We start from the raw sequence: 55,630 nt of genomic DNA on the forward strand, positions 1-55,630 counted from the left end.
CGGCAGCGTCGCGCGTTGTCGGCAATCTGCGACTGAACCGGCAGGGCGCCGCGAAGGATACTCGCTACGTGTCGCTGCGAACGGGTGAGACGAACCTCGAATACGAAGCGGGCGATGCGCTCGGCGTGTGGCCGAGCAACTGCCCCGAACTCGTCGACGAACTGATCACGCTGAGCGGTCTGCACGCGGAGGCATCGGTGCACGTCACGGGTATCGGCGACATGCGGCTCGCCGATGCGCTCACCAAGCACTACGAGATCGCGCGGCCGAGCGCCGAAGCGCTCGCGTTCGTCGCCGCGCGCAGCCGCAACGGTGCGCTGGGCGATCTGCTCGCGCCCGAACGCAAGGCGGATCTGAAGCAATGGCTATGGGGACAGCAGCTCGCCGACGTATTGCACGAGTTTCCGGTGGACCTCTCGGCCGCCGAACTCACCGGCATGCTGAAGCGCCTGCAGCCGCGTCTGTATTCGATCGCATCGAGCCCGAAGGCGCATCCCGGCGAGGTGCATCTGACGGTATCGGCGGTGCGTTACAGCAACGGACGGCGGCACCGCAAGGGCGTTTCGTCGACGTTTCTTGCGGATCGCGCAAGCGACGCCGAGGTCCCCGTGTTCGTGCAAAAGTCCGCGCACTTTCGTCCTCCTCATCACTCGGACACGCCGATGATCATGGTCGGCCCCGGCACCGGCATCGCACCGTTTCGCGGCTTTCTGCACGAACGGCAGGCACGCGGCGAACGCGGACGCAACTGGCTGTTCTTCGGCGAACAACATGCCGCGACCGACTTCTACTATCGCGACGAACTCGAAGCGATGTGCGCGAGCGGTCTCTTGACCCGACTCGACGTCGCGTTCTCGCGCGACCAGGCCGACAAGATCTATGTGCAGGACCGCATGCGCGAGCACGGTGCGCAACTGTGGGCATGGCTCGAAGACGGTGCGCATTTCTATGTATGCGGCGACGCGAACCGGATGGCACGCGATGTCGATGCGGCGCTGAAGGACATCATCACGACGCACGGTGGCATGAGCGAAGAGAAAGCACTCGAATACGTGAGCCGTCTGACGCGCGAAAAGCGCTATGCACGCGACGTGTATTGAGCCGCCGACGCGTTTCGAAAAAGGCCTTAAAAAAGGCCTCAAAACACACAGCATGATGGCATGACGCTTGCATGTCGAGTCCCGGCTAAAACTCCGGACGACATGCCGGTGCAACACAAGTAACGCAGCAACCGGCCCACCAGGCATTTTATTTACCGAGGATCTCTGATGAAAAACGTGATGCACTCCCTGCGAAGCGGCGATTGGCGCGCACTGGTCGCCTGCTTTCTGTATTTCGACACGGGCTTCACCGTCTGGGTGCTGTATGGGCCGCTCGCGCCGTTCATCAGCAAGAGCATCACGATGACGCCCGCGCAGCAGGGTCTGCTGGTCGCGGTGCCGGTGTTGTCCGCGGCGATTCTGCGCGTGACGCTCGGCAATCTGTATCAGTCCGCGCACGGCAAACGCATTGCGTTGATGGGCGTGTTGCTATCGGCGGTGCCAACGATCGTGCTGCCGTTGCTGCAATCGGTGCCGTCGTACGAGATGCTGCTGGTGCTCGGCGTGTTCCTCGGGGTTGGCGGCGCCAGCTTCGCGGTCGCGCTGCCGATGGCCGGCAGCAACTATCCGCCGAAGGTGCAGGGCCTCGTATTGGGCCTGGCCGCGGCCGGCAACATCGGCGCGGTGCTCGACGGCTTCCTGTTCCCGCAACTGGCGACGCGCTACGGTTGGCAACTCGCCGCGGGCGGCGCCTTGCCGCTGCTCGCGATCGCCGCGATCACGCTGTACTTCTGGGCCAACGACGCGGGCGTCAAAACCGGCAGCGTGCTGCGCGCGTTCGGCAGTTTCGCGACGACGCTGGCCGGCCTGATCGTGCTCGTGCTGCTCGTCGAAGCGGGGCTGTTCGGCGCGGGCAAGACCGGCGTGCTGCTGTTGCCGGTGATCGGCGCGCTGCTCGCGATCGCGGTGCTGCCGCAACGCTATCGCTCGGTGCTTGCCGAACGCGATACGTGGGTCATCATGCTCGTCTATAGCATCACGTTCGGCGGGTTCGTCGGCATGTCTTCGTACGTGTCGCTGCTGCTGACCAACCTGTATCAACTGTCGAAGATCGACGCGGGTCTGTTCATGGCGCTGCTCGCCGCGACCGGCGCGATGGTGCGTCCGCTCGGCGGCCTGATTGCCGACCGCGTGTCGGGCGTGCGCGCGCTGACCGTGCTGCTCGCGATCATCGCGATTTGTGACTTCCTGTTCGCGACGGCGATGCCGTCGTTCGCGGGCGGCATCGCGTTGCTGCTGTGCATGTACGTCGCGTTCGGACTCGGCAATGGCGCGACGTTCCAGCTCGTGCCGCATCGCTGGGCCGGCCGCACCGGTTTGATGTCCGGCATCGTCGGCGCGGCGGGTGGGATCGGCGGCTTCTATCTGCCGGTCGTGATGGGCATCGCGAAGGAGAGCACCGGCAGCTATCAGATGGGCTTCGCGACGTTCGGCACGCTGTCGGCGTGCGCGTTCCTTGCGATCGTCGCGCTGCGCCGGCCGTGGATGGCGTGGTCGATGCAGACCGGTGTCATGCATGCGCATGCGACGGAGTGAGGCACGGCGCGCGGCGCTCGGTCGGGCCGGCGCCGCATGCATGATGCGGTAGAAAAGCGCAGTCGAACATTTGCATATCAGCGACGGTGTTTCTAATATGCAGCCAGGAGGCTGCATATGAACTCATCGACCGATCGCATCGAAAAGCAGATTCTGTTGAAGGCGCCGCGCTCGCGCGTCTGGCGCGCGCTGGCCAACGCAGAGGAATTCGGCAAATGGTTCGGCGTGAACCTCACCGGCAAGCAGTTCGTCGCCGGACAATCCACGCAGGGGCACATCACCTACCCGGGCTATGAGCATCTGGTGATGGACGTGCTGGTCGAGCGTGTCGAGCCCGAGCATCATCTGTCGTGGCGCTGGCATCCGGCCGCGATCGACATCACGATCGACTACACACCCGAGCCGACCACGCTCGTCGAATTCGATCTGAGCGAGGTCGAGTCCGGCACGCTGCTGCGCGTCGTCGAATCGGGCTTCGACCAGTTGCCGGTCGGGCGCCGCGCGGAAGCGTTCCGGCTGAACGACGGCGGCTGGGGACAGCAGATGGTCAATATCGAACGATATGTCGGCGCGGGTTAAGGCGGGCTCCGCGCAGGCGGGTCTCAAGGCGGCGACGCTGCGCCGTTCGGCGTCGGTGTTCGCGGCGCTCGGTGACGAAACCCGCCTGCGTCTGGTCGCGGCGTTGTGCGCGGGCAGTGCGATGTCGATCGCGCAGCTGACGGCCGGCACCGACATCACACGGCAGTCGGTCACGCAACATCTGCAGGTGCTGGCCGACGCGGGCCTCGTTCACGATGTCAAGGTCGGACGCGAGCGCCTGTGGGCGTTCGAGCCCGCGCATCTGGACGCGGCGCGCCGCGCGCTCGACGCGATTTCGCGGCAGTGGGATCAGGCGCTGCTGAAGTTGAAGACGACGGTCGAGGAATGAAGGGCGGGGCGGTCGCGGCAATTGCGCGAACCGGCCAAAGATCACGCCCGGAGGCCGGTGCCGCATTTTTTACCGACTGCAAGTCACGCATCGTGCGCGGAAGCGCGCAACAACGCAAAAGGGGCCAATAAATTGGCCCCCCGGAACACCGCAAAAAAAGGAAGGAAAAGCCGGCCCGCGGCTAATCGGCGATCCGCTTGTCGGCCAGCGCGCTCTGGCAGTCGGCTATAACCTGGCGGACGAGCCGGGCTTGCGGATCGAGTTCGTCGGTATCGAGAATTTCCTCGACCGCGTCGCGCGCCCAATCCGTATCGACGAAGCGCGCGTGGCGCCGTGCGATTTCGACGGCGGTGGCCGACAGCTTCGCGATGCACAGCCAGTCGGCTTCGCGCGCTCGGCGGTCGAGCCACTTGTGCGCGGACTGCACGTGAAACGCCGCGTCGGGCCAGTCTTCGTTCAGATAATAAGCGCCGAGGCTTCCGCATGTGAGCCAGCACAACAGCTCCAGGCGGTCACGGGGACTCAAATGTTGGCGTACATCACTCATGGCGACGCTCGCTGCAGTAAATGGCTTCCCGGTGAGGCCGGCGGGCGCCGTCCTCCGCTTTTTACAAACATTAGCATGCGGAATTCCCGGGCGGCAATTCCTGACCAACCCTAGCGTGCGGCACCGCAACAGGCTGGCTTTCGGGCGATGCATCCGCGACGTGCGCGGGACGCCCGGTCGACCTCGGAGGACTCGCCGGAACCCCGCCGCGCGGGGTTCAGCGGCTGGCGCCGGTTCCCGCGCGCGGCCTCACCGTTCGCCGCGCGTCGCAACGATGAAAAGCCGCGGAAACGGCAGCAGCACCGTGCCATCGGCGAGCGCCGGGTAGGCTTTGGCGATTCCGTCGCGATAGCGTTGAAGAAACGCGCTGCGTTCGGTGTCGTCGAGCGCGGCGAGAAACGGCCGCAGCGCGCTGCCCTTGAACCATTCGACCACTGCGTCGGCGCCTGCGAGCGGGTGGTGATAGACCGTGCGCCACACGTCGACGCGCGCGCACAGCGGCTTGAGCAGCGCGTAGTACCAGTTCGCGTCGTGGCGCATGGTGCGCTCGACACCCTTCAGCCTGGACGCCCAAGGCCCATCGGCGGCGATTTCGCGCAGCAGCCGGTGCGCCGGTTCGTCGAGATTGACCGGCATCTGCACGGCGAGGCTGCCGCGCGTCGCGAGTTTTGCCACCAGCGCGGGGAACAGCCGCTCGTGGTTCGGCACCCATTGCAGTACCGCGTTCGCGAGGATCACGTCGAAGGGGCCGCGTGCGTCCCACGTCGACACGTCGCTGATGTCGAAGCGGAATTGCGGCAACCGCCGACGGGCCGCCGCGATCATGTCGGCCGAGCTGTCGATGCCGCTGACGGACGCACCCGGCACCCGCTCGGCAAGTACCTCGGTCGAGTTGCCCGGTCCGCAGCCGATATCGACCGCGCTCCGGGCACCGTCCAACGGCACCGCCGCGAGCAGATCGCGCACCGGCCGCGTGCGCTCGTTCTCGAACAGCGTGTACTGCTTCGCGTGCCAATCGCTGTGCTCGTTAGGGGTTTTATCGGTCATCTTCTGCTCCTTCGCGGTTCGTTGAGGCCATTCTCAGCCGCGATCAGCCCCGAGTAAAATGAATTTATGATTCCAATTACTTCATTTTTCTAATGAAAATCGACACGCTCGGCGTGCAGGCGTTCGTCGCGATTGCCGATCGCGGCAGCTTCCAGAGCGCGGCGGATTCGCTACACGTAACGCAAACTGCGATTACGCAGCGGCTGCGCAAGCTCGAAACCTATCTCGGCGTCACGCTGATCGAGCGCACCACGCGTTCGATGGCGCTCACCGATATCGGCCGCAACTTTCTGCCGCAGGCGCGCCGTCTGCTCGGCGAATTGGCCGATGCGCTGGTCGAAATCCGCGAAACGGGTATCGCGCGACGCGGCGACGTGTCGATCGCGTGCGTGCCGACCGTCGGCGTGCAGTACCTGCCGCGCATCCTGCAGGCCTATTCGGCGCACTATCCGCACAATCGCATCAAGATTCTCGATCACGCGTCGGCGGCGGTGGAAGAGGCTGTGTTGCGCAGGGAGGTCGAGTTTGGCATCAATATCGCGCGTGAGCATCATCCGGATCTCGCCAGCGTGCCGCTCACCGAAGACCGCTATGTGCTGATCTGCCACGAAGACCATCCGCTCGCGAAGCGGCGGCGCATCGCATGGCGGCAGTTGCAGGCGTTCCCGTTGATTTTCGCCGGCGAGGTCAGCGGCAACCGCGCGCTGCTCGACGTCGCGTTGGAATCCAGCGAGCTCGCGCTGCGATCGTTCTACGAGGTGCAGCGCAGTTCGACCGCGCTCGGGCTCGTCGCGCAGCGTGTCGGCGTGGCCGTGGTGCCCGCGCTCGCGCTGCAAAAGGGCGCGTATCCGACCGTGCGCACCGTCGAGCTCACGCAGCCCACCGTGTCGCGCACACTGGTGCTGGTCGCGCGCAAGACCGCGCAGTTGTCGCCGGCGGCGCAGGCGCTGTACGACATGATCCGTGAACAGGCGACGCTGAAAAGCGGATGACGCCGCGCCGCGCGCAAGGCAAACTCACTGGCTTCCGGGTTTGATCCTTCAACCCGTTTTACCGACGCGACACACAACCACCGATGCTGCAGATACTCGGCAAGACCACCTCGATCAACGTGCGCAAGGTGCTGTGGACCTGCGCGGAACTCGGACTTGCGTTCGAGCAGGAAGACTGGGGCTCGGGCTTTCGCTCGACCGATGTCGCCGAATTCCGCGCGCTCAATCCGAACGCGATGGTCCCCGTGATTCGCGACGGCGACTTCGTGCTGTGGGAATCGAACTCGATCATCCGTTACCTCGCGAACCGTTATCGCGGTGACGGGCTCTATCCGGCCGATCCGGTCGAGCGCGCGCGCTGCGATCAATGGATCGACTGGCAGGCGAGCGAATTGAACCGCTCGTGGAGCTACGCGTTTCCGGCGCTCGTGCGGCATTCGCCCGAGCATCAGGACCCGCGGCAGATCGCCGCGTCGTGTGCGAACTGGTCGAAGCATATGGCGATCGTCGAGCAGCAACTGGCGCGCACCGGCGCGTATATCGCGGGCGAGGCCTTCTCGCTCGCCGATATTCCGATCGCGCTGTCCGCGAACCGCTGGCTCGAAACGCCGCAGCAGCACGACGATTTGCCGGCGGTAGCCGCTTATATGACGCGCCTGGCCGAGCGCGACGGGTATCGCAGGTATTGCCGTAACGGCACGCCGTAATCGTTGATTCGCGCGGCTTCGGCAACTCGCCGATGCTTACGGAATCCGTCTTTGACTCTTACGCATGGCTTTCGCGTTGCCGCGCCGACGGCTGCTGCGCGGTGTACCCCGCGTCGCCTACAATGGCGCCCATTTAGCGACATTGAAGGTCCAACGATGCGGGTAACAAAATTCGCGCTGGCCGTGCTGACGGCGTGCTTCACTCTGAACGCGAGCGCCGAGATGACTGCCGCCCAATACAAGAAATGGGCGCACGCCGACAACAATTCGATCTATGCGGCGTACATCACCGGCACGATCAACGCGTTCGGCTGGGCGAACGGCGATCTGGTCTCGCGGAAACAGCCGCAGCTGTTCTGTCCGCCAGAAACGCTGGCAATCGGCAACCAGACGGTCTATCCGCTGCTCGATGCGTTCTTCGCGAAGCACCCGGGCATTTCCGACGATTTTCCGATCGGGCTCGCGATTCTGCGCTCGTTGCAGGGCGCGTATCCGTGCTGACGTGTGGAAGGAGTGAGGGGAGGGGCTAAGGCGGGGGCAACAGCAGGGGGCGAACTCGCGAAGCGGGCCCGCCCCCCCCTGTGAATCAAACCTGCACGAGATTCGGAATCTGCACGTCCGGATTGACGTCCGCCTCGTAATCGACGCCCTTCATTTCAAAGCCGAACAGACGCAGGAAATCGGTCTTGTAGCCGGCGAAATCGGTGAGTTCGTAGATGTTGTCGTTGGTCACCTGGTTCCACAGCTCCTGCACACGGCCTTGCACCTGCGGATCGAGTTCCTTGTAGTCCGCGCGCAGACGGCCTTCGTCGTCCAGATGCGGCTGGCTGCCATAGAGGCTGTCCTTGTACAGGCCATAGACCTGCTCGATGCAGCCTTCGTGCGTGCCTTTTTCCTTCATCACCTTGAAGAGCAGCGACAGATACAGCGGCATCATCGGAATCGCGGAGCTCGCCTGCGTGACGACCGCCTTCAGCACCGAGACACGCGCATCGCCGCCGTTGGCCGCGAGCTTTTCACGGATGCCGAGCACCTTCTGGTCGAGATCCTTCTTGGCCGCGCCGATCGAGCCGTTCCAGTAGATGTCGTGCGTGATCTTCTCGCCGAGGTAGGTGAACGCGGTGGTCTTCGCGCCGTCGGCAAGCACGCCGGCTTCGCCCAACGCGTCCATCCACATCTGCCAGTCTTCGCCGCCCATCACCGCGACCGTGTGCGCGATTTCTTCCGGCGTCGCCGGTTCGAGCACGGTTTCCTTGATCACTTCCTTGTCGGTGTCGATGCCGCGCAGGTTGACTGCCTTGCCGATCGGTTTCAGGACCGAGCTGAACACTTCACCCGTTTTCGGGTGCTGGCGCTTCGGCGCAGCGAGGCTATAGACGACCAGATCGACCTGGCCGAGATCGCGCTTGATCACTTCGATGGTGCGCGCCTTCACTTCGTCGGAGAACGCGTCGCCGTTGATGCTGGTCGCGTACAGGCCTTCGGCGGTGGCCAACTTCTCGAACGCCGCGGTGTTGTACCAGCCGGCCGTGCCAGCCTTGGTTTCGCTGCCGGCGCGCTCGAAGAACACGCCGAGGGTCGACGCGCCCGAGCCGAACGCGGCGCTGATGCGCGCGGCGAGGCCATAGCCGGTCGACGCACCGATCACGAGCACCTTCTTCGGCCCGTTGGCAATGGGGCCGCGTGCCTTCACATACTCGATCTGTTCCTTGACGTTGGCTTCGCAGCCGGTCGGATGGGTCGATACACAGATGAAGCCACGCACACGCGGTTTGATGATCATGAAGCACCTCTTGTCGGAATTGGCGACATTATAGTGGCCCGCCGGAGCCGCACTCCATCCCACGAATGGAGCAAAAATCGGCGCACCCCCCACATCTTGGTACGATTGCGCCTTTCCCAGCCGACGACAGCACGTGAAGCGCCTCTTTTCCTCCTTTCTGGCGGCCCTCGACAAAGGGCTGACCCTCGCGAACCCGCTTTTCGCGAAGGCCGCGTGGCATTTGCGCCACCCGACCCGCCGCACGTTCGCGTGGGGGCTCGCCGCGCTGCCGGTGCTGTTCGTGCTGTACGTGCTGCTGCTGATTCCGTTCACGCCGAGCATCGGCGACATCCGCAAGGCGAAGATCGAGCAGCCCGCGCAGATCCTGTCGGCGGACGGCAAGCTGCTCGCCGAGTTCAAGCCGTCGAACCGCGAGTGGGTCAAGCTGAAGGACATCTCGCCGAACGTCGTGAACGCGCTGATCGCGACCGAGGATCACCGCTTCTATCAGCATTTCGGACTCGACTGGCGGCGCACCGCTTCGGCCGCGCTGCACACGTTCTCCGGCGACCGCCAGGGCGGCTCGACGATCACCCAGCAACTCGCGCGCAATCTGTATCCCGACGAGATCGGCCGTGCGCCGACGCTGACGCGCAAGCTGAAGGAAGCGATCACCGCGCTGAAGATCGAGACGTTCTACACGAAGGACGAGATCCTCGAAACCTACCTGAACACGGTGCCGTTCCTGTACAACGCGTACGGCATCGAAATGGCCGCGCGCACCTATTTCGACAAGCCCGCGTCCGAGCTGAACGTGCTCGAAGCGGCGACGCTGACCGGCATGCTGAAGGGCAATGCGTACTACAACCCGGTGCTGAACCCCGAGCGCGCGTTGCAGCGGCGCAATACGGTGCTCGCGCAGCTGGTCAAGTACGGCAAACTGACGCCCGCCCAGTACGACGGGCTCGCCCGCAAGCCGCTGCGTCTGGACTTCGAGCGCCAGATCGAGCCGCCCGGACCCGCGCCGCACTTCACGCAGCAGCTGCGCAAATGGCTGGTCGCGTGGGCTGATCGCAACGACTACAACATCTATTCCGATGGACTCGTCGTGCGCACGACGATCGACTCGCGCCTCCAGACGATGGCGACCCAGGCGGTCACGCTGCAGGGCAACCAGTTGCAGAACATCGCGAACTCGGCGTGGGGCACGCGCGCGGGCTGCTCGGCGGACAAGGACCTGCTGCGCACGTTCCTGCGCGAAACGCCCGACTTCCGCGCGGCCAAAGACACGGGCCTGTCCGACGACGACGCGCTCAAGCACCTGCTCGCCGATCGCAAGCTCGTGCAAAGTGTGTGCGACACGAAGACGCGCGTGCAGGCCGACTTCCTCGCGATGGACCCGCGCACCGGCGAGATCAAGGCGTGGGTCGGCAGCCGCGACTTTGGCGTTGATCCGTTCGATCACGTGCAGCAGGCGCGCCGTCAGCCGGGCTCGACGTTCAAGCCGTTCGTGTACGCGGCGGCCTTCGAGGCCGGCGCGAGGCCCGACGACAAACTGCCCGACAATCCGGTCCAGATCGAACTCGCCGGCGGCGAACTGTGGAAGCCGAACGACGAGGACGAGCCGAGCGGCCGCATGATCAGCCTGCGCGATGCGCTCGCGTATTCGCGCAACCGCATCACCGCGCAGGTGATGGAGTCGGTCGGTCCGAACCGGGTCGCGAAGCTCGCGCGGGCGATGGGCGTGCGCGACAGCCAGCTCGACCCGGTGCCGTCGCTTGCGCTCGGCACGAGCCCGGTCACGCTGAAGGAAATGGTGTCGGCGTATGGCACGATCGCTAACCTCGGCGGCTACGTCGAGCCGCTGATGGTTACGCGCATCGAGGACCGCAACGGCAACCTGCTCGCCGAATTCAGCCCGGCCACGCCGAGGCGCGAGTTGCCCGCCGACGCGGCGCGCACGCTCGTCGACGTGATGCGCGACGTCGTCAGCCGCGGCACCGGCGCGAGTATCCGCACGCGCTTCGGCGTGCGCGGCGACGTCGCGGGCAAGACCGGCACGACCCAGGGCAACGCGGATGGCTGGTTCATCCTGATGCAACCGCAACTGGTGGCGGGGGCGTGGGTCGGCTTCAACGACAGCCGCGTGACGTTGCGCAGCGATTACTGGGGGCAGGGGGCGCATAGCGCGCTGCCGATCGTCGGCGATTTCTTCCAGCGCGCTCAGCGCTCGCGGCTCGTCGACAGCCACATGAAATTCGATACCGCGCAGCAGCCCGGCTGGTTCGCGGAGCGCGCCGAACGCTTGCGCAACTGGATCGAGAGCCTGTTCACGCGCACGCCGGCGCAGCCGGACAAGCAGGTCGTGGCGCGTGCTCCGGCGCGGCGCGCACCGGTGGCGCCGCCGGCGTCTGCCGTGGCTGCACCGGCGGCGTCAGAGGCAGCGGGCGCGTCCGCAATGCAGGGCGAAGTGCGCGAAATGCCGCCGTTGCTGCCGGCGCCTGGGGCGGAAGCGGCTCCCACGACCCCGCCCGGTAATACCGTCGACGGCGAAACGCATGGCGGCGGTGCGGCCGCGCTCGCGCCGACCCCGACCCCAGACGACGTCGTGCCGCCCGATGCGGGCGCTCCGGGCGGCGAAGGGTCGAATAACGGCAGCGGGGCGAACTGAATGCGACCCGGGCGCGCTGCCCGGGTGCGTATCGAACTCGGTGAGGCAGAAGGGCTAAGGTCTCGCGACGCCCGCTTCACCCGACGGCCGCGCATGCGGATTCCCATGCACCGTCTCGAGCGACGTGTCGTGATGCAGCAACAGCACCGCCGCCATCCCGATCAGCCCCGCTCCCGCGAGGCATAGCAGCCCGGCGCCGAAGCCACCGGTGCTGTCCTTGATCCAGCCCATCGCGAACGGGCCGAAGAAACCCGCCAGATTGCCGAGCGAATTGATCGCGGCGATGCCGCCCGCGGCCGCCGCGCCCGACAGAAACGCGGCCGGCAAGGTCCAGATCACCGGCAGGCAACCGAAGATGCCGAAGCCGGCAATCGACAGCGCAATCATCTTCAGCACCGGATTGTCGAGTCCGGCCGAGACCGCGATGCCGCCCGCCGCAATGAACAGCGCGATCGCGACGTGCCAGCGGCGCTCCAGGTGGCGATCCGAATGCCGCCCCCACACGATCATGCCGATGAGCCCGATCACGTACGGCAGCGACGTGACGAAACCCGTCTGCAGATTGGTCAGACCGAAGGCCTTCACGATCTGCGGCAGGAAGAAGCTCAGGCCGTAGTTGGTCGCATTCGCGCCAAAATAGATCAGCGCGATGGCGAGCACGCGCGGATTGATCAGCGCCTCCTTCACGCTGAAGTGGCGCACCGCCTCGCGATGCTCACGCTCCTGCTTCTGGCGCGCGATCAGCCAGTCGCGCTCCTCGGTGCTGAGCCAGGTGGCATCGGCGGGCTTGTCGGTCAGATAGAACAGCACCGCGAACGACAGCAATACCGCGGGCGCCGCCTCGATCAGATACAGCCACTGCCAGCCGCCGAGTCCACCGATGCCGTCGAGCGAAAGCAGCGCGCCGGAGATCGGGCCGCCGATCACCGTCGACAGCGGAATTGCCGCCATGAAATAGCCGACCACGCGCCCGCGATACGCGGCCGGAAACCACAAGGTCAGCAGAAAAATGATGCCCGGGAAAAAGCCGGCCTCGGCGATGCCGAGCAGAATCCGCAGGCCGTAAAACACGTGCGCGGGCGAGAGCCCGGTGAAGCGCGCGATGTCCGGTATGAAGGCCATCGCGCCCGCGAGAATGCCCCACGAGAACATGATTCGCGCGATCCAGCGGCGTGCGCCGAATCGTTCGAGCAGCAGGTTCGACGGCACTTCGAAAAAGAAGTACGCGAGAAAGAACACGCCCGCGCCGAAGCCGAACGCGCTCGCGGACAGATCGAGCGCCTTGTTCATCTGCAACGCCGCGAAGCCGACGTTGACACGATCCAGATAAGCGATGAAGTAGCACAGCATCAGAAACGGGATGAGCCGCATCGTGACGCGGTGAAGGGTACGTGCCTCGAGATCCATATATGTCTCCTCCGGTTCGGCGACCGGTGTATGCCGCTATGTGGTGGGGTCCGCGGTTCGATATGCCTGTCCGTCGAACAGGCATCGCTACAGACTAAACGCTCAAAAGGGATTCTGGAAGCTCTTTCGTGAACCGCATGGTCCGCTCATTGCGGACGTCGTCGCGGCCTCGAGCTTGTGTCCATTGTTAAGAGCCACGCAACAGTGTTTTCGGTTGTATCGGCTGATCTTGCGCGAACGATTCCGGATAATTACTGCCTGACTAATCAGTTAAAAATGCAGGTGATCCACGATGTCGAATCAGGGTTCGGACAGTCTTGCCGAAGCGTGCAAAACGGTGCGGGAATTTGAAGCCGAGCGCGTCGCGAAAGTGGCAGGCGCAGAAAGGAAGAGGGCGCCGCTGCTCACGCGCATGCGCGCAGCGGTCGCGGTTGCGCTCGCATGCGCGAGTCTGGTCGGCTGCGCGTCGAGCACGGATGTGGTCGCGAGCGGCAAGCCCGGCAGCTACACGGTCGCCGCGAGCGCGACCGGTGGGCGCATGGCCTGGGCGCGCGCGCATGAACTCGCGATGAACGAGGCGCGCGACTACTGCGATCGTCGCGGCATGCAAAGCAGCGTGAACAGGGAGACCGTCAGCGGCGTCAGCGCGATGACCGCGCACGCGTCGTCGGTCAGTTTCGAGTGTCATCCGCGCTTCTGACGCAGCGTGGCGCGCGGCTCGTTGCATTTGCATCGATCCGCGCGGGCGGCGAGTGCCGCCGCCCGATGACAGTCATTTTTTATCGAACGTCACCAGGTGTTGGTCGTTCGTATCCGCGACGAAAATCGCGAGCAGTTTTGCGGGCTCGGTCGTGCTCGCGTTCTCGCTGACCATGTGATGCGCGCCGGGCTTCTCGGTCCACGATTCGCCCGCATGGTAGACCCGCTCAGCCCCGCTATCGACACGGCTGCGGATCGCGCCCGACAGCACATAGCCCACCACGAACGCCTGGCCATGCCGATGCGGCGCCGATTTGCCGCCCGGCGCATAGTCGACGACGAGCGCGGTCATCGTCTTGCCCGGCACGTTGGCGATCGGTACGGCGAAAGCGGGGGCGATGGTTTCGTGAGGGGCAGCGCTCGCCTCACCGGTGTCGGCGGCAAAGGCGGACTGCCACGTTCCCGCGAGCGCCGCGCCGGCGAGCAGTGCCGACGCGAATAGAGTGCGGATCGTATTCATAGCTTCACTCCGCGACAGCCTGGCACAACGCCTCGGCTTGCTGGTTTGCCCCGCGTTCGCCTTGTGCCCACTGCGCCGCAACCGTGGCCAATTCTCCACGCGCACGTTCGAGCGCCGCGGTCCGCGCTTCGGGATTGGCGAACTGTAGCGGCTGCGCATCGACGAAAGTCGGCGCGGCGACGCCAAGAAAACCGAATGCAGCCTTCAGCGCGGGCGTTAGCGCATCCATCGATTCATACGGCGAGCCCGCGCGCAGATCCGCGCCGCGGCTCGTGATGAACAACACCTTGTGGCGGCCGAGCTGCCCGACGATGCGGCCGTCTTCCGCGTGCAGGTAGGTCACGCCGGTCCGCGTGACGCTGTCGATGAACGCCTTGAACACCGACGGCATCGACCAGTTGTACATCGGCATCGCGAACACCAGCGCGTCGGCGGCGAGCAGGCGCGCACACAGCGCATCCGACGCCGCCAGCGTCGCCCGCATCGCCGCCGTGCGCTCTTGCGCGGCCGTGTAGGTGGCGATCGCGAACGCTTCGTTGACGTGTGGTGGTGTATCGACTGTCACATCCAGATAGTCGACGTCGAACTCGACGCGCTCTTCGCGCAGACGCCCGAGAAAATAGCGGGCGAGTGCGCGGGAATTGGATCGCTCGCGCTTCGCGCTGGCGTCGACGTGCATGATCTTCATGTTGACCGTCCTTGCGGTGGGTTTAACGTGAGATCAGATTAGACGGTCGACTGGTTTGGTGGAATAACCGGTTTTGTCGAATTCGAGGTGGCCACTTATGCCACTTATTGCGACTTGGGTGGCTTGGCGCTGGTCGAACGTTTGACGAACGGTCCGCCTGAGAAACCCGCCGCTGCGCGGCCTTGCGCGGATGATTTTTCGCGGGCGCGGCGGGCAGGGCGCGCGGACGTTCTTTCCGTCCGCGTGGTCTCGATCTGCCGCGACAGCGTGTCGATACGCTGGCGCAACAGGTCGGTCGCAGCCGCCCGTTCAGCCAGCAACGCATCCTTTTCCGCGAGCTGCCCACGGGTCTCGGCATGCCGCGCCGCAGAGGCAGCCAGTTCCGCCTTCGATGCGGCCAACTCGTCCCGCAGCGCGTCGCGCTCGGTTCGCGATTCGGCTTCGAGCGTCGCCGCCCGTTCGTGACTCGCCTGAAGCTCCTTGCGCAGACGTTGCGCCGCGGCCCGTTCACCGTCGATTTCCAGCAATGCGCGCTTTTCCGCCGCGGCGAGCCGCTGCTCGTTCTGCTCGTGCGAGCGGCGCAGCTTCGCCAGTTCGTCGGCGAAATCGCGGCGGGCATCGGCGAGCGCGGCGGCTCCTGCCGCGATTTCTTCCTTCGATGTCGTCAGTTGCGCTGCCAGCATGTCGTTGGCGGTTTGCAGCTCGACGATCCGTGCCTCGAGACCCGCAATCCGCGTGCGCAGGGTCGCGGCGTCGTTGGCCGCCTGTTCTGCCTCGTCGACCGCTTCCTGACGCTGCCTGTCTCGTTGCTCGGCCTGTTCTTGCGCCGCGGCGATTTGCGCGTCGGCGTCTTGCCTGAACACGTCGAGCGCGGCGGTCGCAGCGTCGCTCGATAGACGCCACATCTGCGCCGCGAACTCGCCGGCGGCCGCTGCGACCTCGGGCGGCAAATCCGGACGGCCGACGTCGACGCGCGTTTTGTCACGCACGTCGGTCCAGAAATCGCGCAACGCCTTGGCCGGCGCGCTCATGCTGCCTTTGCGCACCAACTGATACAGGCGGTTCGCGGTCGGAGTTTCTCCGTACCGGAAAAACAGCAGCGCACAGACTTCGCGATAAAGCGTCTGCGTGTCGGGCGCGTTCTGACGGGCGACTTCGATATCGGCTTCGAGGGTCATGTGAAAGCGCCTTGGGAAGATGGAATTCGAAGAAATCTTAAACACGACATTATAGTACTAATGTCGTGTTTAGGAACTATAAATGTAGTGTATTGAACAGCTTACGTTGTATTATCAACGCTCCGCGGAGTTTTGTCTTGTCCAGCAGTTGCCGCCCGCGATGTCGTAGCGCTGCGATTCAACAACGCCGCTGCAGGCGGCCCGCGACGTGGAGAGTCCTACGGGCTGCAGACTCGGTGCTCGATGGGTAGTGGCAGCGGTCATGGGCGATCGCGACAGATGGTTTGCTGGTGCGGAGCGCCCGAATCGGCAGCAGTCACGCAGTCCAACGGCGGGAGCGTCACCAGGGAAGCCGGCACTCGGGTCATGCTTACGCTGATTCGGGGCTGAGGCCAAAATCCCACGCGTCGGGCTGTGCTACAAATTGGCCGGCTCCGCGGACGACGCCAATCCGCTTTCGATTCCATAACGCACCAGGTCCGCGTCTCGTTCGATACTCAGTTTGAGCACTGCCGCGCCCTTTTGCGTACTGATCGTTTTTTACTGCGACGCAAAAGCTCAGATCGCCGCCATACGCGGCGACAGATAGCGACCATTCGCGTAGGCGGCATGTACCGCAATCGTCAGGTTAGTGATCGGATCAGTCTTGCTGAAAATACAGCATTGGCCTTCTTGCATCAGCAGGCGCCCAACCGCCGGATTTTCCATCATGCTCAGCACAACCCCACGCGCACGTTCGGAGAGTGCTAGCGAATGGCAGCGAAAAGCGCCAGTCCGTCGCCATAACGTCCGCCGGGCATCACGTCGTCCGAGACAACCACGTCGCAAGGCGAGTTCGTCGGCGCGTCTATCAGTTCGGTCGAATTTTTCGCCGTGCCAACAACCGAGATCGTGATCGCAGTGCACAGCAACCGTGGCGGAACTCGAGCGCAGTTCCACGCCGTGCTTCTCGTGTCGTGCCTATTGACAATGGATCCGGTCAACGACGGAATGCAGATCCGCAAAAATGCAAGCATCCGGTAAGAAATTTACTTCTCAATGTCATTTTGAAAGGCACAATCGCTTCGTGCCTCTATTCTGTGGAGGAAGAACTGTCAGAGGTCTTCTGCGACGAAGTCACGAGCCCATTTTCCATCGCATACCGAAACAGATCGACTTCTCGTTCAATGCCGAGTTTTTCCATCGCCTTCGATTTCTGAGTGCTGATGGTTTTCTTGCTGCGACTCAATTTCTCGGCAATCTCGTTCACAGTCAGCCCGGATGCAAAAAGACGCACAACTTCGGATTCGCGCTGACTCAGCACGTCCGATGAACCCCTGCCCCGACGGTTCCAGTCGATCGACTGGACGATCTGATTGATCGTTGGCGAATAGTATTTGCCGCCGCTATGGACGGCATGAACGGCAGGGATAAGGTGGGTGCCAGCATCGGATTTGCTGACGATGCACGTCACACCTTGTGTAACGAGCGCACGTATTACCGCCGGGTTGTCCAGCATGGTTAGAACGACGATCTTGATCGCGGGATAGCGACGTTTGATCAGAGAGAACAGCGCGATTCCATCACCGTATTCGCCCGCAGGCATTGCGTAATCGGATACGAGAACGTCGCATTGTGTGCTCGTGAGAAGCGCGATCAGCTCAGTCGAATTTCTCGCTGTACCGACCAGCTGGATTGTCTTCACCTCTGCAAACTCATGCGAGATGCCGCTGAGCATGACAGGGTGGTCATCGGCAAGGATGACCCGAATTGCGAACGCATCCATATTGTCGATATCGTCGAGATAGGACATTTGTATGATAGTCAGCGCCGGGATGTTTGCTCTGCGGGTTTACCTTCACGCTTTGCGATCCTGAGTTTCTTTTCATCCAAAGACCTGAGACGTTTAATTTATTGCGTGGAAAGGTCGCCCTAGTCCATCCTCGTCGTCAGCAACCTCATTCTTGATCTAAATCTCCAGGCAGCGCACCCCGACGCGGTGCCCAGTGCCCCGCCTGCGCGGCCGATCCGATGGCGAGTGTCCCCGCCGTTGCGACGATGAGACTACCAATGAGCGTATTCCGGCTGAACATGATCTCTCTGCCTTGCAAAGTTGACTTCAGCGAGAGATCGATCACCTACTCTCTTTAACGACGGGCGGCTCACGTCCCGTCGACGGGCCGTGCAAAGGCTAGTAACCCAAGCCGGCTGCCCGCGCGCGGCAATCGAACTCGCGAAAGGCTTGCCGCGCTCATTGCGGCACACGAAGTAGTATTCTCCAGTGCACACGTTCGACCGATCATCTGACTCGAGGAGCCGGGCCCATGGAAAGCACACTTGTCGTGGCGGCGTTCGCTTTTGTCGGCAGCCACTTTCTCCTGTCCCATCCGCTGCGGGCCGGTATGGTCCGGGCAATCGGCGAACGGGCCGCCATGGGCGTCTATTCGCTGATCGCGATACTGACTTTCGGCTGGATGGTCATGGCTTACGACCGGACGCCCGTCTCCGAGCCGCTATGGCCGGCAGGCAACGTGCTGTGGGCGGTTGTGACCGTGGTCATGCTGATCGCATCGATCCTTCTGATGGGCTCGCTGATCCGCAACCCGGCGTTGCCCACCGGTGGCCGGCCCGCCGCTCTGCCCGAAGCGGCGCACGGCGTGTACGCGGTCACACGTCACCCGATGATGTGGTCGTTCGCGCTGTGGGGACTGTGCCACATCGCCGTTCTCCCGGTCACCCGAAACATCGTGCTTGCCGGGGCGATCATCATCCTCGCGCTGGTCGGCGCCACATTGCAGGACCGCAAGAAGCGGCGACTGCAACCCGATCTGTGGCCCGCGTGGGAATCGAAGACGAGCTATCTGCCGTTCGCGGCGATCGCCGCCGGCCGCGCGCGGCTGGGTGGGTTCGGCATGCACGCGCTGGTTGGCGGCGTGGTTTTCTGGCTCGTGGCGACCTGGGCGCATATCCCGCTTTCCGGTTGGCCGGCGGGCATCTGGCGCTGGCTGTAGCCGGCCGATTCCACGAGATTTGTTCTCGTGGCGCAAGACTCTTTGTCCACGGTGTGTGTTCGAATTCGCGGCGGATGCGCCTAAAGTGCGCTGCATCGAGTCCATCGATTCGAACGGCCAGCAGGCCGAATCAATCACACTGTGAGACAAACCATGAGCACTTCCAAGGTCATCATCGTCACCGGCGCATCGCAAGGCATCGGCGCTGAAACCGTCAAGGCTTTCCGCGCGCAGGGTCATCGCGTCGTCGCCACGGCTCGTTCCATCGCACCGGCCGTCGAGGCCGACTATGTCGCCGTGGCCGGCGACCTCGGCGACGCTGCTACCGCTCGCCGCGTCGTCGACGCTGCCATCGAGCACTTCGGCCGCGTCGATACGCTCGTCAACAACGCGGGGATCTTCATCGCGAAGCCTTTCACGCAGTACACTGCCGAAGACTACGCGGCGATCCTGAACGTGAACCTGAACGGCTTCTTTCACATTACCCAATACGCGATCGAAGCGATGCAGAAGCATGGCAGCGGCCACGTGGTCAGCGTGACCACGACGCTCGCGGAAAAGGCAAACAGCAAGGTGCCGTCGGTGCTCGCGTCGCTGACGAAAGGCGGTCTGAATGCCGCGACCCGTTCGCTCGCCATCGAATATGCGCACGCCGGTATCCGCGCCAATGCGGTGTCGCCCGGCATCATCAAATCGCCGATGCATCCCGCCGAATCGCACGCGGCGCTCGCCGCGATGCATCCGGTCGGGCGCATGGGCGACATGAGTGACATCGTCAATGCGATCCTCTATCTCGACTCGGCACCGTTCGTGACTGGCGAAATCCTGCACGTGGACGGCGGCCAGAGCGCAGGCCAGTAAACGGTCTAGCGCCGCCCGCACTCGACACCACACTCAAGGAGCTCATCATGTCCGTCCAACAGAAACTCGCCGACCTCGGTCTCGAACTGCCTGCTCCGCCGCAACCGCTCGGCAGCTATACGGCTGTCAGCGAAGCCGGCAACCTGCTCTTCATCTCCGGGCAGGTGCCGTTGTCCGCCGGCAAGATGGTCTATACGGGGCGCGTCGGCGAGACCCTGACACTCGAACAGGGCCGCAAGGCCGCCCAACTCGCCGGGCTCAACGTGCTCGCGCAGATCTCGCGGCATCTCGGCGGCTTCGAGCGCCTGAATCATATCGTTCGCGTCGAGGGGCACGTCAGTTCCGCCGATGGTTTTTTCGATCAGCCTGCCGTGGTCGATGGCGCGTCGGATCTGTTCGCCGCCGTGCTTGGTGACAAGGCGGGACATGCGCGTTCGGCGTTCTCGCATAGCCAGGGTCCCGCCAACGCCGCCGTCGTGATCGTCGTCATCGCTGAGATTCTGCCCGTCTGATCGACTCGCACCGCGCACGATGCTCGCCCTTCCCGCTTCGCGGCACGCTGCACCGCATTCCTCGCGTCAGCTATCCGCCCGCCGCGATACCGCCGCGAGCGTCGTTCGTGTCACCACTCCTTGATGGCCACGTCGTAGTCCTCGTCGTGGAACGCGACGAGAAACTCCTCGGGCATCAACCACGAGTCGACGCTCACGCTTTGCGCGCCAACGTCGACCGCGACTTTCGCGTCGGGGTCCACCGACTTCATTGCATGCTCGATCGTCGAAACATCGTTTGCGCGGATTTCGGTTTTCATCGAGAACTTCACGTTTTCCCTCCCCAGTCAGCAACGTTAGAGCCAGGCGTAGCTCGCAATCATCCGGATTTGTCTGGACCCCGGCCACGGTTCCTCGCGGCGTGCCGACCCAGTGAATCGCGGTGGCGAGAATGCCCAGCGCGATACCGAATGGGACGATGCCCGTCCGGCCATAGCGTGTCATCGACCAGCCACTGACCGTCGCACCGATCGCACCGCCGAATGACGATGCAGATACTAGCGCCCCCTGCCGTTTCGTGCTCTGTCGCGAACGGCTCGCGCTGATTCGGATCAACCAGCGTTCGCCTTGCGCTGATGCGTCGCCACGCGCTGCGATTGCGGTTGCGTGACCGGCGCGCGCGAGACCATTTGGTTTTGCCCGATGATCTTGTCGATCTCGGCATCGGCCTGTGCATCGTATTGCGCAAAAACATCGGTGCTGTAGCGCGTGTTCCGCGCCGCGCCCAACTGCGAACCGGATTCGTCGCGCGTGTCGGCATCGACTGCCATCGACAGTCCGATGCGCAGCGGATGCGCGGCCAGCTCGGCCGGATCGAGCGCGATGCGCACCGGCAGCCGCTGCACGATCTTGATCCAGTTGCCGGTGGCGTTCTGCGCCGGCAGCGTCGCGAACGCGCTGCCCGTGCCCGCTGAGAAGCCCTCGATACGTCCGTGATACCTGGCGCCTCGGCCGTAGACGTCCGAGGTAAGCGTGACCCGCTGGCCAATCCGCATGTGCTTGAGCTGCACTTCCTTGAAGTTCGCGTCGACCCAGACCCCGTCGAGCGGCACGATCGCCATCAGCGGCGTGCCGGGTGCAACGCGCTGGCCGACCTGAACCCGGCGTTGCGCGACATAGCCGGTCACCGGCGCCGGCAACGTATCACGCGCATAGGCGAGCCACGCGGTCCGCACTTTCGCGGCGGCGGCCTGCACGTCCGGATGCTGTTCGACCGTCGTGCGGTCGGTCAGCGCGTGATTGGCTTCGCCCTGCTGGCGCGCGGCGTCGAGCGCGGCCTGCGCGACGCTGACCGCGTCGCGGGCGTGCGCGATGTCCTCGGCGGACACGGCGCCTGTATCGGCGACGGCCTCGCGGCGGTGCAAGTCGTCGCGGGCTCGGCTCAGATCGGCTTCGCGCTGCGCGACATGCGCCGCATAGAAGTCATTGTTGACATACAAGCCGCTAACGCGGCGCACGGTCTGGCCGAGCTGCGCTTCGGCATCGGCGAGCGCGAGTTTTGCATCGGCCGGATCGAGCGTGACGACGGCGTCGCCTTGCTTCACGATTTGGGTGTCGTCGGTGTTGACGGCGATCACCGTGCCGGTGACCTGCGGCGTCAGTTGCACGAGATTACCGCTGACGTACGCATCGTCGGTCTGTTCGTGATAGCGGCCCTCGGTGAAGTAGTAGGCGCCGTAGGCCGCGCCCGCGAGCACCACCGCGGCGCCGAGCAGCGCGATCAGGCGCTTGCGGCGTGCCGGCGGCGTGGACTTGTCGTCGCCTTGGGGCGTGACCGGCGCTGGCGTGCCGGCCCTCTGTTCCTCTTCCCGATCCGCCAGTTCGCGGTCGGTCGTGATCGAATCGCTCATTGCAGTTCTCCTGATAGGTCTCCCGACGTGCCGTTCAACGGGCGGCAACCGCGGATTTGACTTGACTGGTGGGTGCGGCGGCGACGTCCCCGTGATGGCCGGTTTGTGCCGACGTATCGACATAGCCGCCGCCCAACGCCGACGCGAGCTGGATCTGCTGGTCGCGACGGTTCATCTTCAGATTGGCGATCGCCTCGTCGGCGTTCAGCGCGGTGACGTCGGCGTTGAGCACGGTCAGCTGGTTGGTCAGGCCGGCCTTGTATTGCGTGGTCGCCAGGCGATCGGCATCGCTCGCGGCCTGCTGCGCGGCCAGCGCATCGCCGAGCTGCGCGTCGCTCGAACGGATCTGCGCGATTTGCGTGGCCACGCCGCTCAGCGCGCCGATCAGCGTCTGGTTGTAGGTCGCCACCGCATAGTCGAACTCGGCGTAGCGGCCCTTCAACTGCGCGCGCAACTCGCCCGCATCGAAGATCGGCAGATGGATCGCCGGGCCCACCGATGCGGTGCGGCTCGCGGCGCTCAGGAAGCGGCCGAAGCCGAACGCGTCTAAACCGATCGCGGCGCTCAGGTTGATGTCGGGATAGAACTCGGCCTTCGCTTCCTTCACTTCGTGCGTGATCGCATCGACGCGCCAGCGCGCCGCGACGATGTCGGGCCGCCGGCTCAGTAGATCGGCCGGCAGGTTGTCCGGCAGACGCACGTCGTCGTCGCCGGCGAGCGTCGGCCGCGTGATTGCCAGTCCGCGGTCGGGACCCTTGCCAAGCAACGCCGCCAGTTGATACCGGGTGCTCCGGATGCTGCCGTCGAGCGCGCTGACGCGGGCGCGGCTGGTCGACAAATTCGCCTCGGCTGTCTTGCGCTCCAATTCGGTGTCGAGTCCGTTTGCGATCCGGCCCGCGGTGATGCGCTCGATCTGCTCGCGCCGCGCGACTTCCTGCTGCGCGATGTCGCGCAAAGCGTAGAGCCGAGCCAGCTCGTTGTAACTGCGGGCGATCGAGGTGTCGAGCGTGAGCCGGACGACTTGCGCGTCGGCCTCGCTCGCGGACGCCTCGGAGACAGCCGCGCGCAGCGCCTCGCGGTTCTTGCCCCACAGGTCGAGATCGTAAGAAGCGCTGAGCAGCTCCTTGTTCTCGGTCTGCCAGGAGCCGGCGTACGGCGGCGGAATCAACGCAGTGCTGCTGAATTGCTGGCGCGTCAGCGTGTACGACGCGTCGACGCGCGGCAGCGTATTCGCCTTCGCCGTTTCGCTATAGGCTTGGGCCTGCGCGACCCGGGCGCGCGCCTGCTCGAGCGTCGGGCTGCCTTGCAGCGCCTCGGCGATTAAAACTTTCAGTTGCGCGTCGCCGAACTGGTCGACCCAGTCGGCCGACGGCCAATGCCCCTGCTCTTGCGGGAGGCTCCGGGACGTTTCCAGCTGTTGTGGTTGATCGATCTGTTTGTCGCTGTGGATGCCCGCATAGTTTGCACATGCTGCCAGCACTGCGAAAGAGATCACCGAAACACCGAGCTTCAGCGAACGGCCGACGATGTTGGCCTTAGAAGGCTGCGTTTTCATTTTCTGACAAATCAGATTAATGGTGAAAAAAAGCGCGGCCCACGGCCGCGCCGCTCAATCGCCTGTGAACTTTCGAAGCAGGCGGTCCAGCTCGGCAAACTCGGCCTTCGTGAATTTGCGCAAGCGGGCGTTCAACACATGCGGTGCGACTTCCGGAATTCGCGCCGCGGTTTTCTGCCCCTCCGCGGTCAACGTCAGATTGACCACGCGGCGATCTTGCGGGTCGCGCGATCGTTGCAGCAGCCCCTTCGTTTCCAGCTTGTCCAGCATCCGCGTCATCAGGCCGGTGTCGATTCCGAGCAGCTTCGACAGCTCGAAAGGCGTGGTTGCCACACCCTGCTTCAGCGAAAGCAGGATGCCCATTTGCTGACCGTTGATGTCGAGGTCCTTGAGGGCCGCGTCCATTTCCGCGACGACGACGTTGCGGGCCTTGACGAGCCTGAAGCCGATACTCTGTGTAAGCATGAAGTTCTTCGTCGTGTAGTGGTCCATGGCGGCGTCCTCCTTGTTGATTCGAACATTATCTGCATTGTCAGATAATGTCAACAAGAGGATGGTGTGTTTCATTTTCCGCCCCAAATCGGGTTGGCCAATCGGGTTCAATGTCCACCGGCGGCCGCCGCGCCCGCGGCGCCAGCTTTGGTCGGCTTCGTCACCCAGATCAGCGGGATGATCACGACGAAGATCACCGCCGAGATCCAGAAGATGTCGTTCAGGCCCAGCATCGTGGCCTGCGCGTTCAGCGAAGCCTCGTAAAACGCCGTGGCCTTGGGAATGCTCGCGTCTAGTGCCGCCTGCAGGTGCGCGATCGCGCCGGAAAAACCAGGGTCCTCTACGCTGCTTTGCTCGGCAAGTCGTGCATGGTGGAGGATCGTACGGTCGCTCCACGCGTTGCTCATCAGCGAGGTGCCCACGGCTCCCGCGAAAATCCGCACGAAGTTGGACAGACCCGCCGCCGCCGGAATCTCCTCCGGCTTTAGACCCGACAGGATGATCGCTGTCAGCGGCGTGAAGAACAGCGCGGTCGGAATACCTTGCAGCAAAGTGGGCAGCACGAGCGTCCACGCGTCGGCGCCGGTCGTGTAGTTGGAACGCATGAAGAACACTCCGGCGAATCCGACGAACGCAAGCGTGGCGAGCACCCGCATGTCCGAGCGCGGCATGAGCTTGCCCATCACCGGCGCGAGGATCACGGCGAAAATGCCGAGCGGCGCGGTCACGAGCCCCGCGTCCACCGCGCGGTAGCCGAGGAAGCCCTGAATCCACTGCGGCAGGATCACGAGATTGGCGAAGAAGATCGCATAGGCGACCGAAATCGCAATCGTGCCGCCGAGGAAGTTGCGTCTGGCGAAAAGCCGCAGGTTGACGATCGGCTTTTCCTCGGTCAATTCCCAGATCAGGAAGAACAGGAAGCTGACCACGGCGACGATCATCAGCGCCCAGATCACCGGCGAGCTGAACCAGTCGAGGTCGCGGCCCTTGTCGAGCATGATCTGCAGCGGCGCGACCCATGCGATCAGCGAGATCAGGCCGACCTTGTCGATCGGGAGTTTGCGGGCCGGCGTCTCGCGATCGCGGTAGATCGCCCAGATCGCGCCCGCGGCAAACAGGCCGACCGGCACGTTGATGTAGAAGATCCACGACCAGCTGTAGCTATCGGTGATCCAGCCGCCGAGCGCCGGCCCCGCGATCGGCCCGACCGTCGCCGTCATCGCCCACAACGCCAACGCGTTCGAACTTTTTTCCTTCGGAAACGACGCGAGCAGCATGGCCTGCGACAACGGCACCAGCGGCCCCGCCACCGCGCCCTGCACGACGCGGGCGATCAGCAGCACCAGCAGGTTCGGCGCGAGCCCGCACGCCGCCGATGACAGCACGAACAGCAGGATCGCCGACACGAACAGCTTGACCTGGCCGATGCGCTGCGAGAGCCACCCTGTCAATGGAATCGACACCGCGTTGGCCGCGGCAAACAGCGTGATGACCCATGTGCCTTCGTTGATCGACACGCCGAGGTTGCCGGACAGCGTCGGAATCGCGACGTTCGCGATCGACGAATCGAGCACGTTCATGAAGGTGGCGAGCGCCACGGCGAACGTGCCGAGGACAAACTTTGCGCCAGTCAGCTGGGCCGGCGCGCCTGGATTGGTCGATGGATTCATTTACGTCCTCGTCTCGGTTCGATGCGCCCGTCAGTGCCGGGCGATTATCTGCAATATCAGATAAATGACCAAAAAAATGCTGCTCTGGCGGTCGAGCAGCCTTGCAAGAAGCAGGTTCAACGCGTCGAAGTCCGACTCCGAAGCGTGTTGCGCGCGGCGACGGCCTGCCCTCTCGAGCTTGTCCAGCACGCGGGTCATCGATCGCTTCCTCGATATCTGACTTCAATATATTTGACTATGCAGATTGTAGCAAGCGGATTCCCTCGTCGTATGCGCTACGCGGTGGAAAACTGAATTGATCTACCGACGACAATCGCGACCAGCACCGACAGGACCACTATCGACACGCGCCATCACTCACCGCTTGTTCCTGCGGCTCACAACTGTTTGTCCGCGCCTTGTGTGCAAAAGCGGAGCACGACTGCATAAATTAGTAGCCATCGGAACCAACCAACAGTCCGATCACAGATTGCTGATCCAACCAACTTCGAGGTTCACTATGAGTCAGTCTCCCAAAGTCATCGTGGTCACCGGCGCATCGCAAGGCATCGGCGCCGAAACCGTCAAGGCATTTCGCAAGCTCGGCCATAACGTGGTCGCGACATCGCGCAGCATCAAGCCGTCCGACGATCCCAACCTCGTCACCGTGGCCGGTGACATCGCCGATCCGGCCACGGCTCGACGCGTGATCGATACAGCGGTCGCGCGTTTCGGTCGTGTCGATACGCTCGTCAACAATGCGGGCATTTTCGTGGCCAAGCCGTTCACCCAATACACGGCCGAAGATTACGCGACGATCACCGGCATCAATCTCGCGGGCTTCTTCCACATCACGCAGCTCGCGATTGCCGAGATGGAAAAGCATGAGCGCGGCCACGTAGTCAGCATCACGACGACGCTCGTCGATCACGCGATCGACGGCGTGCCATCCGTGCTGGCCTCGCTGACCAAGGGCGGCCTTGCCGCCGCGACCCGCTCGCTCGCGATCGAATATGCGAAGCGCGGTATTCGCGCCAATGCGGTGTCGCCCGGCATCATCAAGTCACCGATGCATGCGCCGGAAACCCATGCGGCGCTCGGCGCATTGCATCCAGTGGGTCATATGGGCGAGATGAGCGACATCGTGAATGCGATCGTCTATCTCGACTCGGCGCCGTTCGTGACTGGCGAGATCCTGCATGTGGACGGCGGCCAGAGCGCGGGACACTGAGCGAGCCAGCCGATGAAGCCGCGCGCGCCGCTCAGTGCGCGCGCGTGCGCGGCGCGGGCACTGGAGGTGTCGTGGGTTTGGCCAACTGCTCGATCAGAAATTCGACGAAAGCCCGCACGCGCGAAGTCAGATAGCGCGCGTGCGGATAAAGCAGGATGAATGGCCGCGTGCGCCCGCCCGCCTCGCGCAACACTTCCACGAGCCGACCTTCGCGCAGGTCGTCCGCCACGACGAAGCGATACGTCTGAAAGAGACCCGCGCCGGCACGCGCGAGCGTCACGCCGGCGAGCGCGTCGCCCGAAGTTCCATAGCTTCCCCGCGTCAGCACGTCGGCATTTTCAGGCGAGCCTTCGAAGGTCCACGCGAGATGACGCCCGCTGCTCGGCATTTCGAACTGGATGCATTCGTGGGCCTGCAGGTCCTCGATGGTTTTCGGCACGCCCGCGCGCTTCAGATAGGCGGGCGTCGCCACCACGACCATCTCCGCATCTTCGAGCTTGCGCGCGACGAGGTTTGAATCGGCCGGTGCGCGTCCGCGTATCGCGAGATCGAAGCCCTCGTCCGCGAAGTCGATGTTGCGATTGCTCAGGTGCGTCTCGACCCGGACTTGCGGATAGCGCTTGCGAAACGCCGGCAGCAGCGGCAACACGCGATAGTGCCCGTACGGCGTCGGCATGCTGATGCGCAGCACGCCGGCCGGCGTGGTCTGTTCGCCCGTCACTTCGCGCTCGGCGTCCATCAGTTGCGACAGGGCCTGACGGCACTGCTCGAAATAGCGCCGCCCCGCGTCGGTCAGACGGATCTGGCGCGTCGTGCGTACGAACAGGCGCACGCCGAGCCGTTCCTCGAGCCGCGCGACCGAGCGGCTCACGGCCGCCGGCGTGACACTCGCGGCGTTGGCCGCGAGCGTAAAGCTTCCGAGCTCCGCCGCGAGGCAGAAGAGCTCGATGCTGCCCAGCAGCAGATCGTCGAATTTGCGTTGCATGCCTGTCTCCCTTTGTTCTTTTGTTTCGAGGACGCGTGCCGATGTCTTCGATCGATGCGAGGCATGAAAATCAGACTGCTCAGTTCCACACCGATTGCAAGCGCTCGATACTTTCACGCGTTTCGCGTTCCAGTTGCGCGATCAGCTCGCCGGCGGGCAGCGAACGCGCAAGCGGCGCGGCCTGGCCCGCCCATTGCGCGCCGTAGCCGAACTCACCCTTGGCTTTGGCGGCTGCATTGAGCGCCTTGCCCGCGTCGTAGGTGATCGGATAGGACGGTGTACGCGGGGCTCGCGGGTCCTCTCCGAGTGCGGTGAAGCGATTGACGATGCTGCGCGCGAGGCGCCCCGAAATTGCCGACGTGAATGTCGTCGAGCGGGCCGCGTCGCTGAGCAACGCGCTGCGATATGCGTCGTCGATCGAGGTTTCCGGGCACGCGACGAAGGCCGTGCCCATTTGCGCCGCCTGCGCGCCCAGCGCGAGCGCGGCCGCGATGCCGGCGCCGTCCATGATGCCGCCCGCGGCGATCACGGGCAGGTCGAACTCGCACACCAGCAGACGCGTCAGCGCGAACGTGCCGAGGCGCTCGTCGCGCCCGGTCGTGTCGAAGATTCCGCGATGACCGCCCGCCTCGATGCCCTGCGCGACGATCGCATCGACGCCTGCTTCGACGGCCGCCGCCGCTTCATCGAGATTGGTCGCGCTCGCCAGCAAACGGATGCCCGCGTGCTTCAGTTGCGCGATCACCGCATCGGGCGGCAAGCCGAAATGGAAGCTGACGACGGCCGGCTTCTCCGCGAGCAGCATCGCCTGCATCGCGGTGTCGACGACGAAACTCGTGTAGATCTCGGAGAGCGCTTGCGGCGGCGTCGCGCCGTATTGCCGGAACACCGGTTCGAGCCAATCGAGCCATGCACGCTCGACGGCCGCATCGGGGGTGGCCGGACGATGGCAGAACACGTTGATGTTGAACGGCTTCGTCGTTAGCTCGCGGGTCTGGTGGATTGCCCGGCGCGCGTTCTCTGGGTTCATCGCGGCAACGCCGAGCGAGCCCAGACCGCCCGCGTTCGACACCGCGGCCGCGAGCGCCGGCGTGGTGACGCCGGCCATCGGCGCCTGAATGATCGGCTTGTGGATGCCGAGCGTGCGCAGTAACGCGCGATTGTCCGCTTGAGTGCTCATGTTCCCTTCCCACCGGATGCGTTAAAAGGTTCAATGTACATGCCGGCTTGCCAGCTTGTCAGGCTCCGGCGCGGCCGTGCAGCCAGCGCGCGAGCTTGCCGATCGACGGCAACAGGCCCGCGAGCGTCATACCCACGGCACACGCAAAGCCGCGAACTGCCACCGCTGCGTGACGGACGCCTGCGGCACCATCGCGAGCCCCGTGAGCACGAGGCACGCAACGATCATGCGCCAGCTTCCTGACCGATCGGCCAGCGCGCCGAGGCGCGCGGCCAGCAGCATGCTCCCGAGCGCCGAGCATGCCATAACCACGCCCGCCGCGCGCGGCCGGTGAAGACGACACCGTCGCATTCATTTGGCGCTCCGCGCGGCGAACAGATCGACGGCGAGTGCGAACAGAAGCGCCACCGCGCCAATCGCGTAGAGCGCCGGATAATTGCCGCCGCTCGAAGAGAACACGAACGAAAGACCGTAGGCCGCGAGCGCCTGCATCACGGCGAAGCTCGTCGTCGCGCGGCTCCATGCGTCCTTGACGGCGGACGGATGGTGCACGAGCAACTCGTTCACGCGACCGAGCGCCAGCGGCACGATGCCCGGCGTGAACGCGCCCACGATAAAGGCGGACACCATCAGCCCCGCCGGTCCGAATAAGCCCGCGGCCGGAATCGCGACCGCAACGGCCTGCACCAGAAACGCGACGCGCAGCGCGCGGCCGAAGCCCGCGCGATCGGCAAGATGCCCCGCCGCGAGCGGCCCGACGATCGCGCCCAGGCCGTACAACACCCAGAATTCGGCGCCCGCATCGACGCCGCGGCCGAGCCCGCGTGCGACGAAATCGACGAGAAACAGCATGTGCGGCACGAGCCCCACAGCGTTCAGCCCATATTCGGCATAGAGCGCACGCAGGCCGGCGCGGGGATACGCAGGCGCTTTTTCGAAGCGCGAATGCGCGGCCGCGTGCGCGGGCGCCGCCTGCTCGGGCCAGCCGTTCCAGGCCACGGCGCTCAGCACGAGCGAAACGGCTGCGAGTCCGAGCCACGTCCAGGTGAGCCCCTGGTGCAACAGAATCGGCACGATCGTGCCGGAGGCCGCGATGCCGAGCCCGATCCCCGTGAAGATGCCGCCGCTCGCGAAGCCCCGGCGCGCCGCCGGCACGTGCGCAAGGATCGTCGGCGCGGCGAGCACCATCAATGCGCCGCCCGCGATCCCCGACGCCAGGCGCCAGACGAAAAACCACAGGAACGACACGGGCACCGCGCAGGCGACGAACGCGATGGTCACGAGCAGCATCATCGCGCGCAGCACGGTGGCGGGTTTTGCGACTCGCACCATCGAGCCCGCCAGCAGCGCGCCGGCCAGATAGCCGCCGAGGTTCGCCGCGCCCAGATAAGCGGCTGTCGAGGCGGGAAACCAGTGCGCGCCGATGATGGCGGGCAAAAGCGGCGTATAGGCGAAACGCGCGAGACCGATGCCGATCAGGCTCGCGCTGGCCCCGGCGAGCGTGCCTCGCCAGACGTTATAGCCGGCCGATGCGGCCGGATTCGAGACGGCTTGCTGCATGACGACTCCCATGGTGGATGCTGTTAAGCACCTGATGAATAGGGAGCCAGTCTAGATCGGGTCGCGTTTCGAGAGAATCACCGCGCTGCGGAAGTCATTCTTCCGCGTAGCGATCGAATCAGCGTCGATCGGCGTCGGTAATTTGCTGGGCCCGCTCGAAATACTCGCGCAGCAATGGCGCGGCGAAATCGACGAAACTGCGCACCTTCGGCACCGCAAGGCGGCCTTGTGGCGTTACCAGATTGACGGGCAGCGGCGCATGCTCGTTGTCGCGCAGCACGATCTTCAGCGCACCGGCCCTGACCTGTTCGGCCACGTGATACGAGAAAAGCCGCGTGACGCCGTGCCCGTCCACAGCCGAAGCCCGCGCCGCGCGGATCGTGTTGACGATGGAGCGCGGCGTGAACCGTACGACCTGCGGCAGCGCCGTTTGACGCGCGGACGGAAAGCTCCACGAGTCGAGTCCGAAATGCGTCATTGAAATGATTGGATGGCTGGCGAGATCGGCCGGCACCGCGATGGCCCGATGCGTGGCGAGATAGTCGGGCGAAGCGACCACCACCCGCCTCACCTCGCCCACCGGAATGGCGACGAGCGTCGAGTCCTGCAGATGCGCGATGCGCAACGCGACGTCGATGCCCTCGTCGACGATGCTGACGGGCCGGTCGTGCAGGTGCAGACGGATCGACGCCTGCGGGTGGCGGTCGAGAAACGCATCGACGATCGGGCGCAACACCTCCTCGCCCACCGCCACCGCCGCGGTCACGCCAAGCAGGCCGCGCGGCGCGGAGCGCTCGTCGGCGGCGAGCAGGTCCGCCTCCTCGAGATCCGCGAGGATACGCCGGCACGCTTGCGCATAGCGCTCGCCCGCTTCGCTGAGCCGGATCGTGCGCGTGGTGCGATGTAGCAGCGGCGTGCCCGTGTGCGTCTCCAGAAACGCGATGGCCCGGCTCACCGCCGCGGGCGAGCGGCCCAGCCGGCGGCCTGCGCCCGCCAGACTTCCCTCGTCGAGCGTGGCGACGAATACCTTCATGGCGTCGATACGGTCCATTGCGTGTTTGGTGATGAGATTGGGCTTTTGGGGGCGCCGCGGTCTTTGGGGGCGGCGAATTCCGGCACGATCTTAGCGGAATACGACAAGCGTCAGAGTGGCTGTTTGCTCGGCTTGCTGCGATTGATCGAGGGCAAGCGCCCCTAGCCGCCGTTTGCGCGCGAGCGCTGCGCGACCGATGATCCAGATCAAAAGCCCGGCGGCCGCATCCGTTGAAATGGTGCCATCTGAGAATCCATCCGCGAGCAACGGAGGAATCATGAAGCTGACCTTTCTCGGTGCAAGCGAGACCGTCACCGGTTCGAAGTATCTGCTCGAAGAACCCGGCTTGCGCATCCTCATCGATTGCGGGCTGTTTCAGGGCCTCAAAAACCTGCGGCTGCGCAACTGGGCCGCGCTGCCGGTGCCGGCCGATTCGATCGACGCGGTGATCCTGACCCACGCGCATCTCGACCACAGCGGCTATCTGCCGTTGCTCGCGCGAAACGGCTTTCGCGGTCCCGTCTATTGCACGCCAGGCACCGCCTCGCTGTGCGACATCATGCTGCGCGACAGCGCGAAGCTACAGGAAGAAGAAGCCGAGTTCGCGAATCGCCACGGCTTCTCGAAGCATCGGCCCGCGCTGCCGCTCTACACGCAGGACGACGCGCAGCGCGCGCTGCATCTGCTTGCGCCCCGCCGCTTCGACACGCCGGTCGACCTGCCGCATGGGCTGTGCTTCCGCTTTCTGCCGTCGGGGCACATCCTCGGGGCGGCGAGCGTCGTCATGTGCCGCAATCACAAGGTGCTGGCGTTCTCCGGCGACGTGGGCCGCCCCGAAGACCCGATCATGCGTGCGCCCGCGCCGCTCGCGCATGCCGATTACCTGGTCGTCGAATCGACCTACGGCGACCGCCTGCATCCGGATTCGAATCCGCGCGACGATCTCGAACGGATCTTCAGCCGAACCTTCGCCAAAGGCGGCGTGGTGGTGATGCCGTGCTTCGCGGTCGGGCGCGCGCAGGAGGTCCTTTACCACATCGCGAAGCTGAAGGAGAACGGGCGCATGGCGCACGTGCCCGTCTATCTGGACAGTCCGATGGCGACCAGCGTCACCGACGTGTATCGCAGGCATCTCGCCGAACATCGCCTGACGATCTCCGACGCGAATGCGATCGACAAAGCCGCGATCATGGTCAGAAACGTCGATCAGTCGAAGGCGATCGCGTCGCATAACGGGCCGATGGTGATCATCGCCGGCAGCGGCATGGCGACCGGCGGGCGCGTACTGCATCACCTGCGGCTGTATGCGTCCGATCCGCGCAATACGATCGCGCTGGTCGGCTACCAGGCGGCCGGCACGCGCGGCGCGGCGCTGGCGGCCCATGAGCCGTCGATCAAATTGTTCGGCGAATACGTGCGGGTGCGCGCGAACGTCGAATCGATCCCGTCGCTATCCGCGCATGCCGATTACCGCGAGCTGCTGAACTGGCTGTCGAGTCTGACCGACGCGCCCGCTCGCACGTTCGTCACACATGGCGAGCCCGCCGCGGCCGATGCGATGCGGCGGCACATCGTCGAGACGCTCGGCTGGTCATGCGAGGTGCCGGTGTATGGGCAAAGCGTCGAGCTCGGGCAGCTTTAGGCCTGTGCAACGGTCGAACGGCATTGTCGGTCGCGAGTGGGAGCGTGGCTGTTAGCGTTCGGCTGCATCACCGTCAGGTTCGCGCGGAACGCTCGGATCGACGACGAGATCGTCGACCACCGCGCACACGCCGGGCGCGCTCCACGCGACGCCACGCACGACCTTGCGTTCCGCGTAGGAGCCCACCTTGCCCGTCAGCGTGACCGTGCCGTCCTTCACGTCGACGCCGATGTGTCTGACTTCGCGCTCGACGTGCCGCCGCATCGCCTCTTCGATGTTCTTGCTGATCTCTTCGGACGCCACCTTGCGGCGCACCTCGATCGCGTTCGTCAGGCCGCGAATGCCACGCATCTGGCCGAGCGCGCGCGCGACGATGTGGCGCTGGTAGGCCCAGTCGACCATACCCGTCAGCGTGACCCAGCCTTTCTCCACCTGAATCTTGATCGCATCGTGGGGTACCGCGACGCTCCAGTAAAGGATCGCGTGAACCGCGCCCGCCACGTCCTCGTCGCTGTGTTGGTCCGGCTTCGGCAGGCGGACTTGCATGTCCACCGCGACCGCCTTCACACCGGCCACGCGCTGCGCGGCTTTTTCGGCGGCCAGTTTTTCTGCGAAGCTCGGCGGATGGCCCGACAGCGTGACGACGCCGTTCGTCACTTCGACGCCGATATCCGTCGCGGTGACCGCGGGGTCCCACTCGAGTTCTTCCTCGACTTCCCGCTGCAGTTGTCTGTCGGTTTTCATCAAGTGTCTCCTCGCGACTGGCCCGTGCGACGGCGCGCCACCCTCCCGTATCAGTCGATGGTCAGCCGCTTGCGATCACCGGACGCCTTTTTCGGCAAGCTGAGCGACAGCACCCCGTCCCTGTACTCGGCTCTCGCGTTAGCCTCGTCGACCTCGCCGCCGAGCGAGAACGAGCGGCTGAAAGTTCCCGCGTAGCGCTCGCGGCGGATCACGCGCTCGCCTTCCTTTTCCTCCGTGTTGCGCTCGACCTTCGCGTTGATCGACACGACGCTCCCGTCGATCTGCACGTCGATGTCTTTCTTGTCCACGCCGGGCAGTTCGGCTTTCACCGAATAAGCCGCGTCGCTTTCCGTGACGTCGATCTTCATCGACGCGAGTTCCGTGTCCTGGGTCGCCAGCATCGACCGCATCGGCCGGAAGAAACCCTGGAACAACTCCGACACAGGGTCCAGCGAAAGCGGATCAAAACGCGTCAGATTGCTCATTGCACCCTCCTTTGGATAAACAGGCCACGACCGGGCCCAGTCGACCGAGCCGTGCTCGGCTCACCATGCCTTCAGCGTAGCCGGGCGCGCAGGCGCGTCGTTGATCCACGTCAAGCGCGTCCGCTCGACGGGTCACGCGCAGAACCTGAAGAACCCGCTATGCAGCAGCACGGGCTTGGCGCCAACCTCCTCGAGCAGCTGTTTGGCTGCCTGTTCGATCTGATAGCGGTGCGCGAGGAACGCCTGGACCAGATCGTCTTCGCGCAGCGAGCGTGCGCCGAAATGATCTTCGAGTGCCTCGGCCGTGATCGCGCACTGCACGGGCCGATCGTCGACGAGCGCCGGAAACGCCAGCACCAGATCGCGGGCGCAGTATTCGGGCATGCAGGATGGAAAGGAAATATGCATGGTGACGCCCCCACGGGCATGAAGTGCCGCGACGTCTCCAGCTTAACCACGCAATCCACGGCGGATTTGACGTACGTCAACGCAGCGTCCCGCATCTCAGCGGTGGCGCCGTTTGCCTCGGCCGTGTCGGCACGAAGCGTCATTCGCCCGTGCGCGTCACGGAACCCGCGTCGGCGTCGCTGCGTCGCGCGGCGGCGTCGAGCGTCTGCCGCAACGCCTTCAGCTCGGCGTGCAGCCGCGCGATTTCATCGTTCAGATGCTTGATATCCCGATGCATCTCACGCCGCAACGCCCTCTCTTCCTTGCCGATGAATGCGGCGGCGATGCTCGCGAAGACCAGCGACAACATGCCGTAGCCAAGCAGCACGACAAATACCGCGAACACACGCGCTGCGGGCGTCGTCGGCGCGATGTCGCCGTAGCCGACGGTCGCACTGCTTTCGAACGCAAGCCACAGCCCTTCGGAGTAAGAATGCACGTGCGGTTCGAGCCAGTAAAAGCCGGCACCGGCCATCGCGAGCACGAGTGCGCCGGCGAGCAGCAGCCACATCAATCGGTTCGGCGTGACGAACTCGCGTAGCGACAGCACGATGCGCAACGCGACGATACCCATGAACGACAGCCGCAGCAGCCATTCGACGGGCTGCCACGGCGGCGTGCCGAAACCGGTGCTGAGCGCCGCGCCCAACGCGATGAGCAGGTCGAGCCAGTTGTTCGCGAGCAGCGTCTTCGGCCGTCTGCTCAGATGGGCCAGCCAGGTGAACGACAACGCAAAGCCGGCGAACATCGCCAGGTACAGTGTGCGCGACACGGTCAGCGCGAACGGGGTGGGCACCGTCAGCTCGACGTAGAACGCGGGAATCGCGCAGAAGCTCAGCGCGCACAGCCCCCAGCGCAGGTGGCGCCATGCCCGCACGGCGCGCGGGCCGTCGTGCGCGCTTGCACCGCCCAATCCGTAGCCGCCGAGGCCGTGGTTGATCATGTGGTCCGTCATCGCGCGAATGGCTTCCGGCCTGTCGGGTTTCGCGCGATACCGTCGTAGTGCGGCAAACGCACCGAGGCCGCGCGATCATCGTTGCAGGCTAACCGAACCGTGGCTGTCGGCCTTGATGCAGATCAGTGCTTTCGAAAGCGTGCGCGATTGGCGCTGTCAAAGCGGATGCCACACCGTTTGAGCAACGCCGGCCGCGACACACAGCACGACGACCGCGAGCGGCGGCACCTTCCAGCGCAGCAATAGCAAAAAGCCGATGCACGCGACGGCGAAATCCGTCGCCGAGAACACCGCGCTCGTCCATACCGGCGAATAAAGGGCGGCGGCCAACAGGCCGACCACCGCGGCATTGACCCCGGCAAGCGCCGCCGCCATCGCCGCACGCGAGCGCAGCGCCTGCCACCACGGCAACGCGGCGAGCACGAGCAGCAGACCCGGCAGAAAGATGCCCACTGTCGCGAGCAGTGCGCCGCTCCAGTGTCTGGGCGGCAGCGCCATCATCCAGCCGAGAAACGCCGCGAACGTGAACAGCGGTCCGGGTACCGCCTGGGCCGCGCCATAGCCGGCCAGGAAGTCGTTGGGCGCGACCCATCCGGTCGCGACGGTTTCACGCTGCAATAACGGCAGCACCACGTGCCCGCCGCCGAACACGAGCGCGCCGGAGCGATAGAACGCGTCGAATACGCGGACGCCTTGCGAGGTTCCGCTTGCCGCCCATAGCGGCAACGCGAACAGCAACGCGCAAAACACCACCAGCGCGGCGCTGCCTGCCGTGCGCGACACCTGAAAATCGCCGGCTCGCAGCGCAATGGCACTCGGCGCTTGCGTCCCCGTGGTCCGGCACAGCGCGACACCGAGCACGGCGCCGGCGCCGATCACGATCAGTTGGGCGTAGACGGTGCCAAGCACGCTCAGCAATGCGAGCGACGCGAGCGCGATCGCCGCGCGGCGACGGTCCGGACACAGACGCCGCGCCATGTCCCAGACGGCCTGCGCGACGACGGCCACCGCGACGAGTTTCAGGCCGTGGATCACACCCGTGCCGAGCGCTCCGCCGAGGTCCGGCGCGATCGCGGCAAAGGCCAGCATGACGAATACCGACGGCAGCGTGAAGCCGCACCAGGCGGCAAGGCCCCCGGCCCACCCGGCGCGCAGCAGCCCGATCGAAAATCCCGCCTGGCTGCTCGCCGGTCCCGGCAGAAATTGGCACAGGCCGATCAGGTCGGTGAAGGCTTCGTCGTCGAGCCAGCGGCGCCGCTCGACGAACTCGCGCCGGAAGTAGCCGATGTGAGCGATCGGGCCACCGAAACTGGTCAGCCCGAGTTTAAGAAATGCGCTGAAAACCTCGATAACGCGCGTGAGCCGTGAGCGGCGCGGCGACGACAAATCAGTATCCATGGATGGGCGGGTTCGAGCGATGCCGGCTTCGCGAGCCGGCGGCCCACAAGCCGACGACGGGCCTCGTGTTTTGACGACGCACAGTATAGAGGTCTGCCGCGCGGCCATGCGCCGCACTCGCGATCGAGCTGGGTAATCGCGGCGCGACGCACGCGAGCCCCGCGTCGGCGGACGCCGCCATCGCGCTATCGCGCCATTGCGCCATCGCTCCGGCGCCCCGCGCCCCGCGCCCCGTCTATGACGCTTCGATCAACACCTTCAGCGCGCGCGTGCTCGACGCGCTGGAGAACGTTTCGTAAGCCGCAAGAATATCGTCGAGCCGGAACCGATGCGTGATCAGACGCGTCGGATCGATCCGCCCTGCCTTGACCGTCTTCATCAGCATCGGGGTACTGACGGTATCGACGAGACGCGTCGTGATCGCGATGTTGCGATCCCACAGCTGTTCCAGATGCAGATCGCACTTGACGCCGTGCACGCCGATGTTCGCGATCGTTCCACCCGGCGCGACCAGTTGCTGGCAAAGCTCGAACGTCGGCGGAATGCCGACCGCTTCGATCACACAGTCGGCGCCAACCGATTCCGTCAGCTTCAGCACTTGCGCGAGCGCATCGGTATGCGCGTTGTCGACGCACGCGGTCGCGCCGAAGCGGTGCGCGACCTCGAGCCGGTTGACATCGGGATCGATCATGATGATCTGCGCCGGCGAGTAGAACTGCGCGGTCAACAGCGCCGCTAGCCCGATCGGCCCGGCGCCGACGATCGCCACCGTGCAGCCCGGCTGAACCTTGCCGTTGAGCACGCCGCATTCGAAGCCGGTGGGCAGAATGTCGGACAGCATCACGAGCGCCTCTTCGTCGAGGCCGGCCGGAATCCGGTACAGACTGCTCTGCGCATGCGGAATGCGCACGTATTCGGCCTGCGTGCCGTCGATCCGGTTACCGAGAATCCAGCCGCCCGTCGTGCAATGCGAATACATGCCGCGCCGGCAGTAGTCGCAGCGGCCGCAAGAGGTGATGCACGAGATCAGCACGTGATCTCCAGCCGCGAGCCCGCTCACCGCCTCGCCGAGCTGATGCACGACACCGACGCCTTCGTGGCCGAGAATGCGGCCCGGCTCGCAGGTCGGCACGTCGCCTTTGAGAATGTGCAAATCGGTGCCGCAGATCGTCGTGCGAGTGACTTTGACGATTGCATCGGTGGGCGCGGCGAGTTCGGGAATCGGCCGTTCGTCGAGCGACTTTTTGCCGGGACCGTGATAAACGAGTGCTTTCATGACGGACTTCTCCTGTGGCCGGAATGAAACACGATGCGTGGCGGCAAACGTGTTCTCGCGTCGACCCGGTCGAGTCATGCGGCGGCGAGCGGCGGCGAAAACGCAATGCGTCACGCGCTTACATCGTGCGCGCCGGCATGGCGAGTGGCTTGATCTGGGTCAAGCGTCTGGGTCCGACTGATTCCGTGCCGCAGAGTCCGAGCTACGAAAACAACGCCGACGCGTCGATGTCGGCCATTTTCTCGAGCTCGTCGCGACGCGTATCGCACGCTCGCCTGATCGTCGCGCCTTGGGTGATCCACACGGCCAGCGAAATGAACGCGAGACTGCCGAGCGCAATCAAGGCCGTCGGGTAGCCGAAGCGGCTGGCGAGCCATCCGCCGAGCAGTGGACTCAGGCAGCCGCCCGCCGCTTCCACGCTTTTTACCGCCCCCTGACCGGGGTTCACGCGCCCGCCAGCATGCAACAGGTGCACGACGAGAGCCGGTATTGCGACGCTTTGCAGCCCGGAGCCCAGACCGTCGAAGATTTGCACCGGCACGATCCCCCACTCGGCGGTGATCCACGCCGCGGTCAAGCCGCGCAGCGGCACCGTGATCAGCGTCGGGATCCCGAGGTTGCGCCGGTGCTTCGCTGGCCTCCCCCGCCTCCTTGATATCACTACCATTTATTCGGAGCAGCAATTTCTATCGATTTGTCCGATCGACCGGGCGGCCGTATGCTCGGCTTAAAAGCGCTCCGTCGAACCCAAAATCGATGGCTGCATCCCCCACGAAACAGCTCGAATGCCACAAGGAGGCAACCGAACCCGGCAAGCCAGGGCCATCCCGAGCTTGCGAAGACGCTTTCGCCCCTGCATCCTTCGCACTGCATTAACCGACGTACCGGTTGGTTAATAATTATTCGGTGCGTCGTTCACCGATCGGCCAGCGATTTATCCGCAACCAGCATGCAGCTCGAGAATCACACCTTTACCGACGCCGGCGAACACGCCGCGATGCTTCCCGGCTGGGAACAGCAGTATTTCCAGCTCGATTGCGGGCCCTTTCAAGGTCGACTCCAGCAAATCGGCGTGGACGGCACCCACCTGTTCTACGAGTCCGTCAATCGCCGCGTCGTGCAGCAGGGCAGCACACCGAGCGACATGCTGGTGTTCGGCATCGTGCTCGACGCGAACTCGCCCGTCACGTTCGCGGACCGTAGCGTACCCGCGGATTCGATGATCTGCGCGCGCGCAAGCCGCGAGTTCTTCCTCCATTTTCCGGGTGAAACCGCACTGCTCGCGGTCGGCGTGAAGCTGCCGTTCCTGGCCGGTCATCCGGAGCTGGCCGCGCGGCTCGAAAGCCGCCTGTCAAACAAGACTTGCGTGATTCCGCTCGCGCCCGGCGCGCGCGCGCAGTTCATCGCGATGTGGCGCTACGTGACCGACGAGGCGCTCGCGCTGAACGCATGCGCGCCATCGGAACTCGCGCAGCGCCGCGTGTCGGCGCAGATTCTCGACATGCTCGACGCGCTCGTCGACGACGGCGTGCCCGACGAAAAGACCGACATTACGTGGATGTCGCAGAGCGACGTGGTCGCGCGCGCGCACGACATGATCCTCGCGCGCCCGATGGAGCCCGTGACCGTGCAGGAGCTGTGCGAATCGCTGCGGATCAGCCGGCGCACGGTGCAGACGAGCTTTCGTCTCGTGACCGGTAAATCGCCGGTCGAATACATGCGCGCGATCCGGCTGAATCACGTGCGCCAGCTGCTACGCAAATCGTCGTCGGGAGAGCTGACCGTGCGCGCTGCCGCGCAACGGTGGGGCTTTTTTCACTCGGGGCACTTCACGCAGGACTATCGCGAGCTGTTCGAGGCGATGCCGTCGGACAATCGCCCGCGCTAGCCGAAACGGATCGAAAAGCCGGGGCATGTCCTTGGCTTTTTGCTTTTCTGCGCCGCTTTTACCTGCTGCCCAGATACGCTTCGACGGCCGACGTCGCATAGTCGATCAGCACCGGCGTCAGCGCTTTCGCGGTATCCGTATGCTTTCTTCTGTGCACCCAGCCCAGGTAGGTCGTGCTGCGCGCCGCCATGAACAGCGGCAACTGCCACAACTGCTCGTCAGCAAGCGGCCGATGCAAGCGATAGCCGGCCACGAAGGCCTGCATGGCCGTGTCGAAGAACGGCTCGCCGCGAATGAAGTACAGCGACGTCGCCACGTCGAACAGATGCCAGCCAAAGCCCGCATCGTCGAAATCGATCACCCGCACGCGTTCGCCGTCCACCAGCACGTTCTCCGGCACCAGATCCGCGTGGATCAGGCCGAACTGCCCGACGTCCTTGCCATGCGTGCTCAGGTCGCTCCAGATTGCCTCGCGCGCGTGCTCGAACAGACGCCGCTGCGACGCGCCTAGTTGCTCCAGTTCCCAGTAACGTCCCCACAACGGCTCGTCGCCCGCCAGCCCCTGTTCGCACCAGCTATGCCGTCTGAAGCCGTCAGGCGCGCGCCACGCGCTCGTATGGTTGTGCATGCGCGCCGCAATGCCGCCAAGCGTGCGATAACGCTGTGCAATCTCGCCCTCGCCACCGACGAGACCCGATTCGAGCGCGCCGAGCTGGCGACCGTCGACCCATTCGAGCACGTCGATCTGGCGGCCCGCGCGCAGCTCGTCGCTGTGCACGCGCTCGAACGGCCGCCCTGCGCGCGAGCTCACCACCCGCGGCACCTCGATGCCCGCGCCCGCGAGCGCCCGCATCCATGCGAACTCGGAATAGAGCGCCGCGTCGTCGTGATAGCCGAGCCGGTGGATGCGCAGCACCGCGCGCCGGCCGTCCTTCGTATCGATGCGAAACACCGCGTTCTCGCGGATCTTGATCGGCGCGATGATCGGATCGTCGAGATCCCAGAGCCGGAGCGCCTCGGTGGCTAGACGTTGCAGCGCGAACGCGTCCTCCGACGCGCACGCGTCTTCTGTAGGTGTCATGGCGGTCCTGTCAGAGGGAGCGGAGCACGGCGCCGAGCGTGTCGATCAGCTGATCGGCGTTGGCCGTCGAGAACGGCATCGGCGGGCGGATTTTCAGGATGTTGTCGTGCACGCCGATCCGGCTGATCAGCACGCCGCGCTCGCGCATCGCGTTGACGACGCGGCGTGCGACGCCGCCGGCCGGCGTCTTCGCCGCCCGGTCTTCGACCATCTCGACCGCGAAGAACAGACCGGCTCCGCGCACGTCACCGATCGCCGCATGCTTCGCCGCGAGTCCATGGAGCTCGTCGAGCACGTATTGGCCGACGCTCTGCGCGTTGCGCTGCAGTCCTTCGTCGGCGATCACGTCGAGCACCGCCATGCCCGCCGCGCACGACACCGGGTTGCCCGCGAACGTGTTGAAGTACATCGGATTGCGCCCGGCGAAGTCTTCGATCAGTTCGCGGCGCGCCACCACGCCGGCGAGCGGATGGCCGTTGCCCATCGGCTTGCCCATCGTGACGATGTCGGGCGCCACGCCGAGCTTCTGATGGCCCCAGAAATGCGAGCCGAAGCGTGCGAAGCCGCCCTGCACTTCGTCGGAAATGTAGACGCCGCCCGCACGGCGCACCTTTTCGACCGCGCGCGCGAGATAACCCGCCGGCACGTCCGGCAGACCCTCGCACGACAGTCCAGAGCACATCAGCAGACCGGCGACGCGCACGCCGTCGGCCGTGAAGGCATCAATGGCCCCCTGCACCGCGTTCGCGTAGCGATCCGCGAGTTCGTCCTCGCTCAGATCGCCGCGTTCGCGATACGGATCGATGACCGGAATCGTGCGCACATAGCGCCCGCGCTGCTGCTCGGTCGACAGAAACGAGCTGACCTGCACGACCGCCGCCGTGTTGCCGTGGTATGAATGCGCGGTGCAGATGATGCCCATGTTGCCCGTGCATTCGCGCGCGATGCGCAACGCGAGTTCGTTCGCCTCACTGCCGGTGCAGCAGAACATCACCATCGGCAGCGACGCGTCGAACGTCGACACGAGCCGCTCGCCATACGCGACGATGTTCTCGTGCAGATAGCGCGTGCTTGTGTTCAGCTGCGACGCCTGCCGCGCGATCGCGTCGGTCACGCGCGGATGGCAGTGCCCGACATGCGGCACGTTGTTGTACGCGTCGAGATAGCGCCGGCCGGCGGCGTCGTAGAGCCAGACGCCCTCGCCGCGCACCAGATGCAACGGCTCGTCGTAGAACAGCGGCGCGCGTTTGCCGAGCACGCGGTAGCGGCGTTGCAGCAGATCCTGATCAGGCATGAGGTGTCTCCGTGACGGGGGCGGCGTCGGCGTCGGCGTCGGCGTTCGCGTTCGCGTTGGCCTGGCACAGCATGAGCGCGTGGCGGCGCACCGGGAGGTAGATGAAGAACCAGCTCGCGACGAACAGCGCGACGCCCGAGCCGATGACTTGCGAGTAGCTGCCGGACGCGATAACCCCGGCGCCGAACGCGGGACCGGCTGCGAGACCGATCATCTGCATCGCGGTCGCCGCGAGCACCATGCGCCCGCGCCGGTCGAACACGGCCATCGCCGACAGCAAGGCCGGCTGCGCCACGTTCCAGAAAAAGTTGTAGACGCAGACGACGAGCGCGAAGCTCGCGAACGTCGTCTGCGCGGTCAGCAAAAGCAGGCACAACGAACCGCCGAGCACGCTCGCCGTGAGCGCGCGCGAGCGGCCGATGCGCGCGCCGCACGCACCGAACGTCCACGCGCCGAGCACGCCCATGAATTGCGACAGCGTCAGCGCGTTGGCGACCTGCTGCTCGCCAAGGCCGTCGTCGGTGCCGATCAGAAACAGATACGCCCACACGATGCCCTGCGCGACGAAGTACAGCAGCATCGCAAGCAATGCGGATGCTTTGGCGAGCGTGGGCAATTCGATCGCGTTCGCGTCGGAATGCGGCGCGCTCTCGCCACCACGCGGCAGAAAACGCACGAACGGCAGCACCAGCAACGGGAACGCGGCGAAGAAAAACAGCAGCAGCCGGATGCCGCCGAGCGCGAACGCGCTTGGCACGAGCCACAACCCGAGCGCGCCATAGATCATCACCCACATGACCAGGTAGCCGAAGTTGCGGTCCGGATGCGCGCTCAGCCCCACCGCCGCGAAGCTCAGCGAGATCAGGCCGCCCGCGCCGACGCCGACGAGGAATCGCAGCACCAGGAAAACGTCATGAGCGGGCGTGAACGCGGATGCCGCGTTACCGGCCGCCATCAGCAGGATCGACAGCACGATCACCGTGCGCCAGTTCACGCGCTTCGCGACGAGCGGCAGCAGGATCGAGCTCAACGCGATGCCCCACACCTCCACCGACGCCGCATAACCCGCCGCCACCGCGTCGAAACCGAGGTACTTGACGAAGCCCTCGACCACCGCGGGCTGGACGATGAACACTTCCGGCCCGACCACGCCCGCGAGGATCGCTACCCACAGGCGCGCCCGGGAATTCGGATCCGTGTGTTCGCGCATGTCGCCGTCCCGCAGATCGACTGATGACGTATTCATGATGCGTTGCCCCTCGAGTCTATGCCTCAGTAGGCGAAGCAGACCGATTTCGTCTCGGTGTACGCGTCGATGATCGCGCGGCCGTGCTCGCGTCCGACGCCCGACGACTTGAAGCCGCCGAACGGCAACGCCGGATCGACCATGTTGTGCGAATTGACCCACACGGTCCCCGCCTCCATTCGATCGACGACGCGCAATGCCTTGTCGAGCTGGTTCGTCCACACGCTCGCGCCGAGACCGTACTCGCTCGAATTCGCGGCGCTGATCGCTTCTTCCAGATCGTCGTAAGGCATCGCGACCAGCACCGGGCCGAACACTTCCTCGTTGACGAGCGAAAGCGGCCGGCGCGCTTCGTTGGCGACCACGGTCGGGCGCACGAAATACCCGTCGCCGTCGCGCGCCGAACCTCCCGCGATGATTTCACCGCCCTGCGCGCGGCCTTCGGCGATCATGCCGACGACCTTGTCGCGATGACGCGCCGACACGAGGGGGCCCATCTGGGTCTTCTCGTCGAAGCCGGAGCCGAGCACGAGGCTATTGGCGACCTGCGCGACACCCTCGACGATCTGCGCGTACATCGAGCGCGGCACATAGAGCCGCGAGCCGGCCGTGCATACCTGGCCGTGATTGAAGAAGATCGCTCCCGCCGCGCCTTCGATCGCCTTGCGCGGATCGCAGTCGTCGAGCACGATCACGGGGCTCTTGCCGCCCAGTTCGAGCGACGCGCGGCGGATGTCGCGGCCGCATTGCGCGCCGATCAGACGCCCCACTTCGGTCGAGCCCGTGAACGTGACCTTGTCGACGTCCGGATGACGGACGAGCGCCGCGCCCGCCGTTTCACCGCGGCCGGTGACGACGTTCAGCACGCCGGCCGGCAAACCGGCTTCGAGCGCGAGCTCGGCAAGGCGGATCGCGGTCAGCGGCGTTTCCTCGGCGGGCTTAAGTACCACCGTGCAGCCGCAGGCGAGCGCCGGCGCGATCTTCCACACGGCCATCAGCAGCGGGAAATTCCACGGCACGATCGCGGCGACCACACCGGCCGGAACGCGCTGCGTCGACGCGCGATACTGCACGCCCGGCGGGAAGCTCAGCGACAGATCGACCGTGCTGCCCTCGATCTTGGTCGCCCAGCCGGCCATATAGCGCAGCCACTGCGCGCTGCCGCCCACTTCGAGCATGCGCGAGAAGCCGAGCAGCTTGCCCTGGTTCAGGGTTTCGAGCGCCGCCAGCTCGTCGCCGTGTTGCTCGACCAGATCGGCGAGCTTGAGCAGCAGATGCTCGCGCGCGGCCGGCGGCATCCGGCGCCATTCGTTCGACTCGAACGCGCTCTTCGCTGCGGCCACGGCGGCCGCGACGTCCTCGGCGTCGCCGTCGGGCACCTGGGCGATTTCACGTCCGCTGGCCGGGTCGTAGACCGCGAAGGTTTTGCCGCTGCGCGCGTCGACGGCACGGCCCCCGACGATCATTTGGGTACGAAGGTTCGCAAGCAATGCTTCGATTTTCATGTCTGCTCCTGATTGATCTGGTTTATCTGGTTTGTCTGGTTTATCGGGCGATCACGCCATGTTTGGAAAACAGCACGGGCGAACCGTCGCTGTTCAACACCAGCGCGGTCAGCGCGTCGCGGCCCTGCAACTGCTTCGCGACGAAATCGCGCGCGTCCGGCTGCTTCACCGTCACGTGACCGTCGAGCGCGACGGCGGCCACGCCGTGCTCGTTCGCGACGAGATCGGTGATCGAATCGTTGGCGCCGGACGGCACCGCCTGCCACGTCGCGCCGGCGTCGCCGCTCGCGAACAGGTTGCCGCGCAAGCCGCCCACGTAGACCGTGCGATCGGGCGCCACCACGCCGCTCCACAGCGTGCCCTTGTACCCCGTGTGCAGCGCCTGCCAGCTCGCGCCGTCATCGTTCGATCTGAATACGGTGCCCTGTTCGGCCGCGATATACACGTCCTTGTCCGGGCCCGCGAACACCGAGAAGAAATTCAGGCCGCTCTTGCCGGTGCCTGCGCCCGCCCCCTGATCGACCTGCCGCGTGTTCCAGGTGGCGCCGCCGTCGTCGGTCGTGACGAGCAGCGACCACAGACCCACTGCCCAGCCGTGCCGGCCGTCGCGGAACGCGATCGAGAACAGTGGCTGGTCGACGCCGGTGTCCGAGCGTTGCACGCGCCAGTTCTCGCCGCCGTCGTCGGTGTGCAGCACGACGCCCCAGTGTCCCGCCGCCCAGCCGTGCCGCGCATCGGTGAAGGCGACCGAGGTCAGCGTCGCGTTGGCCGGCACCTCGTGCGCCTGGCGGAAATGCGCGCCGTTGTCGTCCGACAGCAGAATCACGCCGTGTTCGCCGACCGCGACGATGCGGCTGCCCGCGAGCGTCGCGCCGAGCATCATCGAGCGCTCCGCGCCGTCGCGATGCTTCGCGGCCGTGAGCGCGATATTGTTATCGGATGCGCCGCCGGCGAGCGCGTCGTGCGTGCCGGTGAGCGCTGCCAGCAACGCGAGCGCCGCCGCGCAGGAGAGCTTCAGGCTCTTAGTCTTTTGCATGATGGGTTGTCCTCGTGGCGGCCTAGTGGGAGAAGAAGCTCGAACTCCTGACCGCGGAGCGGCGCGGAAAGAGCCGGGTGAGCCAGACCGCGAGCGCGGGCAACGCCGTCATCGCCATCACCAGATTGACGATGAACATGAACGCCAGCAGCTTGCCCATATCCGCCTGGAACTTGAGCGCCGAGAAGCTCCACGTTGCGACACCGACCGCGAGCGTGATCGCCGTGAAGATGGTCGCCACGCCGACTTCGAGAATCGACTGCTCGACCGCCTTCACGATCGGCATGTCATGCGACAGATGCTGCTGCAGCCGGTTGTAGATATAGAACGCATAGTCGACGCCGATGCCGACCGCGAGCACCATCACCGGCAGCGTCGCGACCGTCAGGCCGATCTGCAGTTGCTTCATGAACCAGTAGCCGATGAAGGTCGCCACGGTCAGCGGCAGACAGCATGCGATCACCGCGCGGAAGTCGCGATACGCGAGCAGCACGAGCACGACGATCGCCGCGTACACGTAGAGCATCATCGGCAATTCGCTGCGCGCCACTTCGTCGTTGGTCGCCGCCAGCACGCCTGCGTTACCGGCGGCGAGGCGAATCGTCACGTCCGTCAGATGATTGTCCGCGCGATACGTCTTGACGGCGTCGATCACGCGGTTGATCGTCGTGGCCTTGTGATCCGACAGGAACAGATGCACCGCCGTCATCCGGCAGTCCTTCGTCATATAGCCGCGCACACGGTTGATCTCCGCGCTCAGCGCCGCATAGTTGGTCGGATCGATCGGCACGACCGACATCTTCGGATTGCCTTCGTTGTAGCCCTCGTTGTACGTGCGCAGCATCTGCGGATAGGAGCTGACCGACACGACACCCGGCACGCGATTCATCGAGCCGACGAAATCGTCCTCGAAGATGCCGAGTCGCGGATCGGTGCAATCGGCCGAATTCGGCGCTTCGAACACGACAGTCAGCCAGTCGAGACCCACGTCGTAGCTGCTCGCAATCGCCACCGCATCCTCGTTGAAGCGCGAATCGGCGCGCAGCTCGGGGGCGCCCGGTTGCAACGTGCCGACCACGCGATCACGGCTTTGCCACACCGCGACGCCGAAAATCAGCGCGGTCACGGCCAGCGTGATCGCAGCATTGCGCGGCTCGGCGACGCGGGCAAGCACACGCAGCCAGTGCGCGCGTCGCTCGCGCGCTACGAGCGCGCGGTCCGCGTATTCCTTCGTGAAATGCAGACACGACGCGACGACCGGCAGCATCACGAGGTTCGTCACGATCTTGTAGCCGACGCCGAGCGATGCCGTGATCGCCAGCTCGCGCACCATCGGAATCGGAATCAGCAGCAGCGTGATGAACGACACCAGTGCAGTGACGAGCGCGAGCGTGCCCGGGATCAGCAGGCCGCTGAAGCTGTGGCGCGCGGCTTCCATCGGCGTGTGTCCGTGCGACAGTTCGCGCACGATGAAATTGATCTGCTGGATGCCGTGTGACACGCCGATCGCGAACACCAGAAACGGCACCAGCACCGCGAGCGGATCGAGGCCGAAGCCGAGGATGCGCAACGTGCCGAACTGCCACACGAGCGACGTCAACGAGCAGACGATCGGCAGGATCGTGAAGCGCAGCGAGCGGCTATACCAGTAGACGGCGCCCGCCGTCAGCACCAGTGCCAGCGCGCAGAACACCAGCACGCCCGACGCGCCGTCGGCGATGTCACCGATCTGCTTCGCGAAGCCGATGATCTGCACCTGGTAGTCGCCGTTCTCATACGGCGTGCGCAGCTTCTCTTCGAGGATATGGTTGAAGGCCACATAGTCGAGTGCGTTGCCGTTCGCATCGCGCTCGTTCAGCTCGGCCGTGACCATCGCGCTCGTCTGGTCGCGCGACACCAGTACGCCGACGTATCCGCCCGCCGAAGTCGACTGGCGAATCGCGGCGATCTTCTCGTCCGTCAGATTCTCCGGCATGATCGTGCCGTCGATCAGCGGGTCCGCGCGAAAACCGTCTTCGGTGATTTCATTGACGAAGGAATTCGGCGTCCACAGCGACTGCACGCCGCCGCGATCGACATCGGGCAGATAGCCGACGGCCTGCGTGATCTGGTAGAGCCGCGCGAGGCCTTCGCGCGTCCAGATGGTGCCGTTGCGTGCCTTCAGTACGACCGTGATCCGGTTCGCGCCAAGCAGATCGTCCCGGTATTGCCGGAACGTTTTCACGTATTCGTGCTGGGTCGGAATCTGCTTGTCGAATCCCGCATCCATGCGCAACTGCAACGCGAACACGGCCATCACCACCGTAAAGACGGCAATCACGCCGAGCGTGATCGCGCGATGCCCGAACAGGAACGCCTCGAGCTTGCTTACCAGACGATTCAACACATTGCGCCCCTCAAAGTCTGCTGCTGATCCACGGCGCGCGCCCGCGATGGACGCGCGCCTGCCTGCTTCGAAACTTCCTGCTTAAAAATTACGCGTTGCGAACATGCCGACGAAATTGCGGTCGGCGTACGGCTGGCCGACGGTGTTATGACCGCCGAAGAACGCCGTGAAGTTGATGCCGGCCTGCCAGACTGCCGGGTTCTGGTTGAACAGCAGATACACGTTGACCGACTTCGCGCCCTGCATGTAATTCGCCGTGAAGGTCGGCGTGTAGCCGTACAGCGCGTCGGTGAACGTCACCCCCGGCGTGAGCTGCCAGCCCGGGATCACCGTGCCGTCATAGGTCCAGTTGAAGTCGATCGTCGCCCCGACCGAGCTCGACGTGCCCTTCGCGGCCGTAATCGGATAACCCAGGCCCGAGTTGTTGTTCAGCCACGTGAAGTAGCCGGCGGCCGGCGCCTGCGTGACCTGTTGACCATCGACGGTGCGCGTCATGCCGTTCGAATTGAGACCCGGGTAGTAGATCCACGCGAGTTCCATCGTCAGCATCGCCATGTCGGCGTGAATCAGCTTCAGGAACGGATAGTCGCTCTGCGTGAGACTCAGCTGGCCGTTGATCAGGTACTGCAGCTTCTTGCGGTCTTGCCACTGCTGGCAGGTGATGCCCCCCACGGCGTTCGTGTTGAAGTCGAGCGGACCGCCCGCGCCGAAGCAGCCCGACAGCGCGACCGCATCGTGCGGACGATACGAAAGCTCGGTGCCGATCGCCCAGTCGCCGATGCCGAAGTTGGCGCTCGCGCCGAACAGTTGGCGGTTGTTCAGGTACTGGAACTTCATCGTGCCGTCCGCCTGCGATGCCACGACCGGGGACTTGTCGGTGTAGTTCTCGTAGTAGAAACCGAAGTTCACGTCGACGCTCTTCGGCTTGTAGTTGAACTTGATACCGAATTGCGGGCGGTATTTGTTCGGCAACTGCGTCGAGGTCGGCACGCCGATCGAGTTGAACGGCGGTCCCGCGAACTGGCCGTTGACGAGTCCGTTGGTGATACCGCCCACGAACTGCGCGTTACCGGCGTTCGGACCCGCGATGGTCCCCGCGTCGAAGCCGCCCAGGTTGCCGTTGAGCGTGCTGATGCTCGCCGGACCGGAGCCGCGCCCGAAGATATCGCCAACCGACCAGTACGAACCGACCGGCGGATAACGGTTGCTTTCCCAGCTGAACTGGTAATAAGCCTCGGTGCTGAGTCCCGACGTGATGCCGCTCGCGAAGCTGATCATCGGCTCGGGCAGCAGCGCCTGCTTCAACTGCGTGCCCGGGATCAGCAGCTTCTGGATATCGACCGCGTTGGTCGCGTTGATGCCGTTGGTCGCGAAGAAGCTCTCGCCCCAGTTGATCACCTGATTACCGACCCGCACGTGCGCCGAGCGATCGTTCAGCGTGAAGTCCTTCTGGACCCACAGATCGAGCAGATCGACCGGATAGACGATCTGCGAAGCGGCGGTGCTCGACAGCTCCGTGCGGTTCGTGTTCTTCGCCATGAAGTCGTACATGCCGGTGCCGCGCACCATGAACTTGACGCCTTCGCTCGGCATCGTCAGCAGCAACTCGCTCGTCGCGCTGAGATACGTGCTGAACGCCTGCCCCTTGCGATAGTTGAGGTTGCCATCGTCGCCGTTGGACCACTGCGCGGTGTTCGCGCCTGCGCCGCAGCCGTTGGCGTTCGGGTCGCCCGTTAGCGAGCAGCTCGGGCTCTTGACGCGGATGCCCCCGCCCGCGGTCAGGTTGGTGACCCACGAGCCGTTGATGGCGCCGTCGCTGAGCGTGAACTCGTATGCCGAGGCCCCCTGTGCCGCCATCAACAGCCCTAACGAAACTGCCGCGCTAATTTTTGTCTTCTTCAACATTGCGCTTCCCATGCCTGTTTATTTGCAGGTCGAATGTGAGGAGTAGCGGCGCGCCAGCCGGTGCGCCGCGACCGCTTGACGTTACGTTATCGCTCGCTGACCGCGCGCAGATTCTCGGACGAGTAGAAGTCGTCCTTGAAGCGCGCGTCGTTCGAGTCCTCGTACCAGCGGATATCGGTGTTGGTGCCGATGGTGGACTGGTCGGTCACGTAGCGGCCATTGTTGAGGTCGTACTGGACGAACGGCTCGACATCGCAGGCGCCGTGCAGCTCATACACGGGAATCGGATACGCTTCCTTGACCTTCCACAGCTTGCCCTGCGCATCGTAGTCTTCGGCCGCCACCGCGAGGCCGCTGTCCTCGTCGATGTAGAAGACCTTCTTCGAGGCCACGTGCCGCACGCCCGACTTCACGGTCGCCTCGACCACGTAGACGCGGTGCAGCTCATAGCGGCGCGCCTCGGGGCTCACGGCGTCCGGCTTGAAGACGTCGTCGAACTTCTGCTTGAAGTTGTACATGCCGAAGTCGTCGTACGGAATGTAGATTTCCTTCTTGCCGGCGAGCTTCCAGTTGAAACGATCGAGCTGGCCGTTGAACAGCCACGGCTCATCGACCGTGTACTGGTTCTCGAAGCCGATCTGCGGCGCGTCGTACGAGTAAGCCGGCATGCGGCGCACGCGGCGCTGACCGGTGAAGTAGTAGTAGGTGTCGTTGCCCTTGTCGAAGTAATCCCGCTGCACGAGACCCTGGCCGGCCAGCGCGGCGGGCGTCTCATACGCGAAGTAGATCGCGTACAGCATGCCAGCCTGCTGCGGCGAGGTCGCGCCCTTCTTGCCCCACGGGAAGAACAGCGTCTGCTTCGATTCGGCCTTGATCCACTCGCTGCCACCCGGCCGCGGCGACGCCGCCGTCACCGACTTCTGCCATTCCGCGCCGATGCCGCGATAGCGCGCGAGGTGATCCCACATCGCTTCGGCGCCGGTCTTCGGCGCGGGGAACGGCATACCCGGCAGGCTCGCGCTCTGCAGATTTTCGCCGCTCGAATCCATCTTCGCCTGGCTCGCGTTGAGCTTCGCGTTGGCCTGCACGAAATCCGGCGCGCCGCATTCGCGGTGCGTCGGATAGATGTCCATCCGATAGCCGTTCTTCTGCTTGATCAGCTCCACCTGGCCGGGCGTCAGATTGTCCGCGTACTTGTCGACGTTGCTCGCGTCGATCGAGTACAGCGGCTTTTCGCCCTTGTGCTTCCAGTAGTCGCCGCGCAGCTTGCCGTACGACCAGTCCGCGGGCGATGCCTGCGGACCTGCATACGCCGGAATCCGGCCATCGGCGCTCGCGCCCTTCTCCATGCCGGCCGTGTCCGCCACCGCCCCACCCGCCAGCGTGCCCAGCACGGCGGCCAGCACCGCAGCCGAACACATTGCCTTTACTTGCGTCTTGCCTTTCATCGTCTCGATCTCCCGATACCTGTTGAATCGCCCTGCCGTCGTTGCGGCCATACCTAGTACTGATCTTTCACTGCCGTATCGCCGCTTTTGCGCAGACTCTCGATCAGAGCCGCGCGATGCTTCGCGACGTCGGTGAGCGCGGGCCGCCGCTTCGCGGCAACTTCCTGCGCGGTATAAGGCCTGAAATCCGCGGGCCTCGTGTCTGCATTCCTCGTGTCGATCAGCCAGTTCAGAACGTTCGCCAGCTCCGCGTCGGACAGCGACGAGTTCGACGCGCCCGGCACCCGCATGACGAACTCGCGTCCTTCGGGAAGTCGCACGAAGTGTCCGAGCTCGCCCGTGAGCGGCGGCACCTTTCCCTCGATGCCGCGCGCGTCGCCGGTGTGACAGCCCATGCAATTGAGGACCCACGCCTCACGCGCCGCGGCGGCGTTGTAGCCGCGCTCCCGTGCGTGCGCGGCCATGCCCGACACCCCCGCGCACACCGCCAGCACGGCTGCCAACAGCGCACGCGCACGGGTCTTCTTCATAGCCCGAGACTCTTCAGCGCGACGTCGCGGTGCGCGCGCACCTGAGCGCCATCCATCTGCGTTGCGCGCAGCGCCTTCACTTCGGCGGCGGTGAATGGCTTCGCGCCCGCATGCTTCGCACTCACGTCGAACACGAGGTAATTGAGCACGTTCGCGAGGTCCTCGTCGGACTCGCCGCGAAAGCTCGGCATCTTGAAGTTGTAGCTCTTGTCCTTGATCGCGATCGTGCCGAACATGCCGTTGAGCACGGTCAGGCCGAGTTGCGTGCGCCCTTGGGCGTTCGTCGCGTAGTGGCCCGGCAGCTCGGTGAGCGGCGGCGCGAGACCGTCCTGTCCCTTGCCGCCCGCCTGGTGGCATACCGCGCACCTGGTGTCGAAGAACGCCTTGCCGGGCGCGTACTGCACATTCTGCGCGAACGCTGCGCCCGCGCTCAGCGCCGCGCCCGTTACGCACAAGGTCGCGGCCCACTTCGCGAGGTGCCGGTTGAAAGTCGTCGTGGTCATTGCTGCGCTACTCCAAGCAGTGCGGATACCGAGCAGTGATAGTTCGCGTTGCCGCTCGCCATGCACCAGTTGATGTCGTTGTTCAGCGAGAGCTTGTAGAGCGGCTTCTCGCGTTCGTTACGGTTGCAGAAGCAGCGGCCGCACGAGGTTTTGCCGCAGCAGTCGTTGTACGAAACGATATAGTCGGTGCCGTCGTGCGGATTGCGGCAGGTGCCGATCCACGTGATCGGAGAGGGCGTCGTGCCCGGCGGGCAACTGCTCGAGGTGCCGCCGCAGCAGCTGCACAGCCAGCCGTCGATCGCGCAGTAGCGCCAGTAGTCGCAGCTATACGGGTCGTCGGTTTTGCCCGTGGCAGGCGCGCTCGCCGCGCTTGCCGCCGACGCGTTGTCGGCTGCGAACGTGCGGTCCACCGGCAGCAGCGGCACGAGCGCCGAGCCGACCAGCGCGCGGCCCAGCCTGGCCATCGCACTGCGCCGCGAGCTGTGCTGCGCGACGTTGCGCGCTTTCAACTCGAAGAAAGAGTCGAACCATTTCATGCTTGTCGTCCTGTCGTTCTGATGTGTGATGACGTGCTCAGGCGTGCTGCTCCGCGTGGTCCGCATGGTCGTGGCCAGCGTGGACGAATTCCTGCAGCGAGGCCACCCCGCGATCCTTCGCTTCGAACAGGCTTTCGATGTGTTCACGCGAATTCACCAGACCCTTCGCGCGGACCTTGCCCGACTCATCGATCAGCAATGCGTAAGGCAGCTTGCCGATCTGATACGCGAGACCCAGCTCCTGCGACAGCACGTACGGGAACTGGCTCAGGCCGAGCTTCTTGTAGAACGCCGCGTGTTCGGTGGTGTCGCCGTCGCTCGCGAGCACGATGTCGGTGGCCGTTTCGCGCGCCTGGATCGACGGCAGCAGCGGCAGCAGCTTCTTGCACACGGGGCAGCTCGGCGACAGGAAGAACACCAGCGTGCTGCGGCCCTTGGCGGAGATGCCGCCAACCTTGACCTGACGGCCGTCGAGCGCATTGAGCTCGAACGACGGACCGACGGTGCCGACGGCCGGCCCCTTGTCGATCATCAGCGCGCCGACCGGCATCAGTCGTTCGTACAGCACGCCGATCTGGCGAACCAGCGCGAGTGAGATGGCGCCGAGCGCAAGCACGCCGAGCCACAGCAAAACATTGGAGACCAACAGTGCGTTTTCCATTACGAGTTCCTCAGGTGATTCAGCTTCGGACGATTGGCGAGCAGCACGTCCAGGGTAAAGAAAGCGGCCACGGCGACGAGCGTCGCGCCGAGCACGCTCAGATAGTCGAACCAGACGATCGCGCGGGTGCTTTGCGGCAGGCAGATCAGCGCGGCGAGCGCGGCCAGCAGCAAGCTGCGCGCGACGTGCGCCCAGCCGATCGAGTGCGGCACGGGTGCGCCCGGCTGGCGAAAGCCATTGCAGCCGCAATCGATGTCGGTGCGCCCGCGCGCAACGTTGATAGCGAGTGCGAGCGCGAACAGCACGAACAGCGCGGCGAGCGCGGCGGCGCCAACGCTGCGCGTCGCCGGCACCAGGGTCGCGAGCGTCGCGGCGATTTCGGCGAGCGGCAACACGAACGCGAACGGCGCGACCAGCGCGTGCGGCAGCAGATCGAAACCCGCGACCGCCTGCCGCTGCTCGGACTGGCGCGCCACTTTCGGCAGCGCGAGCGTCAAGGAGATGATCGATGTCGCGGCGAGCGCAACGCTCGAGACGACCGGATCGATGACGAGGCCAGCATTCATCGCGTGCACCTCGTTACGGATTGAGCAGCAGCGACGCGGTCGCGCCGATCTGCTTGTGAACGTGCTTGAGCTTGCCCGTCGCCGCGTCGGCGACGACCACGTCCGAGTTGACCGTGATGCCGTAGAAAAGCGGATGCGCGTCCTCGCTGACCTGAATCGACAGCAGCGGGTCGATCTTCTGGTCCGCGAGCTTCCAGCGCGCGATGCGCTTGTGCGTCTTCACATCGAACACCCAGACCTCGCTCGCGGGGTCCTTGTGCGTATCCGCGTCGCCTTGGTGCATCGCCACGAACAGACGCTGCGTCGGCACGTGCAGCGCGGTTTGCTGCAGGCCGCCCGGACGCCAGCCGGCTTTCGCCTCGTCCGGCGTGACGAGCGG

The 55,630-nt window shown here is 64.9% G+C and carries 56 protein-coding genes and 2 pseudogenes (2 of these 58 running past the window's edge); 15 read left to right on the top strand and 43 right to left on the bottom strand.

What is annotated here, in order from left to right; all coding sequences use genetic code 11:
- The 4 genes from BC1002_RS07615 to BC1002_RS07630 form a co-directional block, all read left to right on the top strand.
- Positions 1–1,100, top strand: the final stretch of a protein-coding gene (locus BC1002_RS07615) for a bifunctional nitrate reductase/sulfite reductase flavoprotein subunit alpha (RefSeq protein ID WP_013089478.1). 3,082 nt of this gene lie to the left of the window's left edge; only the last 1,100 of its 4,182 coding nucleotides appear in the window; its start codon lies beyond the left edge, outside the window; it ends in the stop codon at positions 1,098–1,100.
- A gap of 168 nt (positions 1,101–1,268) precedes the next feature.
- Positions 1,269–2,636 (top strand): MFS transporter, encoded by a 1,368-nt coding sequence (locus tag BC1002_RS07620; protein WP_013089479.1) that lies wholly within the window; start codon positions 1,269–1,271, stop codon positions 2,634–2,636.
- Between the two features lie 117 nt (positions 2,637–2,753).
- Positions 2,754–3,215 (top strand): SRPBCC family protein, encoded by a 462-nt coding sequence (locus BC1002_RS07625; RefSeq protein WP_013089480.1) that lies wholly within the window; start codon positions 2,754–2,756, stop codon positions 3,213–3,215.
- Positions 3,199–3,564, top strand: a complete 366-nt coding sequence (locus tag BC1002_RS07630) for an ArsR/SmtB family transcription factor (protein WP_013089481.1) — start codon at positions 3,199–3,201, stop codon at positions 3,562–3,564. Before BC1002_RS07625 ends, BC1002_RS07630 begins: the two co-directional genes overlap by 17 nt.
- A 181-nt stretch (positions 3,565–3,745) precedes the next feature.
- Here BC1002_RS07630 and BC1002_RS07635 read toward each other — a convergent pair whose 3' ends face one another.
- Together BC1002_RS07635 and tam are read right to left on the bottom strand one after the other, a co-directional pair.
- Complete coding sequence (locus BC1002_RS07635; protein WP_013089482.1) at positions 3,746–4,111, bottom strand: hypothetical protein; 366 nt, start codon at positions 4,109–4,111, stop codon at positions 3,746–3,748.
- A 249-nt stretch (positions 4,112–4,360) separates the two neighbouring features.
- On the bottom strand, positions 4,361–5,158 hold the full coding sequence (gene tam, locus BC1002_RS07640) for a trans-aconitate 2-methyltransferase (RefSeq protein WP_013089483.1): 798 nt from the start codon (positions 5,156–5,158) through the stop codon (positions 4,361–4,363).
- Positions 5,159–5,250: 92 nt separating this feature from the next.
- On the opposite strand from tam, the gene BC1002_RS07645 reads away from it, so the two are divergent.
- From BC1002_RS07645 to BC1002_RS07655, 3 genes are all read left to right on the top strand, one after another.
- Complete coding sequence (locus BC1002_RS07645) at positions 5,251–6,150, top strand: LysR family transcriptional regulator (RefSeq protein WP_013089484.1); 900 nt, start codon at positions 5,251–5,253, stop codon at positions 6,148–6,150.
- Between the two features lie 83 nt (positions 6,151–6,233).
- The gene (locus BC1002_RS07650; protein ID WP_013089485.1) at positions 6,234–6,857 is read left to right on the top strand and encodes a glutathione S-transferase family protein; all 624 of its coding nucleotides are present in this window, start codon (positions 6,234–6,236) and stop codon (positions 6,855–6,857) included.
- Between the two features lie 156 nt (positions 6,858–7,013).
- Positions 7,014–7,358 (top strand): hypothetical protein, encoded by a 345-nt coding sequence (locus BC1002_RS07655; protein ID WP_013089486.1) that lies wholly within the window; start codon positions 7,014–7,016, stop codon positions 7,356–7,358.
- Between the two features lie 85 nt (positions 7,359–7,443).
- On the opposite strand, the gene fabV is transcribed toward BC1002_RS07655, so the two are convergent.
- The gene (gene fabV, locus BC1002_RS07660; protein ID WP_013089487.1) at positions 7,444–8,640 is read right to left on the bottom strand and encodes an enoyl-ACP reductase FabV; all 1,197 of its coding nucleotides are present in this window, start codon (positions 8,638–8,640) and stop codon (positions 7,444–7,446) included.
- A gap of 133 nt (positions 8,641–8,773) precedes the next feature.
- On the opposite strand from fabV, the gene BC1002_RS07665 reads away from it, so the two are divergent.
- Positions 8,774–11,290, top strand: a complete 2,517-nt coding sequence (locus tag BC1002_RS07665; RefSeq protein WP_013089488.1) for a penicillin-binding protein 1A — start codon at positions 8,774–8,776, stop codon at positions 11,288–11,290.
- Between the two features lie 54 nt (positions 11,291–11,344).
- Here the strand turns inward: BC1002_RS07665 and BC1002_RS07670 are convergent, their stop codons facing one another.
- Positions 11,345–12,697 carry an MFS transporter gene (locus BC1002_RS07670; RefSeq protein ID WP_013089489.1) on the bottom strand — a complete coding sequence of 451 codons (1,353 nt, stop codon included), beginning with the start codon at positions 12,695–12,697 and terminating at the stop codon, positions 11,345–11,347.
- A 292-nt stretch (positions 12,698–12,989) separates the two neighbouring features.
- Between BC1002_RS07670 and BC1002_RS07675 the strand changes: the two genes are divergently transcribed.
- Positions 12,990–13,397, top strand: coding sequence for a hypothetical protein (locus BC1002_RS07675; RefSeq protein WP_013089490.1), 408 nt, complete (start codon positions 12,990–12,992; stop codon positions 13,395–13,397).
- Positions 13,398–13,469: 72 nt separating this feature from the next.
- On the opposite strand, the gene BC1002_RS07680 is transcribed toward BC1002_RS07675, so the two are convergent.
- The 5 genes from BC1002_RS07680 to BC1002_RS07700 form a co-directional block, all read right to left on the bottom strand.
- The gene (locus tag BC1002_RS07680; protein ID WP_013089491.1) at positions 13,470–13,916 is read right to left on the bottom strand and encodes a cupin domain-containing protein; all 447 of its coding nucleotides are present in this window, start codon (positions 13,914–13,916) and stop codon (positions 13,470–13,472) included.
- 4 nt (positions 13,917–13,920) lie between these two features.
- The gene (locus BC1002_RS07685) at positions 13,921–14,604 is read right to left on the bottom strand and encodes an FMN-dependent NADH-azoreductase (protein ID WP_013089492.1); all 684 of its coding nucleotides are present in this window, start codon (positions 14,602–14,604) and stop codon (positions 13,921–13,923) included.
- 104 nt (positions 14,605–14,708) lie between these two features.
- Positions 14,709–15,782 carry a DNA-binding protein gene (locus BC1002_RS07690; protein ID WP_013089493.1) on the bottom strand — a complete coding sequence of 358 codons (1,074 nt, stop codon included), beginning with the start codon at positions 15,780–15,782 and terminating at the stop codon, positions 14,709–14,711.
- A gap of 558 nt (positions 15,783–16,340) precedes the next feature.
- A complete protein-coding gene (locus tag BC1002_RS36150) occupies positions 16,341–16,721 on the bottom strand; it encodes a hypothetical protein (protein ID WP_238537928.1) in 381 nt (126 codons plus the stop codon).
- A gap of 133 nt (positions 16,722–16,854) precedes the next feature.
- Positions 16,855–17,574: a response regulator gene (locus BC1002_RS07700; protein ID WP_013089494.1), complete on the bottom strand. Its 720-nt coding sequence runs from the start codon at positions 17,572–17,574 to the stop codon at positions 16,855–16,857.
- Positions 17,575–18,085: 511 nt separating this feature from the next.
- Here BC1002_RS07700 and BC1002_RS07705 point away from each other — a divergent pair.
- The 3 genes from BC1002_RS07705 (at position 18,086) to BC1002_RS07715 (ending at position 20,145) form a co-directional block, all read left to right on the top strand.
- On the top strand, positions 18,086–18,772 hold the full coding sequence (locus BC1002_RS07705; protein WP_013089495.1) for an NnrU family protein: 687 nt from the start codon (positions 18,086–18,088) through the stop codon (positions 18,770–18,772).
- A gap of 153 nt (positions 18,773–18,925) precedes the next feature.
- Positions 18,926–19,633: an SDR family NAD(P)-dependent oxidoreductase gene (locus BC1002_RS07710; RefSeq protein WP_013089496.1), complete on the top strand. Its 708-nt coding sequence runs from the start codon at positions 18,926–18,928 to the stop codon at positions 19,631–19,633.
- A gap of 47 nt (positions 19,634–19,680) precedes the next feature.
- Positions 19,681–20,145 carry a RidA family protein gene (locus BC1002_RS07715; RefSeq protein ID WP_013089497.1) on the top strand — a complete coding sequence of 155 codons (465 nt, stop codon included), beginning with the start codon at positions 19,681–19,683 and terminating at the stop codon, positions 20,143–20,145.
- Between the two features lie 110 nt (positions 20,146–20,255).
- Here BC1002_RS07715 and BC1002_RS07720 read toward each other — a convergent pair whose 3' ends face one another.
- The 7 genes and pseudogenes from BC1002_RS07720 to BC1002_RS37670 form a co-directional block, all read right to left on the bottom strand.
- Positions 20,256–20,456 carry a hypothetical protein gene (locus tag BC1002_RS07720; RefSeq protein WP_013089498.1) on the bottom strand — a complete coding sequence of 67 codons (201 nt, stop codon included), beginning with the start codon at positions 20,454–20,456 and terminating at the stop codon, positions 20,256–20,258.
- Between the two features lie 115 nt (positions 20,457–20,571).
- Positions 20,572–20,739: pseudogene (locus BC1002_RS38775) on the bottom strand (MFS transporter); the annotation flags it as partial.
- Positions 20,736–22,034, bottom strand: a complete 1,299-nt coding sequence (locus BC1002_RS07725) for an HlyD/EmrA/EmrK family protein (RefSeq protein ID WP_013089499.1) — start codon at positions 22,032–22,034, stop codon at positions 20,736–20,738. The gene BC1002_RS07725 and the pseudogene BC1002_RS38775, both read right to left, overlap by 4 nt.
- A 34-nt stretch (positions 22,035–22,068) precedes the next feature.
- Entirely contained in the window at positions 22,069–23,589 is a 1,521-nt protein-coding gene (locus tag BC1002_RS07730) for an efflux transporter outer membrane subunit (RefSeq protein ID WP_013089500.1), read from the bottom strand.
- A 54-nt stretch (positions 23,590–23,643) separates the two neighbouring features.
- A complete protein-coding gene (locus tag BC1002_RS07735; protein WP_013089501.1) occupies positions 23,644–24,081 on the bottom strand; it encodes a MarR family winged helix-turn-helix transcriptional regulator in 438 nt (145 codons plus the stop codon).
- Positions 24,082–24,188: 107 nt separating this feature from the next.
- Positions 24,189–25,751 (bottom strand): DHA2 family efflux MFS transporter permease subunit, encoded by a 1,563-nt coding sequence (locus tag BC1002_RS07740; RefSeq protein ID WP_013089502.1) that lies wholly within the window; start codon positions 25,749–25,751, stop codon positions 24,189–24,191.
- A gap of 30 nt (positions 25,752–25,781) precedes the next feature.
- Positions 25,782–25,949, bottom strand: a complete 168-nt coding sequence (locus BC1002_RS37670; protein ID WP_013089503.1) for a hypothetical protein — start codon at positions 25,947–25,949, stop codon at positions 25,782–25,784.
- A 301-nt stretch (positions 25,950–26,250) separates the two neighbouring features.
- Here BC1002_RS37670 and BC1002_RS07745 point away from each other — a divergent pair, with 301 nt between their 5' ends.
- Positions 26,251–26,961, top strand: coding sequence for an SDR family NAD(P)-dependent oxidoreductase (locus tag BC1002_RS07745; RefSeq protein ID WP_013089504.1), 711 nt, complete (start codon positions 26,251–26,253; stop codon positions 26,959–26,961).
- A 31-nt stretch (positions 26,962–26,992) separates the two neighbouring features.
- Here the strand turns inward: BC1002_RS07745 and BC1002_RS07750 are convergent, their stop codons facing one another.
- The 6 genes and pseudogenes from BC1002_RS07750 to BC1002_RS07775 all read right to left on the bottom strand — a co-directional run bounded on the left by BC1002_RS07750 (position 26,993) and on the right by BC1002_RS07775 (position 31,998).
- Positions 26,993–27,946: a LysR family transcriptional regulator gene (locus BC1002_RS07750; RefSeq protein ID WP_013089505.1), complete on the bottom strand. Its 954-nt coding sequence runs from the start codon at positions 27,944–27,946 to the stop codon at positions 26,993–26,995.
- Positions 27,947–28,025: 79 nt separating this feature from the next.
- Positions 28,026–29,126 carry an NAD(P)H-dependent flavin oxidoreductase gene (locus BC1002_RS07755; RefSeq protein WP_013089506.1) on the bottom strand — a complete coding sequence of 367 codons (1,101 nt, stop codon included), beginning with the start codon at positions 29,124–29,126 and terminating at the stop codon, positions 28,026–28,028.
- An 85-nt stretch (positions 29,127–29,211) separates the two neighbouring features.
- Positions 29,212–29,459: pseudogene (locus BC1002_RS07760) on the bottom strand (MFS transporter); the annotation flags it as partial.
- Between the two features lie 18 nt (positions 29,460–29,477).
- Positions 29,478–30,686 carry a YbfB/YjiJ family MFS transporter gene (locus BC1002_RS07765; RefSeq protein ID WP_013089507.1) on the bottom strand — a complete coding sequence of 403 codons (1,209 nt, stop codon included), beginning with the start codon at positions 30,684–30,686 and terminating at the stop codon, positions 29,478–29,480.
- A 118-nt stretch (positions 30,687–30,804) separates the two neighbouring features.
- Positions 30,805–31,737 (bottom strand): LysR family transcriptional regulator, encoded by a 933-nt coding sequence (locus BC1002_RS07770; protein WP_013089508.1) that lies wholly within the window; start codon positions 31,735–31,737, stop codon positions 30,805–30,807.
- A gap of 72 nt (positions 31,738–31,809) precedes the next feature.
- Positions 31,810–31,998 carry a hypothetical protein gene (locus BC1002_RS07775; RefSeq protein WP_041734360.1) on the bottom strand — a complete coding sequence of 63 codons (189 nt, stop codon included), beginning with the start codon at positions 31,996–31,998 and terminating at the stop codon, positions 31,810–31,812.
- Between BC1002_RS07775 and BC1002_RS07780 the strand changes: the two genes are divergently transcribed.
- A complete protein-coding gene (locus tag BC1002_RS07780; protein ID WP_013089509.1) occupies positions 31,997–33,361 on the top strand; it encodes an MBL fold metallo-hydrolase RNA specificity domain-containing protein in 1,365 nt (454 codons plus the stop codon). The two genes, BC1002_RS07775 and BC1002_RS07780, sit on opposite strands and share 2 nt — an antisense overlap.
- A 51-nt stretch (positions 33,362–33,412) precedes the next feature.
- Here the strand turns inward: BC1002_RS07780 and BC1002_RS07785 are convergent, their stop codons facing one another.
- From BC1002_RS07785 to BC1002_RS07815, 7 genes are all read right to left on the bottom strand, one after another.
- Positions 33,413–34,105 carry a BON domain-containing protein gene (locus BC1002_RS07785; RefSeq protein ID WP_013089510.1) on the bottom strand — a complete coding sequence of 231 codons (693 nt, stop codon included), beginning with the start codon at positions 34,103–34,105 and terminating at the stop codon, positions 33,413–33,415.
- A 50-nt stretch (positions 34,106–34,155) separates the two neighbouring features.
- Positions 34,156–34,590: an Hsp20/alpha crystallin family protein gene (locus BC1002_RS07790; RefSeq protein WP_013089511.1), complete on the bottom strand. Its 435-nt coding sequence runs from the start codon at positions 34,588–34,590 to the stop codon at positions 34,156–34,158.
- A gap of 132 nt (positions 34,591–34,722) precedes the next feature.
- On the bottom strand, positions 34,723–34,998 hold the full coding sequence (locus BC1002_RS07795) for a DUF1488 family protein (RefSeq protein ID WP_013089512.1): 276 nt from the start codon (positions 34,996–34,998) through the stop codon (positions 34,723–34,725).
- A 139-nt stretch (positions 34,999–35,137) separates the two neighbouring features.
- On the bottom strand, positions 35,138–35,992 hold the full coding sequence (locus BC1002_RS07800) for a potassium channel family protein (RefSeq protein ID WP_013089513.1): 855 nt from the start codon (positions 35,990–35,992) through the stop codon (positions 35,138–35,140).
- A 156-nt stretch (positions 35,993–36,148) separates the two neighbouring features.
- The gene (gene chrA / locus BC1002_RS07805) at positions 36,149–37,390 is read right to left on the bottom strand and encodes a chromate efflux transporter (protein WP_013089514.1); all 1,242 of its coding nucleotides are present in this window, start codon (positions 37,388–37,390) and stop codon (positions 36,149–36,151) included.
- Positions 37,391–37,625: 235 nt separating this feature from the next.
- Positions 37,626–38,666 carry a zinc-dependent alcohol dehydrogenase family protein gene (locus BC1002_RS07810; protein WP_013089515.1) on the bottom strand — a complete coding sequence of 347 codons (1,041 nt, stop codon included), beginning with the start codon at positions 38,664–38,666 and terminating at the stop codon, positions 37,626–37,628.
- A gap of 202 nt (positions 38,667–38,868) precedes the next feature.
- Positions 38,869–39,333 (bottom strand): MFS transporter, encoded by a 465-nt coding sequence (locus BC1002_RS07815; RefSeq protein ID WP_238537929.1) that lies wholly within the window; start codon positions 39,331–39,333, stop codon positions 38,869–38,871.
- A gap of 282 nt (positions 39,334–39,615) precedes the next feature.
- Here BC1002_RS07815 and BC1002_RS07820 point away from each other — a divergent pair, with 282 nt between their 5' ends.
- On the top strand, positions 39,616–40,554 hold the full coding sequence (locus BC1002_RS07820; RefSeq protein WP_013089516.1) for a helix-turn-helix domain-containing protein: 939 nt from the start codon (positions 39,616–39,618) through the stop codon (positions 40,552–40,554).
- Between the two features lie 58 nt (positions 40,555–40,612).
- Here the strand turns inward: BC1002_RS07820 and BC1002_RS07825 are convergent, their stop codons facing one another.
- From BC1002_RS07825 to BC1002_RS07890, 14 genes are all read right to left on the bottom strand, one after another.
- Positions 40,613–41,635 (bottom strand): phosphotransferase enzyme family protein, encoded by a 1,023-nt coding sequence (locus BC1002_RS07825; RefSeq protein ID WP_013089517.1) that lies wholly within the window; start codon positions 41,633–41,635, stop codon positions 40,613–40,615.
- Positions 41,636–41,645: 10 nt separating this feature from the next.
- Entirely contained in the window at positions 41,646–42,929 is a 1,284-nt protein-coding gene (locus tag BC1002_RS07830; protein ID WP_013089518.1) for an aminotransferase class III-fold pyridoxal phosphate-dependent enzyme, read from the bottom strand.
- The gene (locus tag BC1002_RS07835; RefSeq protein ID WP_013089519.1) at positions 42,922–44,175 is read right to left on the bottom strand and encodes an MFS transporter; all 1,254 of its coding nucleotides are present in this window, start codon (positions 44,173–44,175) and stop codon (positions 42,922–42,924) included. Before BC1002_RS07835 ends, BC1002_RS07830 begins: the two co-directional genes overlap by 8 nt.
- Positions 44,176–44,201: 26 nt before the next feature.
- A complete protein-coding gene (gene styD, locus BC1002_RS07840) occupies positions 44,202–45,680 on the bottom strand; it encodes a phenylacetaldehyde dehydrogenase StyD (protein WP_013089520.1) in 1,479 nt (492 codons plus the stop codon).
- Positions 45,681–45,720: 40 nt separating this feature from the next.
- The gene (locus BC1002_RS07845; protein ID WP_013089521.1) at positions 45,721–46,716 is read right to left on the bottom strand and encodes a WD40/YVTN/BNR-like repeat-containing protein; all 996 of its coding nucleotides are present in this window, start codon (positions 46,714–46,716) and stop codon (positions 45,721–45,723) included.
- 22 nt (positions 46,717–46,738) lie between these two features.
- Positions 46,739–49,102: an efflux RND transporter permease subunit gene (locus BC1002_RS07850; protein ID WP_013089522.1), complete on the bottom strand. Its 2,364-nt coding sequence runs from the start codon at positions 49,100–49,102 to the stop codon at positions 46,739–46,741.
- 81 nt (positions 49,103–49,183) lie between these two features.
- Positions 49,184–51,007, bottom strand: a complete 1,824-nt coding sequence (locus tag BC1002_RS07855; RefSeq protein WP_013089523.1) for a DUF1302 domain-containing protein — start codon at positions 51,005–51,007, stop codon at positions 49,184–49,186.
- Between the two features lie 86 nt (positions 51,008–51,093).
- A complete protein-coding gene (locus BC1002_RS07860) occupies positions 51,094–52,455 on the bottom strand; it encodes a DUF1329 domain-containing protein (protein ID WP_013089524.1) in 1,362 nt (453 codons plus the stop codon).
- A gap of 53 nt (positions 52,456–52,508) precedes the next feature.
- Entirely contained in the window at positions 52,509–52,985 is a 477-nt protein-coding gene (locus BC1002_RS07865; protein ID WP_013089525.1) for a cytochrome c family protein, read from the bottom strand.
- The gene (locus BC1002_RS07870) at positions 52,982–53,488 is read right to left on the bottom strand and encodes a c-type cytochrome (RefSeq protein ID WP_013089526.1); all 507 of its coding nucleotides are present in this window, start codon (positions 53,486–53,488) and stop codon (positions 52,982–52,984) included. The genes BC1002_RS07865 and BC1002_RS07870 overlap by 4 nt, the downstream gene beginning before the upstream one ends.
- Positions 53,485–54,024, bottom strand: coding sequence for a methylamine dehydrogenase light chain (locus BC1002_RS07875; protein WP_013089527.1), 540 nt, complete (start codon positions 54,022–54,024; stop codon positions 53,485–53,487). The genes BC1002_RS07870 and BC1002_RS07875 overlap by 4 nt, the downstream gene beginning before the upstream one ends.
- A gap of 37 nt (positions 54,025–54,061) precedes the next feature.
- On the bottom strand, positions 54,062–54,685 hold the full coding sequence (gene mauD / locus BC1002_RS07880) for a methylamine dehydrogenase accessory protein MauD (protein WP_013089528.1): 624 nt from the start codon (positions 54,683–54,685) through the stop codon (positions 54,062–54,064).
- Complete coding sequence (locus BC1002_RS07885; RefSeq protein ID WP_013089529.1) at positions 54,685–55,251, bottom strand: MauE/DoxX family redox-associated membrane protein; 567 nt, start codon at positions 55,249–55,251, stop codon at positions 54,685–54,687. Before BC1002_RS07885 ends, mauD begins: the two co-directional genes overlap by 1 nt.
- 13 nt (positions 55,252–55,264) lie before the next feature.
- A protein-coding gene (locus BC1002_RS07890) for an amine dehydrogenase large subunit (RefSeq protein ID WP_013089530.1) crosses the window boundary here: on the bottom strand, positions 55,265–55,630 show its end. Its footprint extends 783 nt past the window's final position; 366 of the gene's 1,149 nt are visible here — the last part of the coding sequence; its start codon lies beyond the right edge, outside the window; the stop codon is at positions 55,265–55,267.

The organism is Paraburkholderia atlantica (assembly GCF_000092885.1).
Taxonomy (GTDB): Bacteria; Pseudomonadota; Gammaproteobacteria; order Burkholderiales; family Burkholderiaceae; genus Paraburkholderia; species Paraburkholderia atlantica.

Excerpts from the sequence above, each read along its gene's own strand:
- BC1002_RS07630 (WP_013089481.1), top strand. The coding sequence starts at position 3,199 with ATGTCGGCGCGGGTTAAGGCGGGCTCCGCGCAGGCGGGTCTCAAGGCG.
- styD (WP_013089520.1), bottom strand. The coding sequence starts at position 45,680 with ATGAAAATCGAAGCATTGCTTGCGAACCTTCGTACCCAAATGATCGTC.
- BC1002_RS07870 (WP_013089526.1), bottom strand. The coding sequence starts at position 53,488 with ATGACCACGACGACTTTCAACCGGCACCTCGCGAAGTGGGCCGCGACC.
- BC1002_RS07740 (WP_013089502.1), bottom strand. The coding sequence starts at position 25,751 with ATGAATCCATCGACCAATCCAGGCGCGCCGGCCCAGCTGACTGGCGCA.
- BC1002_RS07775 (WP_041734360.1), bottom strand. The coding sequence starts at position 31,998 with ATGATTCCTCCGTTGCTCGCGGATGGATTCTCAGATGGCACCATTTCA.
- BC1002_RS07770 (WP_013089508.1), bottom strand. The coding sequence starts at position 31,737 with ATGGACCGTATCGACGCCATGAAGGTATTCGTCGCCACGCTCGACGAG.
- BC1002_RS07735 (WP_013089501.1), bottom strand. The coding sequence starts at position 24,081 with ATGGACCACTACACGACGAAGAACTTCATGCTTACACAGAGTATCGGC.
- BC1002_RS37670 (WP_013089503.1), bottom strand. The coding sequence starts at position 25,949 with ATGACCCGCGTGCTGGACAAGCTCGAGAGGGCAGGCCGTCGCCGCGCG.
- BC1002_RS07750 (WP_013089505.1), bottom strand. The coding sequence starts at position 27,946 with ATGCAACGCAAATTCGACGATCTGCTGCTGGGCAGCATCGAGCTCTTC.
- BC1002_RS07635 (WP_013089482.1), bottom strand. The coding sequence starts at position 4,111 with ATGAGTGATGTACGCCAACATTTGAGTCCCCGTGACCGCCTGGAGCTG.
- BC1002_RS07860 (WP_013089524.1), bottom strand. The coding sequence starts at position 52,455 with ATGAAAGGCAAGACGCAAGTAAAGGCAATGTGTTCGGCTGCGGTGCTG.
- BC1002_RS07725 (WP_013089499.1), bottom strand. The coding sequence starts at position 22,034 with ATGAGCGATTCGATCACGACCGACCGCGAACTGGCGGATCGGGAAGAG.
- BC1002_RS07655 (WP_013089486.1), top strand. The coding sequence starts at position 7,014 with ATGCGGGTAACAAAATTCGCGCTGGCCGTGCTGACGGCGTGCTTCACT.
- BC1002_RS07625 (WP_013089480.1), top strand. The coding sequence starts at position 2,754 with ATGAACTCATCGACCGATCGCATCGAAAAGCAGATTCTGTTGAAGGCG.
- BC1002_RS07690 (WP_013089493.1), bottom strand. The coding sequence starts at position 15,782 with ATGACCCTCGAAGCCGATATCGAAGTCGCCCGTCAGAACGCGCCCGAC.
- BC1002_RS07825 (WP_013089517.1), bottom strand. The coding sequence starts at position 41,635 with ATGACACCTACAGAAGACGCGTGCGCGTCGGAGGACGCGTTCGCGCTG.
- BC1002_RS07670 (WP_013089489.1), bottom strand. The coding sequence starts at position 12,697 with ATGGATCTCGAGGCACGTACCCTTCACCGCGTCACGATGCGGCTCATC.
- BC1002_RS07785 (WP_013089510.1), bottom strand. The coding sequence starts at position 34,105 with ATGAAAACCGACAGACAACTGCAGCGGGAAGTCGAGGAAGAACTCGAG.
- BC1002_RS07830 (WP_013089518.1), bottom strand. The coding sequence starts at position 42,929 with ATGCCTGATCAGGATCTGCTGCAACGCCGCTACCGCGTGCTCGGCAAA.
- BC1002_RS07820 (WP_013089516.1), top strand. The coding sequence starts at position 39,616 with ATGCAGCTCGAGAATCACACCTTTACCGACGCCGGCGAACACGCCGCG.
- BC1002_RS07755 (WP_013089506.1), bottom strand. The coding sequence starts at position 29,126 with ATGAGCACTCAAGCGGACAATCGCGCGTTACTGCGCACGCTCGGCATC.
- BC1002_RS07845 (WP_013089521.1), bottom strand. The coding sequence starts at position 46,716 with ATGCAAAAGACTAAGAGCCTGAAGCTCTCCTGCGCGGCGGCGCTCGCG.
- tam (WP_013089483.1), bottom strand. The coding sequence starts at position 5,158 with ATGACCGATAAAACCCCTAACGAGCACAGCGATTGGCACGCGAAGCAG.
- BC1002_RS07835 (WP_013089519.1), bottom strand. The coding sequence starts at position 44,175 with ATGAATACGTCATCAGTCGATCTGCGGGACGGCGACATGCGCGAACAC.
- BC1002_RS07620 (WP_013089479.1), top strand. The coding sequence starts at position 1,269 with ATGAAAAACGTGATGCACTCCCTGCGAAGCGGCGATTGGCGCGCACTG.
- BC1002_RS07795 (WP_013089512.1), bottom strand. The coding sequence starts at position 34,998 with ATGCATATTTCCTTTCCATCCTGCATGCCCGAATACTGCGCCCGCGAT.
- BC1002_RS07700 (WP_013089494.1), bottom strand. The coding sequence starts at position 17,574 with ATGTCCTATCTCGACGATATCGACAATATGGATGCGTTCGCAATTCGG.
- chrA (WP_013089514.1), bottom strand. The coding sequence starts at position 37,390 with ATGGATACTGATTTGTCGTCGCCGCGCCGCTCACGGCTCACGCGCGTT.
- BC1002_RS07645 (WP_013089484.1), top strand. The coding sequence starts at position 5,251 with ATGAAAATCGACACGCTCGGCGTGCAGGCGTTCGTCGCGATTGCCGAT.
- BC1002_RS07780 (WP_013089509.1), top strand. The coding sequence starts at position 31,997 with ATGAAGCTGACCTTTCTCGGTGCAAGCGAGACCGTCACCGGTTCGAAG.
- BC1002_RS07765 (WP_013089507.1), bottom strand. The coding sequence starts at position 30,686 with ATGCAGCAAGCCGTCTCGAATCCGGCCGCATCGGCCGGCTATAACGTC.
- BC1002_RS07865 (WP_013089525.1), bottom strand. The coding sequence starts at position 52,985 with ATGAAGAAGACCCGTGCGCGTGCGCTGTTGGCAGCCGTGCTGGCGGTG.
- BC1002_RS07790 (WP_013089511.1), bottom strand. The coding sequence starts at position 34,590 with ATGAGCAATCTGACGCGTTTTGATCCGCTTTCGCTGGACCCTGTGTCG.
- BC1002_RS07710 (WP_013089496.1), top strand. The coding sequence starts at position 18,926 with ATGAGCACTTCCAAGGTCATCATCGTCACCGGCGCATCGCAAGGCATC.
- BC1002_RS07855 (WP_013089523.1), bottom strand. The coding sequence starts at position 51,007 with ATGTTGAAGAAGACAAAAATTAGCGCGGCAGTTTCGTTAGGGCTGTTG.
- BC1002_RS07675 (WP_013089490.1), top strand. The coding sequence starts at position 12,990 with ATGTCGAATCAGGGTTCGGACAGTCTTGCCGAAGCGTGCAAAACGGTG.
- BC1002_RS07815 (WP_238537929.1), bottom strand. The coding sequence starts at position 39,333 with ATGGTAGTGATATCAAGGAGGCGGGGGAGGCCAGCGAAGCACCGGCGC.
- BC1002_RS07705 (WP_013089495.1), top strand. The coding sequence starts at position 18,086 with ATGGAAAGCACACTTGTCGTGGCGGCGTTCGCTTTTGTCGGCAGCCAC.
- BC1002_RS07715 (WP_013089497.1), top strand. The coding sequence starts at position 19,681 with ATGTCCGTCCAACAGAAACTCGCCGACCTCGGTCTCGAACTGCCTGCT.
- BC1002_RS07745 (WP_013089504.1), top strand. The coding sequence starts at position 26,251 with ATGAGTCAGTCTCCCAAAGTCATCGTGGTCACCGGCGCATCGCAAGGC.
- BC1002_RS07800 (WP_013089513.1), bottom strand. The coding sequence starts at position 35,992 with ATGACGGACCACATGATCAACCACGGCCTCGGCGGCTACGGATTGGGC.
- BC1002_RS07810 (WP_013089515.1), bottom strand. The coding sequence starts at position 38,666 with ATGAAAGCACTCGTTTATCACGGTCCCGGCAAAAAGTCGCTCGACGAA.
- BC1002_RS07685 (WP_013089492.1), bottom strand. The coding sequence starts at position 14,604 with ATGAAGATCATGCACGTCGACGCCAGCGCGAAGCGCGAGCGATCCAAT.
- BC1002_RS07650 (WP_013089485.1), top strand. The coding sequence starts at position 6,234 with ATGCTGCAGATACTCGGCAAGACCACCTCGATCAACGTGCGCAAGGTG.
- BC1002_RS07885 (WP_013089529.1), bottom strand. The coding sequence starts at position 55,251 with ATGAATGCTGGCCTCGTCATCGATCCGGTCGTCTCGAGCGTTGCGCTC.
- BC1002_RS07680 (WP_013089491.1), bottom strand. The coding sequence starts at position 13,916 with ATGAATACGATCCGCACTCTATTCGCGTCGGCACTGCTCGCCGGCGCG.
- fabV (WP_013089487.1), bottom strand. The coding sequence starts at position 8,640 with ATGATCATCAAACCGCGTGTGCGTGGCTTCATCTGTGTATCGACCCAT.
- BC1002_RS07730 (WP_013089500.1), bottom strand. The coding sequence starts at position 23,589 with ATGAAAACGCAGCCTTCTAAGGCCAACATCGTCGGCCGTTCGCTGAAG.
- mauD (WP_013089528.1), bottom strand. The coding sequence starts at position 54,685 with ATGGAAAACGCACTGTTGGTCTCCAATGTTTTGCTGTGGCTCGGCGTG.
- BC1002_RS07875 (WP_013089527.1), bottom strand. The coding sequence starts at position 54,024 with ATGAAATGGTTCGACTCTTTCTTCGAGTTGAAAGCGCGCAACGTCGCG.